Genomic DNA, 57671 nt, shown 5'->3' with positions numbered 1-57671 from the left:
GGCGACGTCGTCGAGCGTCGCGTAGGTCTTGAGCGTGGGAGGCGCGCGCAGGTCGTCGAGCCAGGCGGCGAGCCGGTGCGGCGCCTGCGCAGCCTTTGCGGGCGCCAGCCCGAACCCTTCGAGGTCGACGACTCGTCGCACGCGCTCGGGCCGCACGCCGGCGTACAGGCACACGACGTTTGCCCCCATGCTGTGTCCGACGAGATTGACTTGTCCGGTCGGCGCGTAATGGTCGAGCAAGGCTTCGAGGTCGGCCAGGTACTCGTGGAACCAATAATGGCCGCCGCCGCGCTCCGCCACGGGCCAATCCGACAGACCGAAACCGCGCGCGTCGGGCGCGATCACCTGCCAATCGCCGCCCAGCGCATCCACCACGAACTGGAACGACGCGGAAACGTCCATCCAGCCATGCAGCATGAAAAGCGTTGGAGCGCCGGGCGGGCCCCAACGGCGCACGTGCAGCCGCACACCGCGAACGGTCAGGAAGTCGGATTGCGAAGTAGTCATGAAGCGTCGCCGAAAAACGAATGGTCGTTCGATTATATCGGGAGAAACGCTTTGTCTGCGCGCCGCGGATTGGACGTAGCCGGGATCGATTCGAACGATCGCCTCGTCGGGCGCATCAGGCGTCGCTTGGCGCGCCCTCATCGCCGTTCAGCCGCGACAGTTCGAATTCATCGAATCCGGCTTGGCGGCGTGCCTCGAAGTTGAACGGCCCGCGCAAGCGCGGCGCGCGGTACTGCTCGGCCAGCCGGACGTACGTGGGATGCGGATCGAGCCCACGGGCGTCGCACAGGTAGCGAAACCAATGATTCCCGATGCGAACATGGCCAATTTCATCGCGCAAAATGACATCGAGAATGGCTGCCGAATCGAGATCGCCCGCCTGCACGAGCCGCGCGCGAATCGGCGGCGACGCATCGAGCCCGCGTGCCTCGAGCGTGCGCGGTACCAGCGCCATGCGCGCGAGTACGTCCGCCCGCGTGCGCTCGCACATGTCCCAGAGTCCGTTGTGCGCGGGGAACTCGCCATAGGCGTGCCCGAGTCGAGCGAGCCGCGCAGCGAGCAACGTGAAATGATGCGCCTCTTCGGCGGCGACTTGTAGCCAGTCGCCGTAAAACGCTTCGGGCATGGCTTCAAAACGCCAGACGGCATCGAGCGCGAGATTGATCGCGTTGAATTCGATATGGGCAAGCGCATGTAGGAGCACTGCGCGGCCCTCCGGCGAGCGCATGCCGCGATGCGCTAGCAGGCGCGGTTCGACGAGCAGTGGCGCGCGTGGCCTGCCCGGCAGGCCGGCGGGCTCGGCGATGCTCGCCTGAGCCCCACAGGGCAACCCGCGCGCCAGCCAGCGCCGATGCAGCGCCTGAGCATGAGCGGCCTTTGCCGACGGCTCGCATTCGAGCAGCACGCAAAGCGCGAGATGACGAACATCGTCTTCACGCCCGATTGCGTCGCTTTCGGAAGAATCTGTTGCAGACATGACTGAGTCGGGACCCATCGATAAAACGCAACCCGGCACGGCCGCTGCGGCGCGCCGGCAGCGAACGCCCGCGGTGACAGGCGGGACCGTTTACAATACGCGATTCGGCCTCGCGCGTGCCGTAGAGCGCATGACAAGGGCGGCCATTTTACTCGGTGCGCGGCCACCCTCCACGGCTGCGGCACGTGGCCTTGCACGGGAGACATTCACTGTGGCGATGTACAAACTGGGCGAGCATGGCCCGACCATTCACGAAAGCGTATTCGTCGCCGACACGGCCACCATCGTCGGCCGCGTGACGCTCGAAGAAAATGCCAGCGTCTGGTTCGGCGCGTCGCTACGGGGCGATAACGAGCCCATTCAAGTCGGCGCCGGCACCAACATTCAGGAAGGCGCCGTGCTTCACACCGATCCGGGCTACCCGCTCGTCATCGGCACGAATGCGACGGTCGGGCATCAGGCAATGCTGCACGGCTGCACAGTATGCGATGGCGCCCTCGTCGGCATTCAGGCCGTGGTGCTGAACGGTGCGGTGATCGGCCGCAATTGTCTGGTGGGTGCGGGCGCCGTCGTCACTGAAGGCAAGGTGTTTCCCGAACGCACGCTGATTCTCGGCGCGCCCGCCAAGGTGGTGCGGGAACTCACCGACGAGGAGGTGAGCCGCCTCGCGCAAAATGCCCAGGGCTATATCGAACGCAGGGCGCTCTACAAGGAACAGCTCGTGCGCATCGGTTGATGCAGCGCGAACCAGGCTCGGCCGATATCGACGATCGAAGGAACAGGCTGTGGAAGACCATTTGCAAAAATTCATGTTCAGCACCGCGCCGGTGCGCGGCGAGATCGTCTCGCTGCACAACACCTGGCAGGAAGTGCTGACGCGCCGGCAATACCCCGCTCCCGTGCGCGACATCCTCGGCGAGATGATGGCCGCGTGCGCGCTGCTGTCCGCGAATCTCAAATTCGACGGCACGCTGATCATGCAGATTTTCGGGGACGGCCCGGTGAAAATGCTCGTCGTCCAATGCAGTTCGTCGCTCGCCATGCGCGCCACCGCGAAATTCTCCGCGGAGCTCGAAGCCGAAGCCGCCAAGCGCACGCAGATACCGTTCGCGGATCTGCTCAACGCCAGCGGGCACGGACGGTGTGTCATCACGCTCGACCCGCAGGACCGCCGCCCGGGGCACGAGCCCTATCAGGGCATCGTCCCGTTGAATGGCGAGGCAGGCCCCCTCCAGTCGATGGCCGAAGTGCTCGAACACTATATGCGCCACTCCGAACAGCTCGAAACGCGCCTGTGGCTCGCCGCGAATACCGAGCGGGCGGTGGGGGTGCTGCTGCAGAAACTTCCCGGCGACGGCGGTATCGTGCCGCACGCGGGCGAGCATGACGCCGATACGTGGGAACGCGTGTGCGTGCTCGGCTCGACGCTCTCGCAAGAAGAGCTGTTGAAGGAAGAACCTCAGACGCTTTTCAAGCGCCTTTTCTGGCAGGAGAACGTCCAGCACTTCGCGCCGGCACAGGCACACTTCGCCTGCAGTTGCTCGCGCGAAAAGGTGGGATCGATGCTCAAAATGCTCGGGCGTGAGGAAGTCGACAGCGTCATCGACGAGCACGGTCACATCGAGATCCATTGCGAATACTGCAATCAGCGCTTCGAGTTCGACCCCGTCGATGTCGTGCAGCTCTTTTCGGCCAACGATGTCGCCGTCGGGGTGACGCCGGCCGCATCGCAGCGGCATTGACGGCGGGCCACGGGCCGCGGCACTTTCAGACGGCGCGCCCGGTCGAAGCTTCACTGGCAGCCGCAGAGGGGTTCATCCGATACCCGATACCCGATACACGGATTCACAAGAGGCGGCTTCGCGAGGCCATCATGAAAACGTACATTCAACGCCCATCGATGAAACGAGTCGAAAACGGCCGCACCGTACCGGTGAGACTCGCGCTCATGCTCGCCGCAGCCACGACGCTCGCCGCCTGCGTCGTCGAGCCGCCCCCCGGCCCCATCCTGAGCCGCCTGCCGCCGGACGCTCCAGGCGCGGCATCGCCGGCCCGTCCGCTCACCAGTGCGGAGAAGAAGCGTTACGACGAGATCGACAAACAGGTGTTGAAAGACCAGGACGCCGCGATCGCAGCCGATAACTGGGCTCGCTACTATGCGCCCTACTACGCGCCGTATTACTATCCGGCGCCTACGATCTACGGTGGCTACGTCGGCGGTGGGGGCTTCGGGTACTACAGCCCAGGCGTCTATCCCGGTTGGTGGTGGTAGCGCGCGAATGACGCTTTGCGAACGGCGGTAACGGGCGGCTGACGACGGCTACTGCCGGGTCTTTTCGGCGGCGCGCTTCTTGGCTGATTTTTCTTCTTTGCCGCGCAACTTCGCGCGCGAAACCGGATTGGGCACTACGCTGACGGGCGCGGCCGAGACTTCGCCGCGCGTCGAGGTATTGCTCGCCGCGGCGGGCGCCAGCGCACTTGCCGGCGTATTCGGCGAGACGAACTGCACGAATACTTCGCCGTCCTTGACCATGCCCATTTCATAACGGGCACGCTCCTCGACCGCGGCCGTGCCGCCTTGCAGGTCCTGCACTTCTCCCTCGATGCGCTGATTGCGCACCTTGGCATCGGCATTCTTATGCGCCTGCGCGTCGAGCGCCTCGCGCAGTTCGTGCACGCGCAACCAGCCGCCATGTCCCCACCAGAGCGGATACTGGATCAGCACGAGCAGGACGACGAGAACGACAGTGACGAGCCGCATGCGAGAAAGCGCCGTAAATTCAAAACCGCCCCGCGGCTAGGCACGAGGCGGCGAGCAAAACGATCGTTGACGAAAAACCCTGGATCAACGCAGATTGTAGAACGTCGACTTGCCGGGGTAGCTGGCGATATCGCCGAGATCCTCTTCGATACGCAGCAGTTGGTTGTACTTCGAGATGCGATCGCTGCGCGAGAGCGAACCGGTCTTGATCTGTCCGGCGTTGAGGCCCACTGCGATGTCGGCGATCGTCGAGTCTTCCGTTTCGCCCGAGCGATGAGAAATGACGGCCGTATAACCGGCGCGCTTGGCCATTTCGATGGCGGCGAACGTCTCGGTGAGCGTGCCGATCTGGTTGATCTTGATCAGGATCGAGTTCGCGATGCCCTTTTCGATGCCTTCCTTCAAGATGCGTGTGTTGGTCACGAACAGATCGTCGCCGACCAGCTGAATCTTTTTGCCGAGGCGGTCGGTCAACAGCTTCCAGCCCGCCCAATCGCCCTCGTGCATGCCGTCTTCGATCGACACGATCGGGAATTTGTCGGCGAGCGTGGCGAGATAGTCCGTGAACTCGGCCGACGACAGCTGCAAGCCCTCGCCCGCAAGCTGGTACTTGCCGTCGTGATAGAACTCGCTTGCCGCACAATCGAGCGCCAGCAGCACGTCTTCGCCCGCGCGGTAACCGGCCTTCTCGATGGCCTGAAGAATCGTCGAGAGGCACTCGTCGTTGCTGCCGAAATTCGGGGCGAAACCGCCTTCGTCGCCAACGGCTGTGCTCATGCCGCGATCGGCAAGAATTTTCTTGAGCGCGTGGAACACTTCCGCGCCGCAACGCAGTGCCTCGCGGAACGTCGGCTGGCTCACCGGCACGATCATGAATTCCTGGATATCGAGGCTATTGTTCGCATGCGCGCCGCCGTTGACGATGTTCATCATCGGCACCGGCAGTTGCATCGCGCCCGATCCGCCGAAATAACGGTAAAGCGGCAAGCCCGCTTCCTCGGCCGCAGCCTTGGCCACCGCCATCGAAACGGCCAGCATCGCATTCGCGCCCAAGCGCGACTTGTTATCGGTGCCGTCCAGCTCGAGCAGCGTCTTGTCCAGGAACGCCTGCTCGGACGCATCGAGACCCATGATCGCTTCGGAAATCTCGGTATTGATGTGCTCGACGGCCTTCAGCACGCCCTTGCCGCTATAGCGGCCGGTTTCGCCGTCACGCAGCTCGATGGCCTCGCGCGAACCCGTCGACGCGCCCGACGGCACGGCCGCACGGCCCATCGTGCCCGACTCGAGCAACACATCGCATTCGACGGTCGGGTTGCCTCGCGAATCCAGAATCTCGCGGCCGATGATATCTACGATTGCACTCATGATTTCCTCTAGAAATGAAGTTGAATTCCGCTTCTTCTATCTCGTTTTTGCTTGTTTTTCCCACTGCATCCCGGAGTCGCCGCGCTTGCGAGTCACTTTGCGTGCCGTCGCCGCGCCACGAATCATCCGCGAAGCGTGGGTGTGCGTCAGTTCGTCAGTCGAAGTGGCTCTCGAGCAGTGGCGCACGCTTGACGATGCGATCGAGCGCAACGAGCGTTTCCAGCAGCTCGGCCATCCGCTTGAGCGGCACGGCATTGGGGCCATCGGATAGCGCGCACGCCGGGTCGGGGTGAGTCTCCATGAAAAGCCCGGCCACGCCGACGGCCACCGCCGCGCGCGAGAGCACCGGGACGAATTCGCGCTGACCGCCCGAGCTCGTGCCCTGCCCGCCCGGCAGTTGCACCGAATGCGTCGCATCGAATACGACGGGCGCTCCCGTTTCGCGCATGATGGCGAGCGAGCGCATATCCGAAACGAGGTTGTTGTAGCCGAACGAAACGCCACGCTCGCAGGCCATGAAGCGATCTTCCGAAAGCCCGGCCTCGCGCGCCGCGTCACGGGCCTTCTCGATCACATTTTTCATGTCGTGCGGCGCGAGAAACTGCCCTTTCTTGATATTGACGGGCTTGCCCGAGCGCGCGCAGGCGTGAATGAAATCGGTCTGGCGGCACAGAAACGCCGGAGTTTGCAGCACGTCGACAACGGACGCGACCGACTCGATTTCCTCGATCGAATGCACGTCCGTCAACACGGGCACGTTCAGTTGCCGCTTTACTTCGCCGAGGATGCGCAGGCCTTCGTCCATTCCGAGCCCGCGAAACGATTTGCCCGAACTGCGGTTGGCCTTGTCATACGACGATTTGTAGATGAACGGTACGCCAAGTCCAGCGCAGATTTCCTTGAGCGCGCCTGCCGTATCGATCGTCATCTGCTCCGATTCGACGACGCAGGTTCCCGCAATCAGAAAAAACGGCTTGTCGAGGCCAATCTCGAAACCGGCGAGCTTCATACCTTCTCCCCGAGTCGCGCGAGATGGCACGCACGGGCCGCTTCGACGAACGCCTTGAACAGAGGATGTCCGTCACGCGGTGTCGACGTGAATTCGGGGTGGAACTGCACACCGACGAACCACGGGTGCATTTCGCGCGGCAGTTCCATCATCTCGGGCAGATCTTCGCTGGGCGTACGCGCGCTGATGACGAGCCCGCCCGCCTCGAGTTGAGGGACATAGCGGTTGTTGACTTCATAGCGATGGCGATGCCGTTCGTTGACATCCTTGCCGTAAATCGCTTCGGCCATCGTGCCGGGCTTGACGGGGCAACGCTGCGAGCCGAGGCGCATCGTACCGCCCAAGTCCGATCCCTCGTTACGCTTCTCGACGCGACCCTCGCGGTCATACCACTCGGTGATGAGCGCCACGACGCGATGCGGCGTGGCCGGATCGAACTCGGTACTGTTCGCATCCTTCATGCCGACGACATCGCGCGCGAATTCGATGACCGCGAGCTGCATGCCGAGGCAGATGCCCAGGTACGGCACCTTGGCCTCACGCGCGTGACGGATCGCCGCGATTTTGCCTTCGGTGCCGCGGCGACCAAAGCCGCCCGGAACGAGAATGGCATCGAGATGCGCGAGGCTCGCGACACCTTCTTGCTCGATCTGCTCCGAATCGATGTATTCGATGTTGACCTTCGTCGACGTATGGACCGATGCATGACGCAGCGCCTCGATCAGCGATTTGTACGATTCGGTCAGATCGACGTACTTGCCGACCATGCCGATCGTCACCTCGTGACGCGGGTGCTCGAGCTTCTCGACGATATCGGCCCACAGCGTGAGATCGGCGGGCTTGGGCGAGAGCTTGAGCTCGTCGCAAATGATCGTGTCGAGCCCCTGATCGTGCAGCATCTGCGGAATTTTGTAGATGCTGTCGACATCCCAGACCGAGATCACCGCGTCTTCGGGCACGTTCGAGAACAACGAAATCTTTTTCGATTCGTCATCGGGAATCTGGCGATCCGCACGGCACAGCAGCACGTGCGGCAAGATGCCGATTTCGCGCAGCTTTTGCACGCTGTGCTGCGTGGGCTTGGTCTTCAATTCGCCGGCTGTCGCGATGTAAGGCACGAGCGTCAGATGCACGAAGCAAGCACTGTTGCGTCCGAGACGCAGGCTCATCTGCCGCGCGGCTTCGAGAAACGGCAGCGATTCGATATCGCCGACCGTGCCGCCGATTTCGACGATGGCCACGTCGGGCTCGCCGCAGGTGGCCGACGCCGCGCCGCGCTCGATGAACGCCTGAATTTCATTCGTGATGTGCGGAATGACCTGTACGGTCTTGCCGAGATAATCGCCACGGCGTTCCTTGCGGATCACCGATTCGTAGATCTGGCCCGTCGTGAAGTTGTTCGCCCGGCGCATCTTCGTGCTGATGAAGCGCTCGTAGTGCCCGAGATCGAGATCGGTCTCGGCGCCATCCTCGGTCACGAACACCTCGCCGTGCTGAAACGGACTCATGGTGCCCGGGTCGACGTTGATGTAGGGATCGAGTTTGAGGAGGGTGACTTTGAGACCGCGCGACTCGAGGATCGCGGCGAGAGAGGCGGCGGCAATGCCCTTGCCAAGGGACGACACTACGCCGCCGGTGACGAAAACATATTTAGTCATCGCTGGATGCTCGCGGGAAAAACGGATTATACCGTAAAGGTTCGCGCGCTCAGCGTGCCGAGGAGCGCGCGGCGCTCCCCGCGTGCTTATCCAGCCTCACGCAGCGAGCGCAGCACCCGCTGCACCGCGCGCGCCGTCTCGATCGGCTTTTCCATGGGAAAAAGATGCGTGCCCTCGATCCATTCGAGACGCCCCCGCGTTGCGCGACGCGTCGCTTCGAGGCCGACTTGGCGCACCTCCTTCGAATGCGTGCCCGCAATGAAGCCGACGGGCACCGGCGAGCCGTGCGCGAGACGCGCACCGAGCGTGCGCGGCAGTGTCCTGTAGATCAGGTACTCGATCTGCCGATCGAACGCGAGCGCGCGCGTACCGTCCACGGCCGTCTGCGGAATGCCGAAGTCGACATAGTCGGACAAGACCCGCTCGTCCCAGCGTGCAAATGCAGGCTTCGCGTGGAAATGACGCCAGGCTTCCTCCCGGCTCGCCCAGTGGGTGCGGCGGTTGCGCGTGGCGGCCGCTGGCGAGAGCCGCTCGTCGAGGCCCGTCCATTGCGACACGCGCAGCACGCTCGCACGCCAGCCCGCGACGACGGGCGAATCGAGCATCAGTACACCGCGCACGCAATGCGGACGCTTGAGCGCCGCCATCAGCGATACATAGCCGCCCAGCGAATGGCCGACGAGCCATACCGGTGCCTCGTATCGCCGATCGATGTCGGCGAGCAGTTCGTCGACGAGATGCGGCCAGTCGCTCGTGACCGGAAAAAGCGGATCGTGCCCGATGCGCTCGACGTAGCGGATCTCGTAGTCGTCGGAGAGCTCGGCAAACATCGTCCGGTAGATCGGTGCCGGAAAACCGTTCGCGTGCGAAAAGTGAATGATGTCTTTCAAGCGCCGCTGCCTCCGTCGTTATCCGCCGCCGTTGCCTGCCACCGCCCGCTCGTGCCTGGTCATGCCGGCGCTACCCCGCCGCGCCGCGAGGCCCGCTGTCCATCCGATCCATCCAATATCGTCGATGCGTATCGCGATAGCGCTCGAGCGTCGGCACGCCGGCATCGAGCTCCACGCGCACCGCACCGTCGCGATCGGTTCTCGCGAGCTCGATGCCGCGCCCCGCAAAGCGCGCCCACACACTCGGATGCGGATGGCCGAAGCGGTTGCGATAGCCTACCTGAAATATCGCGATGCGCGGCCTTACCGAATCGAGGAAAGGTTCGGTCGACGACGTGCGGCTGCCGTGGTGGGCCACGAGCAATACATCGGCCCGCAGCGCTGGCTGGGCGCGCAGGCGCAAGGTCTTTTCGATGGACGCATCGATGTCGCCGGTCAACAGCGCCACGAAGCCCGGCGCCTCGATCCGCAATACACAGGAGTGCGCGTTCGATTTGCTCGGCAAGGGGCCTGCGTCGGGCCACAGGACTGAAAACTCGACGCCGTCCCATCGCCAGCGCTGCCCCGAAGCGCAGCGCCGGCCCTGCGCATCGGCCGCCTGCGCCAGCGCCCATAGGCGATTCGACGTCGGCAAGCCGCCGAGCAATTGGCGCACGGGCACCGCATCGAGTACTGCCGGCGCGCCCCCGGCGTGATCGGCGTCGCCGTGGCTCAGCACGAGCGCGTCGAGCGTGGGCACACCATTGGCGACGAGAGATGGCACGACGATGCGCTCGCCGGCACTCGTCGACTCGGGGCCCGGCCCGGCGTCGAAAAGCAGCGCGTGCCGTGCCGTTTCGACGAGGATCGCCGCACCTTGGCCGACATCGAGGGCCGTCAGCCTGAACGTGCCGGGCGCCGGCGCGGGCGGCGGCAGCGCCAGAGGCAGCCACGCCAAGGGAGCGGCAAACCGGATCGGCCAGCCCCGCGGCATCAAGCACCACAGAACGCCCACGGCGGCCGACGCCATTGCCCATGTCGAGGGCCGCGCGAGCCGCCACTCGGCCCATTCATACGCCGACAGCCTGGCCAGGAGCCGCATGAGCGGTGCGAGAAGCGTGTGGGCCAGCTCGAATGCGGCCGCGTCGAGCGGTGCGGGCAACACCACGGCGACGAGCACGACCGGCGTGACGACGAGGCTCACCCAAGGCACGGCGAACGCGTTGGCGAGCGGTCCCGCCAGCGAGATTTGCGAAAACCAGAACGCGGTCAACGGCGCGAGCCCGATCGTCACGGCGTATTGCGCGCGCGCCGCGCCAACCAGGCTTCCGCCCAGTCGTCGCGAAGCCATGCGCCATCGGTCGCGCCATGACGCGCGCCGCTCGCTGCCGGGCTGCAACGGATCGTCGATCTCGGGCGTGTCGAGCTCGCGATCGCCAGGGCGCCGCAAATGGAACTGCATCGCCAGCGCGATGACGGCGACCGCGCCAAACGAGAGCCAGAAGCCGGGTGCGATCACGGCCCAAGGATCGGCGGCGAGCACGAGCACCGCAGCCCACGCCAGCACGAGCGACGACGCGATATTGCGTCCGAGCGCCGCGGCGGCGCTGACGACGACGAGCATCCACAACGCCCGCTGCGCGGGCACGTTGAACCCTGCAAGCGCGGCATAGCCGGTTGCGCACAGCGTGCCGGTCAGCGCAGCCGCAACAGGCGCAGGCACGATGAGCGGCCATTCGCGCCGGCCGCGACGCGCGAGCCACACGCCGAAACCGCATGAGCGGCGCCAGAGCCATGCGGCCAATGCGGCACTCGCGCCGGCCACGAAGCCGATATGCAGCCCGGAGATCGCGACGAGGTGGCTCGTCCCGGTGCGGCGCAATATCGTGCGGTCCGCCGCGTCGATCGCCTCCTGCGCCCCGATCGCCAGCGCCTTGACGATGCCAAGGTGCGGCGCCCCGGCGAGGGCCGTATCGACGCGGGCGGCCAGCATGAAACGCCAACGGTCGACGCGTGCCGCGAGAGTGCCCGCACGGCCGGGCTCCAGGCGCGCGGTCGACGGCTCGACGACATAACCGGTTGCGCGCACCCCGCGTGCGAACAGTGCGGCCTCGCCATCGCGACCGTTGAAGTTCGCATTGCGATGCGGCCGCTTCAAGCGCACGGTCAAACGCCAACGCGCACCGGGGACGAGTTCGGGCACCTGGCCGCCGGCGCGTTCCGACCAACTGAGCTGAACGAGAGACGGAAAATCGTCGATGCCCAACCTGCTGCGGACATCGACGACGTCGACCGAAAACAAGAAGCGCACAAGGCCGGGTTCATGCGCCGGCAGCCCGCGGATGGCGCCGCTCAGCATCAGCTCGCGCCCCTCCCAATGCGGCGGCAAAGCCTCGCGCAAACGCCACTCGGCGCGCAACGCGGCGTAGCCATGGCCTATCAGCGCGGCCGCCAATGCGAGTGCGCCCCAGCGGCTCACTGGATGGCGCCGGCTCCATCGCACCGCGCGAGCGCACCATGTCGGTTCATCTTCGCCCGTGCCAGCCAGCCGAGGGATCGCCCCCAGGAGAAACCATCCGAGCGCGGCCAGGCCCACGAGTGCGCCGAGAGTCCATGCGAACCCGCCGGGCAGATCCGCGCGCTGCTGCAACGTAGCGATGCCGAGCACGAACCCGCAGAGCACCATCCGCATCCCGCCCCTCCTTTCGCAAGCGCCGAAAACGTGGCGCATTGGAACGAGCGATTATGGGTGGCGCGGTTGGAGTCGAGGCAATGCGGCGTAAGCGTTGGCCGTCGTGCCTAAGGCCAATCGGTCGATGTCGAGGCCGCGCAGCTCGGCGATGATCGCGCCGATGCGCGCGGTCTGATCCGGCGTATTGCGCCCTTTGTAGCGCCACGCGGGCGCGATATCGGGCGCGTCGGTTTCGACGACGATGGCTTCGAGCGGCAGCTCGGTGGCGAGCCGGCGAATCTGACGCGCCCGCTCGAAGGTGACGTTGCCGCCGAATCCGAGACGCATGCCTTGCTCGATGAAGGCGTGCGCCTGCTGAAAGCTGCCGTTGAAAGCATGCGCGATGCCGCATTTCACGCCGCTGCGGCGCAGCCCTTTCAGTACGAGGTCCTGCGATTTGCGCACGTGGCAAATGACGGGTAGATCGAACGCGCGAGCGAGCCGCAGTTGCGCTTCGTAGAAAAACCGCTGGCGCTCGTCGTCGAGCCCGGGCACGAAGTAATCGAGGCCGATTTCACCGATGCCGACGAAGCGTGGATCGGCGAGGCTCGTCTCGATCTCCCGCCGCAGAATGACGAGATCGTCCTCGCGCGCTTCTCGCGTGAACAGAGGATGAATGCCGAGCGCGTAGGCACCGCCCTCGATTTGCCGGGCCAGCCGCCGTACGGTTTCAAAATTGCCTGCGGCCACGGCCGGAATCACGATCCGCGAGACGCCCGCGTCGTGCGCCGCCCCCGCTACCGCCTCGCGGTCAGCGTCGAATTCGGCTGCATCGAGATGACAGTGCGTATCGATCCACATGACGGGCGGGCCGCGATATCGATGAGGCCCGGCTCAGACCGGCACCGTTGGATCTTCGTGCAGCACGCCGTCGCGCAGCCGCAGCGTGCGATCGCAGCGCGCCGCGAGATCGTGATCGTGCGTGACGATGACGAAGCTCGTTTGGAGCTTCTCCGAGAGCTCGAGCATCAGGTTGAAGACCGTATCGGCCGTGCCGCCGTCCAGGTTGCCGGTCGGCTCGTCCGCCAGGACGCAGGCCGGCTCGGTGACGAGCGCGCGCGCGATCGCCACGCGCTGGCGCTCGCCGCCCGACAGCTCGCCGGGCCGGTGTTGTGCCCGATGCGCGAGCCCGACGCGTTCCAGCATGCGCATCGCTTCGCGTCTCGCGTCGGCGCTCGTGAGCCGGCGAATGCGAAGCGGCATCGCGACGTTGTCGAGCGCGCTGAATTCGGGCAACAGATGATGGAACTGATAGACGAAGCCCAGGGCGCGATTGCGCAAGTCGTTGCGCTCGCGCTCCGCCAGTTGCGTGAAGGGCTTGCCGAGCAGCGACACGTGTCCGGCGCTCGGCTCGTCGAGCCCGCCCAGCACATGCAGCAGCGTGCTCTTGCCGGAGCCCGAGGCGCCGACGATTGCGAGCTTCTCTCCGCGCCGCACCGATAGGTTCGCGCCCGTGAGCACCGGGACATTCAAGCCGCCTTGCACGAACGTTTTCGAGATTCCGGTTGCCTCGAGCACGCTTTCCGCCACAACGGCCGGACCTGTCGCCGCGCCTCGACCGATCATGAGTTCACTCATAGCGCAGCGCCTCCGCGGGCCGGACCTTCGCGCCACGCCAGCTCGGATAGAGCGTAGCGAGCGATGACAGCACGAATGCAATCACGCCGATCCGGAAGACGTCTGCGGGTACGAGCTCGGACGGCAGCTCGCTGATGAAATAGACGGACGGAGGCAAAAACTGCACGCCGAGCAGATGCTCGATCATCGGCACGAGCCACGGGATGCTCCAGGCGATGAGCGTACCGAGCGCCACACCGGTTGCCGTACCCGCGAAGCCGATCGTCATGCCCTGCACGACGAAGATCTTCATGATCGAGCCCGGCTGCGCGCCGAGCGTGCGCAATATTGCGATATCGGCCTGCTTGTTCGTGACGGTCATGACGAGCGACGATACGAGATTGAACGCCGCGACCGCGATGATGAGCGTCAGGATGATGAACATCATGCGCTTCTCGATCTTGACCGCCGAGAACCAGGTCTTGTTCTGCTGCGTCCAATCGCGAATGTACAACTCGCCCGACAAGCTGCGCGCGAGCTCGTGCGCCACACGCGGTGCCTGCTGCATGTCCTTCAGGCGCAGCCTGACACCGGTGGGCGCCGTGAGCCGGAACAGCGCCTCGGCATCCCGGATGTTCACGAGGGCGAGCGTGCTGTCGTATTCGTAATGCCCGGACTGGAACACGCCCGCCACGGTGAACTGCTTGAGCCGCGGCAACATGCCGGCCGGCGTGATCGATCCTTCCGGCGCGACGAGCGTGATCTTGTCGCCGACCGTCACACCGAGCCCGTCGGCCAGATCGGCGCCGAGCACGATATTGAACTGGCCGGGGGCGAGATCCGTGAGGCGTCCCGCTTTCATTTCCTTGCCGATGTCCGATACCTGGGGCTCGAGCGAAGGCTCGACGCCGCGCAGGGCCACGCCGCTCACCGCGTCGCCGCGCGTGAGCAGCGCCTGCGCATCGACATAAGGCGCGGCGCCGATCACCTCCGGATTGCGGCGTGCTTCCTGGGCCGTCAACTGCCAGTCGGGCATCGCACCGTTCGGAGAAAAAATCTGCACGTGCGCGAGCACCGAGAGCATCCGGTCGCGCACTTCCTTCTGAAAGCCGTTCATGACGGAGAGCACGACGATCAGTGCGGCGACCCCGAGCGCGATGCCCGACATCGACACCAGCGCGATGAACGAGATAAAACCGTTGCCCGTCGTACGTTTGCCGGCGCGCGTGTAGCGCCAGCCGATTTGCCATTCGTAAGGGAGTTTCAAGCGAGTCCTTAAATCCGTTGCGCATCGGCATCGCATGCGACGCAATGGACGTGCCGCAGCGCGCGCACTGCCGATCAAGGGCGCAGTTTGCCATACAATGCCCCCCATCATGCACGCCAACCGTCTTCATCTGCTCTTGCCGTTCGCGTTGCCGACGGCCGCCGACGCGCCAAGCGAACTGCATTCGCTGCGCGCGCCAGCCCTCGACAAACTGCTCGCACGCGCCACGCTCGTCGAGCGCGTGGCGGGCGAAGACTTTCAGCGCACCCTGCCGCACGAGCGCTGGGTGGCGCGCCAGTTCGGCGTGCTCGCCGACGCTGCCGCATCGAGCGCCGCCGACGAGGCGCCGCTCGCGCCCTATATGATGCAGGCGGATGGTGCCGACCCGGGCGAAGCGGTCTGGGCCTGTGTCGAACCCGTCCATCTGCGCGTAGCGCACGACCATCTGGTATTGCTCGATCCGGCATCGCTTCAACTCCAGGACGAAGAGGCCTGCGCGCTTTTCGACATCGCGAGGCCGCTCGTCGAAGAGCTCGGAATGCGCATCGAGGCACCGCGCCCCGACCGCTGGTATCTGAGCGGGGAGGCGCTCGGCTCGCTGGCCGGCGCCTCGCCGCTGCGCGCGAGCGGGCGCAGCGTCGAAATCTGGCTGCCGCACGACGCCCGCACGGGGCAACGCTCGCGTGCCTGGATGAAGCTTCAAAACGAAGTCCAGATGGCGTGGTTTGAACATCCGATCAACGAAGCACGCGAGGCACGTGGCCTGCCCGCGATCAATTCGCTCTGGCTGCACGCGCAAGGTGCCCGCCAGAGCGTGCGCAGTCCGTTCGCACGAGTCTTCTCCAACGCCGCCGCCACGCGCGGGCTCGCGCTGGCCGCCGGCGTCGCGGCGAGCGCGCCGCCCTCCTCGTACGAACGGCTGCCGGCCGCCGCCAGTCCGGCGGCAGCCGGCCTGGCGGGCGGCGGCACGCTGGTCGAACTCGAAGCGTTCGCGACGCCCTTCATCGCCCAGGACTGGCCCGGCTGGAGTCATGCGCTCACCGAACTCGAGCAGGCGTGGTTCGCGCCCGCGCTCGCGGCGCTGGAAGGCGGAGACATCGGCTCACTGGTCTTGACGCTGTGCGGCGATACGGCATCGGTGACGCTTGCCGCCGGGCGCGGCGATTTGCGCCGGTTCTGGCGTCGACGCGTGCTCGCTTCGCTGTTCGAATGACGCGCCGCTCATATCAGGCATCGCGCGCACGGCGCACGGTCTGCGCGACAACATCACCGTTTCCGATCTTTTCCGACTTGCCATGACCCGAATCGTGACGCGCGCGCCCTCGCCCGCAGACGTTGCTGCGCTGATCAGCCGAGGCCTGCACCCTGTGTTGGCGCGTCTATACGCTTCCCGAGGCGTGTGCCTACCCGAAGAAATCGAAACGACCTTCACCCGGCTCGTCCCGCCGGTCGCCCTGAAGGGCGCCAGCGACGCGGCCGAGCTGCTCGCCGATGCGATTGCCGCCAAGCGGCGCCTGCTCGTCGTCGCCGACTACGACTGCGACGGCGCGACGGCATGCGCGGTGGCCGTGCGCGGTCTGCGCATGTTCGGCGCGACGATCGACTATCTCGTGCCCAATCGGTTCGAATACGGCTATGGGCTGACGCCCGAGATCGTCGAGCTGGCAGCCGCGCGCTCGCCCGACCTGCTGATCACCGTGGACAACGGCATCGCGAGCGTCGACGGCGTGGCCGCAGCCCGCGCCCGTGGCATCGAGGTGCTGATCACCGATCACCACCTGCCCGGCGACGTCTTGCCGGACGCGCGCGCCATCGTCAATCCGAATCAGCCGGGCTGCACGTTCCCGAGCAAGTGTATCGCCGGCGTCGGCGTCATGTTCTATGTGCTGCTCGCGCTGCGGGCCCTGTTGCGCGAACGCGGGGCGTTCGACGCGCCCGGCGTGACCGAGCCGCGGCTCGACGGGCTGCTCGATCTCGTTGCACTGGGCACGGTCGCCGATGTCGTCAAGCTCGACGGTAACAATCGCGTCCTCGTCGCGCAGGGTCTCGCGCGTATCCGGCGCGGCCGTATGCAGCCCGGCGTGGCGGCGCTTTTCCGAGCCGCCGGACGCGAAGCCCGCAATGCATCGGGCTTCGACCTCGGCTTTGCACTCGGGCCGCGCCTGAACGCAGCCGGGCGGCTCTCCGATATGTCGCTCGGCATCGAGTGCCTCATCACCGACGATGTCGGGCGCGCGTGGGAGCTTGCCCAGCAGCTCGACGCGATGAACCGCGAGCGCCGGGAGATCGAAGCCGGCATGCAGGAGCAGGCGCTGGCCGATCTCGCCGGGGTCGATCCATCGGGCACGACGACGATCACGCTCTTCAATCCGGCGTGGCACCAGGGTGTGATCGGCATCGTCGCGAGCCGGCTCAAGGAGAAGTTCCACCGGCCGGCGTTCACATTCGCGCCCGCCGACGAGCGTGGTCTCGTCGCCAAAGGTTCGGGCCGCTCGATCCAAGGCTTTCATCTGCGCGATGCGCTCGATTTGATGGCCAAACGCGAGCCGGGCCTGCTTGCGAAGTTCGGCGGACATGCGATGGCGGCCGGCGTCACGCTCGCCGCGGCCGATGTGCCGCGCTTTGCAGCAGCGTTCGAAAAAGTAGGACGCGAATGGCTCAGCGAGGATGTCCTGGCGCGCGTCGTTTTCACCGATGGCGATCTCGAAGACGCCTATTTCACGCCGCAGATCGTGGAAATGCTCGACGCGGCCGTCTGGGGTCAGGGTTTTCCGGCGCCGACGTTCTCGGGCGATTTCGATGTGGTGTCGCAGGCGCTCGTGAAGGACAAGCACCTGAAGCTGCAACTGATGCGCGGGCGTCAGCGATTCCAGGCGATCTGGTTCAATCACACGGAGCCGCTTCCGGCGCGCGCGCATATCGCATATCGGCTCGCCTGCGATAGTTGGAACGGTGTCGCGCGCGTGCAGCTTTTCGTCGAACATGCGGTCGGCCCGGACGAGGCCGGCTAGCGGCTCGACTGCTTGCGTCATTCGCATCGGGATGACCGATGCCCTCCTCCATCGAATTCGACTCCTCATCGGGAAGTCGCAACTTTTTTGCGCTGCAACGTCACCTACGTGCAAATGGGGCCATGCGCCTCGGATGTACGACTCGCGATGGCTATCGTCGTCACAGCCTGTCACGGCTGGCCGGTCGCGAAAAGGGAGATGACTGCAATGACGCTGTATTTTGTGCGCCACGGGGAATCGCTCGCCAACGAGCAGAACTACTTCGCAGGATCGAAGAATTCGCCATTGACTTCGCTCGGCCGCCGGCAAGCGCAGCAGGCCGCGCGCTACGTTCGCCGCCTCGGCCTGACGTTCGATGAAGTGCACATATCGACGCTCGAGCGTGCCCAGGCAACGGCCACCATTATTCTCGAAGGCGCTGGCGGCACACCGCGCATCGTGCACAGCGAGATGCTGGTCGAGCGCGACTTCGGAATCTTCGCCGGCAAGAACAAGACGCTGATCAAAAAATCGATCGGACACGGGCTCTACGATTTCTGTTTTCACCACCCGGATGGAGCGCCGCCGCAAGGCGAGCATTGGATGGATTTGTTCAGTCGTTGCAAGGCCTACTACGAGGACGTCCTTGCACCGCTCGATCGGCAAGGCAAGAACGTGCTCGTCGTCGCGCACAAGTATGTCGTGGAGATCTTCGCGCTGATCGCTTCGGGCTTGCCGACCGAAGACTACATCGACTTCCGGTTGCCGAATTCACGTCCGCTCTCGTGGAACGATCTGAAATCGATGACGGCGCGCAGTTCGTCGACACTCAACTATATTGGCGAACACGTCGAGATCTACCTGCTGCAATGGATGCTCGCTGCCGCGCTCGCCGGTTTCGTATTTTCGTTCTTCGGCATGGCCTTGCCGCACACGTGGAGCAGCGCCGCCATCGTGGCACTGCTCGCACTGAATGCATTTTTTCTCGCGCTGCGAATCGAGCCGCAATCGCTGCGCGCGAGCGGCGGTCCGGAGAACGTCGCGCTCGCGATCATGAGTTCCGCGCGTGTGGCCGGCGCGTGCATTTTGCTCACCTGCTTTCGCAGCGAATGGCTTCATCTGGTCGGGTTGTTGCTGATCGTGCCGCCCGCGCTTTCCGTGCCGACGTTCTCGCTGGCTCGCGGCGGCGACTATTTTTTCGCCGCGCGCTACACGCTCGCGCTCTCGATCGTGCTACCGGTCATCCTGCTCGCGCTCTTCGTGGGGCATCATCAAGTGGTCGGCGACGTGCGCGCGCTGCAGCGGTTCTTCGTGGTGCTGGTCATCGCGCTCGCGCTGCCCTCGCTTTTCGCGCAGAGCTGGCGGTACGCTCGCCCGATTGCCGCAGGCCGGCTGAATACGAACTGGGGTTGGACCGGTTCCCTCGCAATGGTCTTCCTCGCCTTTCTCGTAGCGCTTCGCTCGGGCGGGCCGCTCGTCGCCGCCGCGCTGCATTCCAGCAGCTGGCATCCGTGGGCGGCGTTGCTGCTGCCGTTCCTCCTCTTCGGAGCGAGCCGTATCGGCAGCGCGCTGTATATGCTCATCCAGGAGCGCCTGAGTGCGCGGACGATCGCGCCGGCCGTCGCACGCGACATTCATCTGTTGCAAACTTCGCCGAACATTTTTCTGTGGCTGAGCCTGCTCATGCCGGAGGCGTTTCGCCACGCGCCGACACTCGTCGCGGGCACGCTGCTCGGGTTCTTTGCGTTCGCGCTGATCGATGAAACGATCGTCGTGAGGCAGTTTCGGCTCGGCGTGACGCTGACGATGTTCGGTGCGCATCGCCGCGATCGTCGGTTCGCCGACGCGCCGCGTGGGGTTTCTGGTGAAACGCTGCAGCTCGTCCCGAGCAGCGAGCCGTAATTCTTTCGACGGCGAAATGCGCTCGAGACGGTGCGAAGCGGTGGACGCCGATCGGCTATAATTTCCCCTTTTGACGACGCAAAAGCAGATCGACATGGAAGCGGAACGCCTGAATGCCATCGAGAGCTCTCTCGCCGACCTGCGCCGCCGCGCAGGCGAGCTACGGGGGTATCTTTGACTACGACGCCAAGGCTGTACGGCTGATCGAAGTCAACAAGGAACTCGAAGACCCGAACGTCTGGAACGATTCGAAGCACGCCCAGGCCCTCGGCCGGGAAAAGAAGATGCTCGAAGGCGTCGTCGACGTACTGAGCACGCTCGACAACGACCTGCGCGACACGAAGGATCTCTTCGACATGGCGCGCGAAGAAGGCGATGAAGACACGCTCGTCGGCGTCGAAAGCGACGCTGCGAAAATCGAGCAACGCGTCGCCGACATGGAATTCCGCCGGATGTTCGCGAATCCGGCCGATCCGAACAACGCGTTCATCGACATTCAAGCGGGCGCGGGCGGCACCGAGGCGTGCGATTGGGCGTCGATGCTGCTGCGTCAATACTTGCGCTACTGCGAACGCAAGGGCTTCAAGGCCGAAGTGCTCGAAGAATCGGAAGGCGATGTCGCCGGCATCAAGAGCGCGACGATCAAGGTCGAAGGCGAATACGCGTACGGTTTCCTGCGCACCGAAACGGGCGTGCACCGCCTCGTGCGCAAGTCGCCGTTCGACTCGTCAGGCGGTCGTCATACGTCGTTCTCGTCGGTGTTCGTCTACCCCGAAATCGACGATTCGATCGAAGTCGACATCAATCCGGCCGATCTACGGATCGATACCTACCGCGCGTCGGGCGCGGGCGGTCAGCACATCAACAAGACCGATTCCGCCGTGCGTATCACGCACTTGCCATCGGGCATCGTCGTGCAGTGCCAGAACGACCGCTCGCAACACCGCAACCGCGCCGAAGCCATGGCGATGCTGAAATCGCGCCTGTACGAAGCGGAAATACGCAAGCGCCAGGCGGAGCAGGACAAGCTCGAATCGAGCAAGACGGACGTAGGCTGGGGTCACCAGATCCGTTCCTACGTGCTCGACAACAGCCGTATCAAAGATCTGCGCACCAATGTCGAAATCAGCAATACGAAAAGTGTGCTCGACGGCGATCTCGATGCGTTCATCAGCGCGAGCCTGAAACAAGGCGTGTAAGCGCCTCATCGTGTCGTGCCGGACGCGCGACAGCCGGCACCGGGCGGCCGCGCGACGTGCGCCGCCCTCCCCCACAGTAGAGAATCATGACCGAACCGACCCTTTCGAGCCAGGACGCCAGCGTCGACGAAAACAAGATCATCGCCGAGCGTCGCGAGAAACTGCATGCGCTGCGCGCGGCGGGCGTAGCCTATCCGAACGACTTCCGTCCGACGCACGAGGCGGGCAGTCTGCAGGCCGATTACGCCGATGCGGACAAGGACGCGCTCGAGGCCACGGCGCTGCAAGTGGCCGTCGCCGGCCGCATGATGCTCAAACGCGTCATGGGCAAGGCGAGCTTCGCCACGGTCCAGGACGGCTCGGGTCAGATTCAGTTCTTCGTGACACCCGCCGATGTCGGCGCCGACACCTACGATGCATTCAAGAAATGGGATCTCGGCGACATCGTCGCGGCGCGCGGTGTGCTCTTCCGGACGAACAAGGGCGAGCTGTCGGTCCGATGCACTGAATTGCGGCTGCTGTCGAAGGCGCTGCGGCCACTGCCCGACAAGTTCCACGGCCTCGCCGATCAGGAAACGCGCTATCGGCAGCGCTATGTCGATCTGATCGTGACACCCGAGGCACGCCAGACCTTCGTCGCGCGCACGAAGGCGATTTCCTCGATTCGCAAGTTCATGTCGGATGCGAATTTCATGGAAGTCGAAACGCCGATGCTGCACCCGATTCCGGGCGGCGCGGCGGCCAAGCCGTTCGTTACGCATCACAACGCGCTCGATATGCAGATGTTCATGCGCATCGCGCCGGAGCTCTATCTGAAGCGGCTCGTCGTTGGCGGGTTCGAGCGCGTGTTCGAGATCAACCGCAACTTCCGCAACGAAGGGGTCTCGCCGCGGCACAACCCCGAATTCACGATGATGGAGTTCTATGCGGCCTACACCGATTACGTGTGGCTCATGGACTTCACCGAGCGCCTGATCCGTCAGACGGCCGTCGACGCGCTCGGCACCGCGACGATCACTTACCAAGGTCGTGAGCTCGATCTGTCGAAGCCGTTCCATCGATTGACGATCACCCAGGCCATCCGCAAGTACGCGCCCGACTATACGGACACGCAACTGGGCGATGCGGCGTTCGTGCGCTCGGAGCTCAAGCGCCTTGGCGTCGACACGACGCAACCAATGTTCCTGAATGCAGGCCTCGGCGCCCTGCAGCTTGCGCTGTTCGAAGAGACGGCTGAAGCTCAGCTGTGGGAGCCGACGTTCATCATCGACTACCCGGTCGAAGTCTCGCCGCTTGCGCGCGCATCGGATTCGGTCGACGGCATCACGGAGCGTTTCGAGCTCTTCATTACCGGACGCGAGATCGCGAACGGTTTTTCCGAGCTCAACGATCCCGAGGACCAGGCTGCACGGTTTCGCAAGCAAGTCGAGCAAAAGGATGCGGGCGACGAAGAGGCGATGTACTACGACGCCGACTACATCCGCGCACTCGAATATGGCATGCCGCCCACAGGCGGATGCGGCATCGGCATCGACCGGCTCGTGATGCTGCTCACCGATAGCCCCAGCATTCGCGACGTCATTCTCTTCCCGCACCTGCGCCGCGAGGATTGAGCGCCGCTCCCGGCGGCGCGCGTCGTTCGACTTTGTAACCATCGGTAAAAGCTGCGGCGCGCAGCGTGTGGCGGGCGTGGCGTTGAAGGTGTCGCACCCTTTGCGCCCCGCAGAAGACGCTCCGCCGCAGCGGAGCAGCCCTATGCTCGCGAAAAAGGCGCCTCGTGCAAGCGGTTACAAATTGAAACGTCGGCCGTGGACCTTTCGCCGAAACTGTCTGTGTCTAAATCAGCGCGCACAGCAAGCACTACATCGTCTCGACGAGGTCCGCCATGAATCAACCCACCACGTCGCCACGCCGCCTTCATCCGCTGATCGCTACCGCGGCTGCGACGATCATCATTGCAAGTCTTGCCGCGACCGCCGCGATCACGGGCGTGTTCCCGAAAGCATCGGGCACCGGCGGCGAGACTGCTCAGACCCAATCGGCCCAGGTGGCCCAGGTGGCCAATCAGCCCGTCGTGGACACCGCCGCGCCCGCCGCCGTTGGCGGTAGCCAACAGCAGGCCGCCGCGCAGCCTCCGGGTGCCCAGGCCGGCGAAGCGACGAGCGGATACGCCGGCCAGCGGCAGCCGTCGCAACCGCTTCAGTCGTCGGTCAGCCCCAGCCCGTCTGCCGCCCAGCCGCCGGCTGAGAGCGCCTATGCGCAGCCACCGCAACCACAGCCACAGCCACAACCGCAGTACGCTCAACAGCCCTACGGACAGCCGCAACAGTACGCCCAGCAGCAAGGCAACCCGCAGCCTTCGTACGCGCCGCAGCAAACCCAGCAGCCCTACACGCCGCCGCAGCAACGCGCGGCTGCACCGTGCGCAAGCTGCGGAACGGTCGAATCGATTTCGGCCGTGCGCCATGAGGGCCGCGGCACGGGGCTCGGCGCGGTCGGCGGTGCCGTTGCCGGCGGCTTGATCGGCAACCAGTTCGGCGCTGGAACTGGCCGCTTGGGCATGACCGCGTTGGGGGCCGTGGGTGGCGGTTTTGCCGGCAACGCCGTCGAAAAACATCTGCGCAGCTCGACCGTGTACCAAGTCCGCGTGCGAATGCAGAACGGACGTACGCGCTATTTCACTTATCACCAGGCACCGCCGTTCCAACAGGGAGAACCCGTGCGGATCGAGCATGGCGCGCTCGTCGCACGTTAAGCGCAAAGGCAGCCCCGGGCTCGATCGAGCCCACAAACAAAAAGGCGATCCGCTCGGCGGATCGCCTTTTTATTCATGACCGGCGGGCCCCATCGCGCGGGCGCCGGTCACTCCTGAGCATCTTCGATCCAGGCCAGCTGAATCGCTTCGAGGATCTTTTCGTTCGAACGCTCGGGGTCGTCGTCGAAGCCCTCGAGCTCCGTGACCCAACGATGCAAGTCGGTGAACCGCACATATTGCGGATCAACATCGGCATGCTTGTCCGTGAGGGCCATTGCGATGTCCTGGGTGTCCGTCCACTTCATGGCTGCTCCCTCCTCCTCAGTGGTTTTCCTTCGCGTGGTTGATCGAATAACGTGGGATCTCGACCACGAGGTCCTCGCCGGGCGGCACGATCGCCTGGCATGAAAGTCGTGATGTCGGCTCCAGCCCCCACGCCTTGTCGAGCAGATCGTCCTCGTTCTCTTCCGAGGGTTCGAGCGCTCCGAAGCCTTCTCGAACGATCACATGACAAGTGGTACACGCGCAAGACATTTCGCAAGCGTGCTCGATCTCGATGCCGTTTTCGAGCAGCGTTGCGCAAATGCTCTTGCCCGGCTCGGCTTCTATGACAGCCCCTTCCGGGCACAGTTCGACATGAGGCAGCACCACGATTTGCGACATACGGATTCCGTTCGGTCAGTAAGATGTGCGGCGGCGGGCGCGCTGTCGAGCACGCTCCGCCTGCCAGTCAGATTTCGTCGAGCTTGCGCCCCTGCAAGGCAGCGCGGATGCTCTTGTTCATCCGCCGAGCGGCAAACTCATCGGTCTCGGCGGCAAGCGCTTTCGTTTGCGCCTCGATCGCATTCGCGTCGGCGCCGCTCGCGGCCGAGCGAAGACGGTCGAGCGCGCTGACGACGCGCGAACGCTCGTCGGCGTCCAACAGTTCGCCGTCCGCGGCCAGCGCGGCCTCGGTCGCTTCGCTGAGCCGCTGAGCTTCGACCTGCGCCTCGCGCAGCGCGCGTGCCCGCATGTCGACTTCGGCGGATTGGAAGCTGTCCTCCAGCATGCGCGCGATCTCGTCATCGGCCAAGCCGTACGACGGTTTGACGACGATGGATGCCTCCACGCCCGAGTGCTGCTCGCGCGCCACGACCGAAAGCAATCCGTCCGCATCGACCTGGAACGTCACGCGAATGCGCGCCGCACCGGCGGCCATCGGCGGGATGCCGCGCAACTCGAAACGGGCGAGCGAGCGCGAATCGGACACGAGCTCGCGCTCGCCTTGCACGACGTGGATGGCCATCGCAGTCTGGCCGTCCTTGAACGTCGTGAACTCCTGCGCACGCGCGACCGGGATCGTCGAATTGCGTGGAATGATTTTCTCGACGAGTCCCCCCATCGTCTCGATACCGAGCGACAGCGGAATGACGTCGAGCAGCAGCCAATCGTCGCCGCCGCGATTGCCCGCAAGCAGGTCGGCCTGAATCGCCGCACCGAGTGCGACGACCTGATCGGGATCGAGGTTCGTCAGCGGCGGTTTCCCGAAAAATGCTTCGACGGCACGCCGAATCACCGGCATGCGGGTTGCGCCTCCCACGAGCACCACGCCTTTGATCTCGGCCGGCGACACCTTGGCATCGCGCAACGCCTTTTTGGTCGGCGTCAGCGTGCGCTGCACGAGCGGCTGCACCAGCGCCGAAAACGCCGCTTCCGTCACGGGAATCGAGATCATCGTGCCATCGGAAAGCGTCGCTTCGAGCATGACCTCGGGGACAGTCGATACCGCCTCCTTGGCCGCGCGCACGCGATCGAGCAGCAGGCGGACATCCTCGGGCGGCAAATGCTGCTGGGCCAGCCCGGCCTCGCTCAAGACATGGCGATAGAGCAGATGATCGAAGTCGTCCCCGCCGAGCGCCGAATCGCCGCCCGCCGCGAGAACCTCGAAGACACCCTTGGTCAGCTTGAGGACCGAGAGATCGAACGTTCCGCCGCCCAGATCGTAGACGGCGTACAACCCTTCGGAACCATTATCGAGGCCGTAGGCAATCGCCGCCGCAGTCGGTTCATTGAGCAGCCGCAGCACATCTATCCCGGCGAGGCGTGCGGCGTCCTTCGTTGCCTGGCGCTGCGCCTCGTCGAAATAGGCGGGCACGGTGATGACCGCTCCGACGAGCTCGTCGCCCAGCGTATCCTCGGCGCGCTGACGCAGCGTCGCGAGAATCTCGGCCGACACCTCGACCGGACTCTTGATGCCCGCGACCGTGCGAATCTGGACCATGCCGGGCGCCTCGACGAAATCGTAAGGCGCGTTCTCGGCACCGTCGACTTCCGCCTTGCCGCGTCCCATGAAGCGCTTCACGGAAACGATGGTATTGCGCGGATCGAGGACGGCTTCTTCCTTCGCCCTCAGTCCGATGCGGCGCCCGCCTCGTTCGAGATAGCGAACGACGGACGGCAGCAATACGCGACCGTGCTCATCGGGCAGCGCGTCGGGCACGCCGTTGCGCACCGCGGCAACGAGGGAGTTCGTCGTACCGAGGTCGATACCCACGGCGAGCCGCCGCTGATGCGGCGCCGGTGCCATGCCGGGTTCGGAGATTTGCAGTAAAGCCATCTGTAGTTATCTTCGGGGAGACTGCGCTGCCGTTGTCGAATATGAGCCCTAGCCGTTCGCATAGGGGCTCGGCTCAGTCTCAATGTTCGAGCCGCTCGATCTCTTTGCCGAGCTCGGCAACGACGCGCTCGATGAACATCAACTGCCGCACCGCTTCCGCGGCCGGCTGATTGGCACCGCTGTCGAGCAACGCGGCGAGCTTGTCGAAGCGCACGCGTTCCTCCTCGCGCAGTTCTTCGAGCAAGTCGTCCAATGCCGGAACGCTGCGCGCGGACGCGGCGTCTTCCACGCGCTCGCGCCATTCCATCTGCTGCATCAGGAACATCGGCTCCATCGCCGTATTGTTCTCGGCATCGACATCCACGCCGCGCAGCGATAGAAGATAGCGCGCGCGCTTCAACGGATCGCGTAACGTGCCATAAGCCTCGTTTGCGAGCGCGGCCCACTGCATGGCCACCCGCTTTTGCGCGTCGCCCGCGGCGGCGAAGCGGTCCGGATGAACTTGCGTCTGGACCGTCCGGTAAGCGGCATCGAGCGCCTGGATGTCCAGCGCAAACTGCTCGGGCAGATGAAAGAGATCGAAGTGGCTTTGATGAATCGAGGCCATGAAAATCGGTTGTCGGTTAAAAGCACCCGGCATCGCAGCGATACCGCGCCCATGCGTGACGCCGAAGCGCGAACTCCGATCGACAAAAAGGCGGCCCGCGCCGCCCTTTGCCCGCCGATTGCAGCGTCAGACGCGGAACGATTCGCCGCAGCCGCACTCGTCCTTGACGTTCGGATTGTTGAACTTGAAGCCCTCGTTCAATCCCTCACGCGCAAAATCGAGCTGCGTGCCGTCGATATACGCGAGGCTCTTCGGATCGACGATGACCTTCACGCCGTTCGATTCGAACACTTGATCCTCGGGCTCGAGTTCATCGACGTACTCGAGCTTGTAGGCGAGACCCGAGCAGCCGGTCGTACGCACGCCCAGCCGCAATCCGATGCCCTTGCCGCGCCGTGTCAGGTACTTCTGCACCTGCTGCGCTGCCTTGTCCGTCAATGTAATTGCCATGGCACGTTAAGCAACTTGCTGTTTCACTTCCTGCGCGGCCTCGCCAGCAGCGCCGGTGTGGCGTTGCTTGTAGTCGGCGACCGCGGCCTTGATCGCGTCCTCCGCCAGAATCGAGCAGTGGATCTTGACCGGCGGCAGCGCGAGCTCCTCGGCGATCTGCGTATTCTTGATCGAGAGCGCCTCGTCGAGCGTCTTGCCTTTCACCCACTCGGTCACGAGCGAGCTCGACGCGATGGCGGAACCGCAACCGTAGGTCTTGAACTTGGCATCCTCGATCAGACCGTCGGCGCCGACGCGGATCTGCAGCTTCATGACGTCGCCGCAGGCCGGCGCGCCGACCATGCCGGTGCCCACTGCGTCGTCGTCCTTGGCGAACGAGCCGACGTTGCGGGGGTTCTCGTAGTGATCCAATACTTTGTTGCTGTAAGACATGGTCAAAACTCCTTGATTCGCCTGATTCGTTTAGTGCGCGGCCCACTTGATCGTGGAAAGATCGATGCCGTCCTGGTGCATTTCCCACAGCGGGGAAAGGTCGCGCAGCTTGGCGATCTTGCCCTTGAGCAAGTCGATGACGTAATCGACGTCCTGCTCGGTCGTGAACCGGCCGACCGTAAACCGGATAGAGCTGTGCGCGAGTTCGTCGTTACGACCCAGCGCGCGAAGCACGTAGGAAGGCTCCAGCGACGCCGACGTACAGGCCGAACCGGACGACACGGCCACATCCTTGATGGCCATGATCAACGATTCGCCCTCGACAAAGTTGAAGCTCAAATTCAGGTTGTGCGGAATCCGGCGCTCCATGTCGCCGTTGACGTAGACCTCTTCGATCTCCGACAACCCGCGCAGCAAGCGGTCGCGCAACATCCGCACGCGTTCGTTTTCCGTGGCCATTTCCTCGCGCGCGAGGCGAAAAGCCTCGCCCATGCCGACGATCTGATGCGTCGGCAGCGTACCCGAGCGCATACCGCGCTCGTGGCCGCCGCCATGCATTTGCGCTTCGATCCGCACGCGCGGCTTGCGGCGCACGTAGAGCGCACCGATACCCTTCGGGCCATAGGTCTTGTGAGCCGAGAACGACATCAGGTCGACCTTGAGCCGGCCCAAATCGATCTCCACCTTGCCCGTGGCCTGCGCGCCATCGACATGAAAAATGATGTTCTTTTCACGGCAGATTTCGCCGATCGCTTCGATGTCCTGAATAACACCGATCTCGTTGTTCACGTACATGACCGACACGACGATCGTGTCCGGCCGCAGCGCCGCCTTGAAAACGTCGAGATCGATGAGGCCGTCGCTCTTGACATCGAGATAGGTGACATCGAACCCTTCGCGCTCGAGCTCGCGGCAGGTATCGAGTACCGCCTTGTGCTCGGTCTTGACCGTCACGATGTGCTTGCCGCGACTCTTGTAGAAGTGCGCAGCGCCCTTGATGGCCAGGTTGTCCGATTCGGTCGCACCCGACGTCCAGATGATTTCGCGCGGATCCGCCTTCACGAGCGCCGCAACCTGCTCGCGCGCCTCTTCCACGGCACGCTCCGCTTCCCAGCCATAAGCATGGCTGCGCGAAGCCGGATTGCCGAATTGCTCCCGCAAATAGGGAATCATCTTGTCCACCACGCGCGGGTCGACGGGCGTCGTCGCGCTGTAGTCCATATAGATGGGCAGGTGGGGGCTCGGGTTACTCATCAATCGCTCCGGGGAAATCGTTGTTTTGGGTCAGGCGCCCGCTCGGCCATGGCATCCGCTTTCATATGCCGGCGCGCGCAGCATTCGTTCACGAACTCGCGATATTGAATACCGAGTTCGGTCCTTTGGGCGCCAGACGCGGTGCCTCGGGCGCCGCCGGCTCGCTGCGCCGATCGTGGAGCACCGTGGACGCGCCTTCGCGCGAGCGCTGCTGATCGACCAGGTCTTGCAGCGAGACCGAATCGAGATACTCCACCATCTTCTGGTTCAGCGTGGACCAGAGCTCATGCGTCATACAGTGGCCGTCGTTTTGCTTCGTCCCCTCGCACGAACCCTTGCCGCCGCATTGCGTGGCATCGAGCGGTTCGTCGACGGCAATGATGATGTCGGCGACAGTGACTTCCTGCGCGCGGCGCGCGAGGTTGTATCCACCGCCCGGCCCGCGCACCGACTCCACGATCTCGTGGCGGCGCAGCTTGCCGAACAGTTGTTCCAGATAGGACAGCGAAATGCGCTGGCGCTGGCTGATGCCGGCAAGCGTCACGGGACCTTGATCCTGGCGCAAGGCCAGGTCGATCATCGCCGTGACGGCGAAACGGCCTTTGGTGGTGAGTCTCATGATTGCGGGGGGACCGGATTCTCGACGATTTTGGTCAAGTATAAATACATGAGGATTTTAGTCAAGTATCCCTCCTTCCGGGGCGGTTATGGGTGCACGATCAAATCAAGCCGTCTCACCGGCCAGCCCGGGACGCAGGCGCGCGAGCAAGCCGCGGCAGGCATCCTCGCATTGATCGAGCACGAGTTCGAACCCCTCGCCCCCACCGAAGTACGGGTCCGCGACCTCGTTCACCGCCGGCTGGCTGCCGAACTCCATCAGAAGTCGGACGCGCGAGCGCAGCGCAGGCGGACACAACTGCCGCAAATGGGCGAGATTCGCGGCGTCCATCGCAAGCACCAGATCGAATCGCTCGAAATCGGGCGCGGCGATCTGCCGGGCTCGTAGTCCCGACAAGTCGAACCCGCGCCGGCTTGCGGCCGTCTGCGCCCGATGATCGGGCGCCTCGCCGACATGCCAGTCGCCCGTACCCGCCGAATCGACGGTGATCCATTCCGTGAGGCCCGCGGCTTCGACTTGCGCGCGCATGACGGCTTCAGCCGTCGGCGATCGACAGATGTTTCCCAGGCAAACGAAGCAAATGGCAACGGGTTTCATAAAGCACCCGGCGCGTCCGGGTTGGCACATGGATCCAGGTCGGCTGCCGGCCACCGCTGCCGACCCGGCATTATAGGACCGGGAGCGTTACAGCGCTTGCGACGGCTCGGTGTCCCTGGCCGCCGAAACGCTCGAGGACGCGCGCACCGGCTGCGTACCGACGAGCCCGTACGAGACCGCGCGCGCCAGCTCGGCGCTGAGTTGCGCCGCCGCCAGCGGCGCATGCGAACTGTGTTGCCGGCGCTCGCCATAACCCTGCATCGCTGCCATCGCGGCAAGCATCAGAACGACGGCCAGGGGCCAATAGACGGATATTTTCGTTTTCATAGTGCGCCTCGTTTCGCAACGGACATGCGCCCTCGCATGCCCGCATTCTGTGAGACGTATTTTATAGACGCCGCCTATCGAGACAAAGATGGGAATAGCGAATTCAGCGTTACGCCAGCGCAAACAATGCGCCGCATCGGCAGCATCGATATTCGCGTTGCTCTTCGCGCCGACTAGTCGCGATGACTGCGCTGCGCGGCATAGAGCTCGCGAAACGTGCGCCCGACCGGCGCCGGCATGTCGCGCGTGGCAGTCCATCCCTGGCCGAACGGCAGCCGGGTGATCGCGCGGCGCTCGCCGCCCATGCGCTCGAGCACGCGCACCATCAGTTTCGCGACGAGCGCATAAAGCGCCGGACGCGAGGCGACGAACCCCCAGACGGCCAGCGCCGCGCGCTCGGTCACCGGCCGGAGATGACGCTCGGTCTGCTTCTCGCGCAACTTGCGCAGCAGGTCCGAGATCGGAATCCCCACCGGACAGACACTGTTGCACTCCCCGCACAGCGTCGCCGCCTGCGGCAGATCGAGCGCCTTGTCGAGCCCGACGTAGCTCGGCGTGAGTACCGAGCCCATTGGTCCCGGGTAGACCCATCCATACGCATGGCCGCCGACTTTCTGATACACGGGGCAATGATTCATGCAGGCTCCGCAGCGGATGCAGCGCAGCATTTCCTGGAACGCTCCGCCGATGAGGCCCGTGCGTCCGCCATCGACGAGCACGACGTACATGTGCTCCGGCCCGTCGCCATCGCCCTCGCCGCGCGGCCCGGTCAGCAGCGAAAAATAGTTCGAGACCGTTTGCCCCGTCGCCGAGCGCGGCAAGAGGCGCATCGCAACAGCCAGATCCTCCAGCGTCGGCAACACTTTTTCGATGCCGGTCACCGCCACGTGCACGCGCGGCATGACGGTACACATCCCTTCATTGCCCTCGTTCGTCACGATCGCGACGGAGCCCGTCTCGGCAATCACGAAGTTGCCGCCCGTCACGCCCATGTCGGCGGAAAGAAACTGGGGACGCAGCACCTCGCGAGCTTCGCGCGTCATGGCGGGAATTTCGGTGAGACGCGCCCGACCGTGGGTCTTGGCGAACAGATCGGCGATTTCTTCTTTGTCCTTATGGACGACGGGCGCGATGATGTGGCTCGGCGGCTCGTTGTCGTTGATCTGCAGGATGTACTCGCCGAGATCGGTCTCCACGGACTGCACGCCCATCTCCGCCAGTACGGCATTCAGACGCATCTCCTCGGACACCATCGACTTCGTCTTGATGACCTTCTTGACGTCATGCTTGCGCGCGATCTCTCCGACAAGTTGCGCCGCATCGCGCGTCGTTTCGGCGAACAGCACGGTGACGCCGCGCCGGGTCGCTTCGCGCTCGAACGTTTCGAGCCAGACGTCGAGATTCTCCAGCGCACGATCGCGGCGTGCCTTCAGCGCCGCGCGCGTTGCCGGGAAGTCGATCGCCTGCATGGCCTGCGCACGCGCGCTCACGAACTTCGTCGAGAGCTTGGTCAGGTTGTGCTGCAATCGCGGATTTGCCAGATTTTCCTTGGCGCGCGCCTTGAAATGCATCGATTGGACTTGCATGGTCGGCCCGACGTAACGAAGAAAAAAGCCCTGTCAGAGATCCGCGGCGAGCACCTGGGCAATATGCAGCACGCGCGTCGTCGCATCGCCCGTGCGGCGAAGCCTGCCCTCGATGTTCAGCATGCAGCCGAGGTCCCCGAGTACGACGGTCGCGGCGCCGCTCGCGCGGATGTTCTCGCACTTCTCGTCGACGATCGCCGTCGAGATGTTGCCGTATTTGACCGCGAAAGTGCCGCCGAAACCGCAGCAGTGCTCGCACCCTGGCATTTCCGTCACCGCCACGCCCCGCATTGCGAGCAACGCGCGCGGCTGCTGCTTCACGCCAAGCTCGCGCAGCCCGGCACAGGAGTCGTGATAAGTGACCGGTCCGGCGGATTCGGCCCTCGGCAACTCGATCTTCGCCACATTCACGAGGAAATCGGTCAGCTCGAAAACCTTTGCCCGCATCCGCTCGTAGCGGCCCATGAGCTCCGGATCGTCGCGAAAGAGATCGGCGTAATGCACGCCGATCATGCCGCCGCACGAACCGGACGGAACGACGACGTAATCGAATTGCTCGAACTCGCGCAGCGCCTTTTCGGCGAGATCGCGCGCGATGCCCCGCTCGCCCGAGTTGTAGGCGGGTTGCCCGCAGCAAGTCTGCGCGGGCGGCACGACGACTTCGAACCCTGCACGCTCGATGAGCTTGATTGCGGCAAACCCGATCTCCGGGCGCATGAGGTCGACGAGACAGGTAACGAACAATCCGACTCGCATAGCGGCTCCGTTGGAAAAACGCCTGTCATTATGCGTCGTTTGCCGGCGTCGGCAACACGAATCGAGCCGGAACACAGAGTTCAAGCGATATTCAAACGCCGTTCGCTTTTTTCACAATACGAGATACAATGTTTTTTTGCTTTGCGTCAATCGATCCACGATGAGCGATACGAATCAGGACTCCAAGACATCGATCCAGGTGATCGAACGAATGATGCGGCTGCTCGACGCCCTGGCCGCGCATAGCGATCCGGTCAGCCTCAAGGAGCTGGCGATCCGGACGGAGCTCCACCCGTCCACGGCACACCGCATTCTCAACGATATGGTCACGTGCCGGCTCGTCGATCGCTCGGACCCGGGCACCTACCGGCTGGGCATGCGGCTGCTCGAACTCGGCAATCTGGTCAAGGCGAGGCTGTCCGTGCGCGATGCAGCGCTGATGCCGATGCGGGAATTGCACCGCCTCACGGGACAGACCGTCAATCTGTCCGTCCGGCAGGGAGACGAGATCGTCTATATCGAACGTGCGTATTCGGAGCGCTCGGGCATGCAAGTGGTCCGGGCGATCGGCGGGCGCGCTCCATTGCACCTGACTTCGGTCGGCAAGCTTTTTCTCGCCGTTGACGAGGCTGCGCGCGTGCGCGCCTATGCCACGCGCACCGGCCTGTCGGGCCATACCCAAAACAGCATCACCGATCTGGCCCGGCTCGAGCGCGAACTCATGCAGGTTCGCCAGCAAGCGTGCGCGCGCGACAACGAGGAGCTCGAACTCGGCGTACGCTGCATCGCCGCCGGGATCCATGACGATACGGGCAAGCTCGTCGCGGGCCTGTCGCTGTCGGCACCGGCAGACCGGCTCCAGGACGCCTGGCTCGTCCACCTGAGCCGCACGGCGCTCGTCATTTCCGAAGCCCTCGGTTATCGCCCGGAAGCAGCGACCGAAAACGCCAAGGCGAAAACAGCCTGAGGAAAGGGGGCGAACGCAGGAGCGAACGCGCAAGCCGCCAAAGCGCCACCCCGCCGCACCGCCTCAAACACAAAGCCCCGCGAATGCGGGGCTTTATGCTTTGTCTCTACAGGAGCAACCGGCGCTCAGGTGCCGTGTCCGCCCGTGTCGGCGCTCGTAATACGCTGCTCGCCGCCGCCGTTATCGAGCCACGTGCGCAGGCGCGCCGCATCGGCAAACCGCGAGTACTTGCCGGCCGAATCGAGCAACACCATGATGATGGGCCGGCCCTGGATCGTCGCCTGCATGACGAGGCATTCACCCGCCTCATTGATGAAGCCGGTTTTCTGCAGACCGATCTCCCAGTTCGACTTCGCGCTACGCACGAGCGCGTTCGTACTGTTATAAGCAATCTCGCGCCTGCCCGTATCGACGGTGTAGCTGCGGTCGGTCGAGAACTTCCGAATGAGCGGATACTGATACGCGGCATCGACCATCTTCACGAGATCGCGCGCCGTCGAGACATTGCGGCTCGTCAGACCCGTCGGATTCTCGAAGTGGGTATCGGCCATGCCGAGCGCCTTGGCCTTTGCATTCATCGCGGCGATAAACGCCGGACGTCCGCCCGGGAAATAGCGCGAGAGCGCCGCGGCTGCACGGTTTTCCGATGCCATCAGCGCAATGTGCAGCATATCTTCACGCGAAAGCACCGAGCCGACGGAAAGACGCGAGCCCGTGTGTTTTTCGAGATCGCGATCTTCGTCGGTCACTTCGAGCAGATCCGTCAGCGGCAGGTTGGCATCGAGCACCACCATGGCCGTCATCAGCTTCGTGATCGAGGCGATCGGTACGACGGAATGCGAATTCTTGTCGAAAAGCGCTTCTGACGTGTTTTGATCGATGACATAAGCGACATTCGAACGCAACGCGAGGCCCTCGGGGCCTTCCTGCAGCCCGAACGGCTGACCGGCCACGGGCGAGCGCGGCTCGAACGCAATCCTGTGCATTGCGCCATGACGGCCACGCGTGCGCAGCGTGTACGACACGCGCTTTTTACGCGAGCGCTCGTCGGGCGCTGCGGCCGCCTTCTCCGTTCGGACGGATTGCTTGACGGCTTTTTTCGATGAATGTGTTTTGGTGGCTGCGGGCTTGGACGAAGCCGCATCGGTCGAACCCGACGCTGCGAGCGCGTCGATAGGAGCCGCGAAAATGGCGGCGGCAAGGAGGGTTGCGGTGACCGAGACGACTCTCGTAAGCGCCACGCCGTGCCTCACTTTGAGCGACGAAAACAGTGCGGTTTTCATTGGTGTTCTTGATACGGAGGTGGCGAGAGACGAAGCGTTGACGGCAAGTGTAGTAAAGCTACTAAAAATTAGCAATCAGAAGCACTTATCGTCGGTCTTTGAAGCAATTTGTAGCTAGCTGCACGGCCAACGGCATCGATGCTTGTATATTGCGACAAGTCGGCGCCGACCAGTAGGGCCATACCCACATATCGGCGCGCCTCATGCAAACTTAAGCGAATGGTCGGGAAAACACCGGCATTCGAGCGACGAAACGTGTATGGGACCGAAGTGGCAGGCAAAAGGTTCGCACCCTTTCTCCGCACCGCTTCGCGCCGCACACACCCTGCTGACCGTCGAGAAGATCAGATAACGCGCGCGAGGAGCGCTGCGTTGACACCCTTTTTGTGAATTTTGCCATGCCGCCGTCATGGCAACGCGCCATGCGGGCGCGCCGCAGCAATCCCCGTACCCGGGCGCTGCACGTGGCCGACCCTCGCCCGCGCTAAGCCGTTGTTTCGGTGCGAAATCCTTTACATTGTGCATTGCACCAAATTGCACTTGACATTTGAGCGCGCAAGCCTAAAATAGGCTCTGATGTTGCGACGCACAATACGCGTTGAGCATACGACGCGACACATTCCGAAGCCGTGCCATTAACCTACGCGATCCGCGAGAGACGGGTCGTTTTTCAGGAGCATTAAACATGACTCTGTTGACCCCCGAGCAATTCGCCGCAGCACAGAAAGCCAATTTCGAAGCCCTTTTCGGCTTGACGAACAAGGCGTTCGAAGGTGTGGAGAAACTGGTCGAACTGAACCTGCAGGTCGTGAAGTCGACGCTCGCGGAAAGCCAGGAAAACGCGCAACGCGCGCTGTCGGTGAAGGACGCGCAAGAACTGCTCGCGCTGCAAGCCTCGCTGGCGCAGCCGGTGGCCGAGAAGGTGCTGTCGTATGGCCGCCACCTGTATGAAATCGCCTCGGCCACGCAAGCTGAGTTCGCCCGCGTGGCGGAAGCCCAGTACGAAGAGCAGAACCGCAAGGTGCAGGCGCTCGTCGACAACGTCGCCAAGAACGCGCCGGCTGGTTCCGAAACGGCTGTTGCGGTCATGAAGTCGGCCATCACGGCCGCCAACACGACCTACGAAACGGTCCACAAGGCAACGAAGCAAGCCGTCGAAATCGCCGAGAGCAACTTCAACGCCGCCGCCACGGCTGCGACGAAGGCCGCTCAGCAAGCCGCCTCGCAAGCTTCGCGTGCCGCCGCTACGAAGAAGACGGCTGCCTAAGCTTTCTCACCCGTAGCAGCAGTAACGAAACGGCGCGCTCCCGAAAGGAGCGCTCCGTTTTTGTTTTCAGCGCCCGGCTCACATGCCAGCGGACATCGAGCGTTCGGCCCCCTCGGGTGCCGAACGCTTTCGTCCATTACTTCTTCTTTTGCGGCGGCAAGTCGGTGCAGACACCCTCGTAGAGCTCGGCGGCCATCCCGATCGATTCGCCAAGCGTCGGGTGCGGATGAATCGTCCGCCCGATATCGGTCGCATCGGCGCCCATCTCGATCGCAAGGCAAACCTCACTGATGAGGTCGCCCGCGTTGAGGCCGACGATACCCCCGCCGATCACGCGATGCGTCGCCTCGTCGAAGATCAGCTTCGTGAAGCCCTCGTCGCGGCCGTTCGCAATGGCGCGCCCCGAAGCGGCCCAGGGGAACACGGCCTTGCCGTATTTGATGCCCTCGGCCTTGCACTGGTCTTCGGTCTTGCCCGCCCAAGCCACTTCCGGATCGGTATAAGCCACCGACGGAATCTGGATCGCGTCGAAGTATGCCTTCTCGCCGTGCGCGGCCTCGGCCGCAACGTGTCCCTCATGCACGGCCTTGTGCGCAAGCATGGGCTGCCCGACGATGTCGCCGATCGCAAAGATGTGCGGCACGTTCGTACGCATCTGCTTGTCGACGTCGATGAAGCCTCGGTCGGTGACGGCAATACCGGCTTTCTCGGCACCGATCTTCTTGCCGTTGGGACTGCGGCCGACCGCCACGAGCACGAGATCGTAACGCTGCGGTTCGGCCGGCGCCTTCTCCCCTTCGAACTTCACGTAGATGCCGTCGGGCTTGGCCTCGGCAGCCGTCGTCTTCGTCTTCAGCATCATGTTGGCGAAGTGCTTGCCGCTGTACTTCTCCCAGACTTTCACGAGATCGCGGTCGGCGCCCATCATGAGGCCATCGAGCATTTCGACGACATCGATCTTCGCGCCGAGCGTGGCATAGACCGTCGCCATTTCCAGACCGATGATGCCGCCACCGATGACAAGCATGCGCTGGGGAATCTGGCGCAGCTCGAGCGCGCCGGTCGAGTCCACGACACGCGGATCCTCGGGCATGAATGGCAGCATCACCGCCTGCGAGCCCGCCGCGATGATGGCCTGCTTGAACTTGACGACCTTCTTGCCGCCCTCGGTCTGCACTTCCATATGATGCGGATCGGCAAACGTGCCGACGCCGGTGACGACCTCGACCTTGCGCGCCTTCGCCATGCCGGCCAGGCCCGTGGTCAATTTCTTGACGACACCCGATTTGAATCCGCGCAGCTTGTCGAGGTCGATCTGCGGCGCACCGAACGTGATCCCGTGCGCCGCGAGCGCGGCCACCTCGTCGGTGATGAGCGCCGTATGCAGCAGCGCCTTCGACGGAATGCAACCGACGTTCAGGCAGACGCCGCCGAGCGTCGAATAGCGCTCGACGAGCACCGTCTTCATGCCGAGATCGGCGCTGCGGAACGCGGCGGAATAGCCGCCAGGGCCCGCGCCGAGCACGAGCATATCGCACTCGATGTCGGCACCGCCGCCATAGCTGGCGGCCTGCGGTTCAGCAGCGGAGGCCGCTTTCGCGGGTGCAGGTGCGGGTGCCGATGCAGCCGCCGGCGCACTGGCCGCCGCGGCCGGCTTCGCGGCCGCCCCCTCTTGCGCTTCGACGAGCGCGATGACCGTGCCTTGCGAAACCTTATCGCCCGCCTTGATCCGCACTTCCTTGACGGTGCCGGCCGTATCGCTCGGCACTTCCATCGACGCCTTGTCCGACTCCAGCGTCAATAGCGATTGCTCCTTTTCGATGACATCGCCCGGCTTGATGTTGACCTCGATGACATCGACGTCCTTGAAGTCGCCGATATCCGGCACTTTTACTTCGACGAGACTCATTCACGTCCCCTTCTTGTTAGCGTCGACAGTCACAGAATCACGCGCCGGAAATCGGCGAGCAGCGCGCAAAGATAGGCGTTGAAGCGCGCCGCTTCGGCGCCGTCGATGACGCGATGGTCATACGACAGCGAAACAGGCAGCGTCAGGCGCGGCACGAATTGCTTGCCGTCCCATACGGGCTTCATCGCACCGCGCGACAGGCCGAGAATGGCCACCTCGGGGGCGTTGATGATCGGCGTGAAGTGCGTGCCGCCGATGCCGCCCAGCGACGAGATCGAGAAGCACCCGCCTTGCATCTGATCCGGCTTGAGTTTGCCTTCACGCGCAAGCTTGGAAAGCTCCGCCATTTCCTTGGCGATCTCGATCAAGCCCTTCTTGTCGGCGTCGCGAATGACAGGAACGACGAGGCCGTTCGGCGTGTCCGCGGCAAAGCCGACGTGGTAGTACTGCTTGAAGACCAGGTTGTCGCCGTCGAGGCTCGCATTGAACGTCGGGAACTTCCTCAGCGCCGAAACGACGGCCTTGATGACGAACGCGAGCATCGTGATCTTGACGCCGGCCTTTTCGTTTTCCTTGTTCAGCGTGACGCGCAGCGCCTCGAGCTCGGTGATATCGGCTTCGTCGTTGTTCGTGACGTGCGGGATCATCACCCAGTTGCGATGCAGGTTCGCGCCCGAGATCTTCTTGATGCGCGAAAGCGGCTTCGCCTCGATCGGACCGAACTTCGTGAAGTCGATCTTCGGCCACGGCAACAAGCCGAGTTCGCCGCCGCCCGCGGCAGGCGCCGCAGCGCCCGCGGGGGCGCGCTGCCCCGTCATGACGCCCTTCACGAAAGCCGTGACGTCGTCCTGCGTAATGCGCCCTTTCGGTCCGCTGCCGCGCACCTGCGCCACATCCACGCCGAGTTCGCGCGCGAACTTGCGCACCGACGGGGATGCATGACTCGGCTGGCGCGAACCGCCCTCGCCGGCCGGGATCGACGGCGCCTGCGCGAGTGCCGACGGGTGCGCCGGCACGCTTTGCGGGCCCGCGGGACGCGGCGAATCGAGCGGCTCGACGTTCTTTGGCTCAGGCGCGGCCGGCTGCGCGGCCGGTGCCGCCGCAGCGGCGCCGCTCTCCGATTCGAGCATGAGGATCACAACGCCCTCGGATACCGTATCGCCGACTTTGACGTTGATCGCCTTCACTACGCCGGCGGCCGGGCTCGGCACATCCATCGTCGCCTTGTCCGACTCGAGCGTGATGAGAGACTGCTCCTTCTCGACGCGGTCCCCCACCTTGACGGCGATCTCGATGACCGGCACGTCTTTGTAATCGCCGATATCGGGAACCTTGACTTCCTGCTGGCCGCCTGCCGCCGCGGGCGCGGCAGCTCGAGCAGGCGCGGCCGGTGCCGCGGCAGGCGCCGCCGCACCGTTGCCCTGGGCAGGTTTGGCGGCGGCCGGAGCGCCCCCGCCTTCGAGCACGACGATCAACGTGCCTTCGGACACGGGATCGCCTTGTTTCACCTTGATCTCCTTCACCGTGCCCGCCGCGGGGCTCGGCACGTCCATCGTCGCCTTATCCGATTCGAGCGTGATGAGAGACTGCTCCTTCTCGACGGCATCGCCCGGCTTCACCAGGATATCGATGACGGGGATGTCCTTGAAATCGCCGATGTCCGGCACCTTGACTTCGATCGCTTCACTCATTTGTTGGTGTCTCCAGGGCTCGCGAGCCTGCCCGCCGCATTGGCGCGGCAGGCGGGCTTGGGGCGCTCGCGAAGGCAATGCCTTAAACGGTCATCGGGTTGGGTTTGTTCGGGTCGAGCTGGTACTTGGCAAGCGCGTCGGCTACGACCTTGCGCTCGATCGTACCTTCATCCGCAAGCGCGTTGAGCGCCGCGACGGTGACCCAGTAGCGATCGACTTCGAAGAAGTGACGGAGCTTTTCGCGCGTATCCGAGCGGCCGAAGCCGTCCGTGCCGAGCACGACATAGCGCTGCGGCACATAGGCGCGGATCTGTTCGGCCAGCGCCCGCACGTAATCGGTCGACGCGACGACGGGGCCCGGCGCGTCCTTGAGCAGCGTCTCGACGTGCGAAAGCTTGCGCGGCTCGTTCGGATGCAGCAGGTTCCAGCGCGACGCGGCCTGTCCCTCGCGGGCCAGCTCGGTGAAGCTCGGCGCACTCCAGAGATCGGCCGCGACGCCCCAGTCGTTCTTGAGCAGATCGGCAGCGGCGATGACTTCATTGAGGATCGTGCCCGCGCCCATCAGTTGCACGCGCGGTGCCTTGGCCGGCGCGTCGCTCTTTTTCAACGAGTACAGGCCCTTGATGATGTCTTCCGCTACGTGCTCGCCCTGCGGCAGGGCCGGGTGCTCGTAGTTCTCGTTCATCACCGTGATGTAGTAGAAGACGTCTTCCTGTTCCTGCATCATGCGGCGCAGACCGTCTTGCATGATCACGGCGAGTTCGTAACCGAACGTCGGATCGTAGGTCACGCAATTGGGCACCGACGATGCCCACAACAGCGAATGGCCGTCTTCGTGCTGGAGGCCTTCGCCGTTCAGCGTCGTGCGGCCGGCGGTGCCGCCGAGCAGGAAGCCGCGCGAGCGCATGTCGCCCGCGGCCCAGACGAGGTCGCCGATGCGCTGCAGGCCGAACATCGAATAGAAGATGTAGAACGGCACCATGATCTCGCCGTGCGTCGAGTACGACGTCGCGGCCGCGATCCAGTCGCACATCCCGCCGGCTTCGTTGATGCCTTCCTGCAGAATCTGGCCCGTCTCCGATTCCTTGTAGAACATGAGCTGGTCGGAGTCTTCGGGCACGTACTTCTGCCCGTCCTGATTCCAGATGCCGATCTGGCGGAACAGACCCTCCATGCCGAAGGTGCGCGACTCATCCGGCACGATCGGCACGATGCGCTTGCCGAGCGCCTTGTCCTTCAAGAGGATGTTGAGAATCCGCACGAACGCCATCGTCGTCGAAATCTCGCGCCCTTCACCCGTGCCCTTGAGCAGCGGCTCGAATACCGACAGCTCCGGCACCGGCAGCGGTTGCGCTTTCTCGCGGCGCGTCGGCAGATAACCGCCGAGCTCCTGCCGTCGCGCACGCATGTATTCGAGTTCCTTCGAGCCTTCCTCGAACGTGAGGTACGGGACATTGCCGATCTCTTCGTCCGAGATCGGCAGGCGGAACTGGTCGCGGAACCCCTTGAGCTGCTCCACCTGCATTTTCTTTTGCTGGTGGGTGATGTTCATGGCCTGGCCGGCTTCGCCCATGCCATAGCCCTTGATCGTCTTCGCGAGGATGACCGTCGGCTGGCCCTTCGTGTTCGAGGCCGCGTGGAACGCCGCGTAAATCTTGTGCGGGTCGTGTCCGCCGCGATTGAGGTTCCAGATGTCCTCGTCCGACCAATCCGCGACGAGCGCCTTCAACTCGGGCGTATTGAAGAAGTGCTCGCGCACGAACGCGCCCGATTCAGACTTGTACGTCTGATATTCGCCGTCGACGACTTCCATCATGCGGCGCATCAGCGCGCCCGTCCTGTCGCGTGCGAACAGCGCATCCCAGCGGCTGCCCCAGACGACCTTGATGACATTCCAGCCGGCGCCGCGGAACTCGGATTCGAGCTCTTGAATGATCTTGCCGTTGCCGCGTACCGGACCGTCGAGACGCTGCAGGTTGCAGTTGATGACGAAGACCAGATTCTCGAGCCGCTCCCGGCCGGCCATGCCGATGGCGCCCAGCGATTCCGGCTCGTCCGTCTCGCCGTCGCCCAGGAACGCCCAGACCTTGCGGCCATCCGTATTGGCAACGCCGCGCGCGTGCAGATACTTCATGAAGCGCGCCTGATAGATCGCCATGATCGGACCGAGGCCCATCGACACCGTCGGGAATTGCCAGAAGTCGGGCATCAGCCACGGGTGCGGATACGAGGAAATGCCCTCGCCGCCCACTTCCTGACGGAAGTTATCGAGCTGTTTCTCCGTGAGACGGCCGAGCAGGAATGCGCGCGAGTAGATACCGGGCGATGAGTGGCCCTGTACGAAGACGAGGTCGCCGCCGTGCTTGTCCGACGGTGCGTGCCAAAAATGATTGAAGCCCACATCGTAAAGCGTCGCGGCCGAGGCGAACGAGGCGATATGGCCCCCGACGTTCGTGTCCTTGCCGGCGCGCAGCACCATGGCAATGGCGTTCCAGCGCGTGTACGAGCGGATGCGATGTTCGATATCCTGGTCGCCCGGGATTTTCGCCTGGCTGGCAACGGGAATCGTGTTGATGTAGGGGGTGTTCGCCGAAAACGGCAGATGTTCGCCATGCACGCGCGCGAATTCGATCTGCTTTTCGATGAGGTAGTGCGCGCGGTCAGGGCCGACGGCGGAGATCACGCCCTCGAGCGCTTCGAGCCATTCGCCTGTTTCCTGGGGATCGTCGTCTTTATCGGCGGCGACATACTTCATGACTTCGTCGGGCACAGCGGACATTCTCGTCTCCTGGATAGGGAATGCTCTTTGGACATACGCAGGCCGGGTACGGCCGCGGCAATTGTCGGCGATTGTAAAGAGGCTGGCCCCTCATGCGCAATCAATTTTTCAAATTACGAGATCATTTCTCATAATGCGGAATATTGTTGCGACGCACCGGGAATCTGCCCAAGACGGGACCCAAAGCGGCCAATCGTCCGAATCGCCTCGGGTTTCTCCCTGTTTTACGCCAATTGGCGAGGCGGCGCTGCGCTACAATTCGAGCCATGTTGACCGATCGGCTTTTCGCACGCTCGGCGCGGCCGTCCGGTGCCCGGGCGGACTCGACGCCGTCCCGCTGGCACCACGGACCGTGGTGGTCGAATTCCTATTTGCTGACGCCGCTCCTGTCGATCCTGGTGTTCCTCGTCGTCATGAGCCTCATCCTGTGGAGTCTGAACCGCAGGGAACAGCAGCAGCAAGAAGATACGTTGTACCGCAATGTCGCCTGGGCGCAGCAGCAAATCCGGCTCTCGATGACCGGAGCCCAGGAACAGCTGCAGGCGCTCGCGCGCGATCTCGCGGCCGGACACGCGGACCAGCACTCGTTCCAGATGTCGATGACCGACATCGTGCAAGCGCATCCCGAAATTCTCTACGTCAACTGGTATACGAGCCAGAAGCAGCCCCGCTGGCCCGACACGCCGTTGCCGCTCGCCGGCCAGCGTTTCGCGCGGCTCACCGACGCGCAGATGGATGTCGCCGTCACGGCCGGATTCGGAGAAGCGCGCGCCACGCGGCGCCAGATCTACTCGCCGCTCATCTACGATGACCTCGGCAACGGCTACCTGACGCTGCAAACGCCGATCTACCGCGACCGTGAATTCCTGGGCGCCATTGCCGCCGTCTTTTCGATCGAAGGCGTGCTCAAGCACGATATCCCGCCCGAGCTCTCGGCGAAGTACAAGATCTCGCTGCTCGATGCGAACAACCGCGAGCTCGCGACCACGTCGACGCGTCCGCGCCTGCCGCGCGATCTGTTCTACGACCTGCCGCTCGATCCGCCGGGCCAGGGGCTGACGGTCCGGGTCTACGCGTTCCCGCAGCTGACGAACTTCACCAACAACACGCTCGTATGGCTCGTGGCCGGCTTGTCGTGCTTCGTGCTCTGGAGTTTGTGGAGTCTTTGGAAGCATACGCGCCAGCGTTTCGAGGCGCAGCAGGCACTGTATGCCGAGGCGTTCTTTCGCCGGGCGATGGAAAACTCCGTGTTGATCGGCATGCGCGTGCTCGACATGCACGGACGCATTACTCACGTGAACCCGGCGTTTTGCCGGATGACGGGCTGGGACGAAAGCGACCTCGTCGGCAAAACGGCGCCCTTCCCCTATTGGCCGCGCGACGCCTACCCTGAAATGCAGCGCCAGCTCGACATGACGCTGCGCGGCAAGGCGCCGTCCTCGGGTTTCGAATTGCGGGTGCGCCGCAAGGACGGCTCGATCTTTCACGCACGCCTTTATGTCTCGCCGCTCATCGACAGTTCCGGCCGGCAAACGGGCTGGATGTCTTCGATGACCGACATCACGGAGCCCAAGCGCGCAAGAGAGGAACTCGCCGCAGCGCACGAGCGGTTCACCACGGTACTCGAGAGCCTCGACGCGGCCGTCTCGGTGCTCGCGGCCGACGAAGCCGAGCTGCTTTTCGCGAACCGCTATTACCGGCACCTGTTCGGCATCCGGCCCGACGGCCATCTCGAGCTCGCGGGCGGCGGCTTCGACAGCACCCAAGCGTCTTCCGATTCGATCGACATGATCGATACCTATGCGGGATTGCCGGCCGCCGCGCTCACCGAGAGCACGGCCGACGCGCAGGAAGTCTACGTGCAGAGCATTCAGAAGTGGTTCGAGGTCCGGCGCCAGTACATTCAGTGGGTCGACGGCCATCTCGCGCAGATGCAAATCGCGACCGACATCACGACGCGCAAGCAGGCGCAGGAACTCGCGCGCCAGCAGGAAGAAAAGCTTCACTTCACGAGCCGGCTCATGACGATGGGCGAAATGGCCTCGTCGCTCGCGCACGAGCTCAACCAGCCGCTCGCGGCGATCAACAACTACTGCTCGGGCACGGTCGCGCTCGTCAAAGCGGGCCGTACGCAGTCCGATACGCTGTTGCCCGTGCTCGAAAAAACGGCTCAGCAAGCGGTGCGCGCAGGCATGATCATCAAGCGTATTCGCGAGTTCGTGAAACGCAGCGAGCCCAAGCGGCAGGCGGCGCGCGTGTCGGATATCGTCGCCGATGCGGTCGGCCTGGCCGAGATCGAAGCGCGCAAGCGCCGCATCCGGATCCTGACCGAGATTCGCTCGCGTCTACCTGTCATCTATGTCGACCCGGTGCTCATCGAGCAAGTGCTCGTCAACCTGCTCAAGAACGCCGCGGAGGCCATGTACGAGGCCCATCCGAACGCCACCGACGCCGTGATCCGCGTCATCGTCAAGCTCGATGCCGGTTTCGCCTGCATCAGCGTCGTCGATCAGGGACCGGGTGTGGACGAAGCCGCCATCGAACGGCTGTTCGAACCGTTTTACAGCACCAAATCGGATGGCATGGGCATGGGGCTCAATATATGCCGTTCGATTATCGAATCGCATCGCGGCCGCCTGTGGGTTGTGAACAACGTCGACACCAACGGAAAGATCACAGGCGCGACGTTTCACTGTAGTCTGCCGATCGGCGAACCTGCCGATCCGAACCAAGGCGGGTCCGAGGCACCTCGACCACAAACCGTTACGGGAGAGCTATGAGTAGCCCAGTCACCAGTCAGGAAACCGTCTTTGTCGTCGACGACGACGAGGCCGTGCGCGATTCGTTGCGTTGGCTGCTCGAGGCGAACGGCTATCGGGTGCAGTGCTTCTCGAGCGCTGAACAATTCCTCGAGGCTTATCAGCCCGCACATCAGGCCGGCCAGATCGCCTGCCTGATCCTCGATGTGCGCATGTCGGGCATGAGCGGCCTCGAGTTGCAAGAGCGGCTTATCGCCGAAAACGCCTCGCTGCCGATCATTTTCGTGACAGGTCACGGCGACGTGCCGATGGCCGTCTCGACGATGAAAAAAGGCGCGATGGATTTCATCGAAAAGCCGTTCGACGAGGCGGAACTGCGAAAGCTCGTCGAGCGCATGCTCGACAAGGCCCGCAGCGAGAGCACCAGCGTGCAGCAACAGCGTGCGGCTGCCGAGCGGCTCTCGAAGCTGACGGCCCGCGAACATCAGGTGCTCGAGCGCATCATCGCCGGGCGTCTGAACAAGCAGATCGCCGACGATCTGGGCATCAGCATCAAGACCGTCGAGGCGCATCGCGCCAACATCATGGAAAAGCTCAGCGTCAATACGGTCGCCGATCTGCTGCGGCTCGCATTGTCGAACAAGCCGCAGCAATAACCACTTCCCGGCGGCGGCGCCACCGGGGCGCCCAGCCGGACGGATCAGTCAGTCTTGTGACGGCAGCACCTCGCAGCGGTGCGTTCTCTCGAGCGCACCGCGCATCGATGTCGCTATTGATCTAGTACGCGTCGCTTTTCGGCCCGGCGGTATAATCCCCATTTTGCGCGCCGTTGCATAAGCGCCGCCCCAGCGCGACAAACGCGGCCCTACGGCGCCGCCTCTTCCCTTCGCTTCGAAGTCCGCGCCGCGGCCGCCGTCTCGCGTATCGCATCGTCATTTTTTCAATCTCGACCGACCACCATGACAGCCACACTGATCGACGGCATCGCCCTTTCGAAGACCCTGCGCAGCGACGTCGCCGCACGCGCCGCCGCGTTGACGGCACAAGGTTGCCAGCCGGGTCTTGCGGTCGTGCTCGTCGGCGACAATCCGGCGAGCGAGGTCTACGTCCGCAACAAAGTGAAGGCATGCCGGGACAACGGCATCCACTCCTCGTACGACCGCTATCCGGCCACGCTGAGCGAAGCGGCGCTGCTCGAACGCATCGACGCGCTCAACCGCGATCCGTCGATTCACGGCATCCTGGTTCAACTGCCGCTGCCGCCGCACATCGACAGCCACAAAGTCATCGAAGCGATCGCGCCGGAGAAAGACGTCGACGGTTTTCACATCGCCAATGCCGGTGCGCTGATGACCGGCAAGCCGCTTTTCCGTCCTTGCACGCCCTACGGCATCATGAAGATGTTCGAGGCCTCGGGCATCGATCTGCGTGGCGCGAACGCCGTCGTCATCGGCCGCTCGAACATCGTCGGCAAACCCATGGCGTTGCTCCTGCTTGAAGCCGGTGCAACGGTCACCATATGCCATAGCAAGACCCGCGATCTGGCGGCGCATACGCGCGGTGCGGACGTGATCGTCGCCGCGACGGGGCGGCGCAACCTCGTCACGGCCGATATGGTCAAGCCCGGCGCCGCTGTCATCGATGTCGGCATGAACCGCGACGATGCCGGCAAGCTCTGCGGCGACGTCGACTTCGCCGGGGTCAGCGCGGTGGCCGGGTTCATTACACCGGTGCCCGGCGGCGTCGGGCCGATGACGATCACGATGCTGCTCGTGAATACGATCGAAGCGGCCGAACGCTGCGCCTCGCATCGCGAGCAGTCCCGTTAGGACACGAGTTCTCCAATACGGTTATCCGGTCCGCAGGACAATGTCCGGATTCGATCAACGACAGACAGGAAGCGCCATGGCCAACAACACGCACGATACGTCCGCCTCCTCCGGCACGCGCTCGCGTGAGGACAATCCGCTGCTCGATTTCTCCGGTTTGCCGCGTTTCGGCGAAATCCGTCCGGAACACGTCACGCCAGCGCTCGATGTGCTGCTTGCCGATGCGCAGGCGGCGATCGACCACGCGCTCGATCCGCATACGCCGGCCACGTGGGCCGATGTGGTGGAGGCCACCGAGCAGGCGACCGAGCCGCTTTCGCGCGCCTGGGGCATCGTCGGTCACTTGAACGCCGTGGCCGATACGCCGGAGCTGCGCGCAGCCTACGGCGAGAACCTGCCGCGCGTGACCGAGTTCTGGTCGAGCGTCGGCCAGAATCTCGAGCTTTTCGAAAAATACAAAGCCATCGCCGCAAGCCAGGGTTTTACGGCACTCAGCCGCGAGCGCAAGAAGATCCTCGAGAATGCGCTGCGCGATTTCCGTTTGTCGGGCGCCGAACTGCCGGAAGATCAAAAGCCGCGCTTCATGGAACTGCAGGAGCGTCAGGCCGCGCTCGCCAAGGCGTTTTCCGATCACGTGCTCGATGCCACGAATGCGTACGCGTATATCGCGAAGACCGACGCCGAGCTCGCCGGGTTGCCCGACGACGTCGTCCAGGCGGCGCGCCAGGCGGCCGAGAGCGCGGGTGTCGAGGGCTGGAAGTTTACGCTGCACTTTCCTTCGTATTTTCCGGTCATGCAGTACGCCACACATCGCCCGATGCGCGAAGCGATGTATCGCGCCTACGTGACGCGCGCCTCGGAGCTCGGCGGTACTTACGGGGCAGGCAAAGCCGAGTGGGACAACACGGCGATCGTCGCCGAACTCTTGAAGCTGCGGCGCGAGGAAGCGCGCATGCTCGGCTACCGCAACTTCGCCGAAGTCTCGCTCGTACCCAAGATGGCCGATTCGCCGGAACAGGTGGTGGCGTTCCTCGACGATCTCGCCAACCGCGCGCGGCCCTACGCTGAAAAGGATTGGCAGGAACTGCGCGAGTTCGCCGCCGCTGAGCTGGGCTTGACGCAGCTCGAGCCGTGGGACATCGCTTTCGCCGGTGAACGGCTGCGTGAGAAGCGCTATGCGTTCTCCGAGAACGAAGTCAAGCAGTACTTCCCGGAGCCGGCCGTGCTGGGCGGGCTGTTCAAGGTCGCCGAGGCGCTCTTTGGCGTACGGATTCGCGCCGATGAAGCGGCGCGCTGGCATCCGGACGTACGCTTTTTCCGCGTGGAGAACAGCGACGGTTCGCTCGTCGCTCAGTTCTACCTCGATCTGTACGCGCGCGAAGGCAAGCGCGGCGGCGCGTGGATGGACGATGCGCGCTCGCGCCATCGCAAGAGCGAGGCCGAGGGCGGCCTGCAAACGCCCGTCGCCTATCTGACCTGCAACTTCTCGGCACCGGTCGGCGGCAAGCCGGCCTGCTTTACGCACGACGAGGTGATTACGCTATTTCATGAGTTCGGGCACGGTCTGCACCACATGCTGACGCGCGTGGACGAGCTCGCGGTGTCGGGTATCAACGGCGTCGAATGGGATGCGGTCGAGCTGCCATCGCAGTTCATGGAGAACTTCTGCTGGGAATGGGACGTCCTGGCCGATATGTCTTCCCATGTGGATACGGGCGCGAAGCTGCCGCGCGCGCTCTTCGACAAGATGTTCGCCGCCAAGAACTTCCAGAGCGGGCTCGCGACGATGCGGCAGATCGTCTTCTCGATGTTCGATATGCGTCTGCATATCGACTTCGATGCTGAAGGCGCCGGAAGCGCCAACGAGCTCGCGCGCGAGATCAACGAGCGTTACCACGTGATCCCGCAGGCGTCTTTCTCGCGTTGGCCGAATACGTTCAGTCACGTCTTCGCCGGCGGCTATGCTGCCGGGTATTACAGCTACAAGTGGGCGGAAGTGCTGTCGGCCGACGCGTACGCGGCATTCGAGGACGCAGCGAAGCTGGCGGATGGCAGCGTGCTCGATGCACGCACGGGCGAGCGGTATCGCCAGGAGATCCTCGAGGTCGGTGGCAGCCGGCCCGCGATGGAATCGTTCAAGGCATTTCGCGGGCGCGCACCGACGATCGACGCACTGTTGCGCCACAACGGCATGGCCGGGGCACCCGCGCAGTAGGCGCGGGGAGCACTCACGGAGCACTCCGGGAGCGGCACGGCCGGCACGCCGCGCCTGTGCCGCTCACGGTGCGCACCCGGTTTGTTTAGCGATAGAGCCTGAAATCGACTTCGCGCGGACGGCCGTCGATCGCGAGCGATGCCCGCGCCGCGGGAGAACGTGCGATCACTTTTCCCCGCCTGATGACGGCGAGCCGCGCGGCACGCAGACGAATCGCTTCTACGGAATCGCGCGCGTCGAGCACGACGCAATCGGCACGACAGCCCGGCGCGATACCGTAACCATCGAGCCCGATGATACGAGCTGCATTGACCGTGACCGCATCGAACGCGGCTCGCATCGCGGCTTGGCCTGTCATCTGGGCCACATGCAGCCCCATATGCGCGACTTCGAGCATATCGCCCGAGCCCAGGCTGTACCACGGGTCCATCACGCAATCGTGGCCCAACGCCACCGGAATGCCGGCCGCCAGCATCTCCGGTACGCGCGTCATGCCGCGCCGCTTCGGATAGGTATCCGAGCGCCCTTGCAACGTAATGTTGATGAGTGGATTGGCAATCGCCGCCACACCGGATTCGCGCATCAGCGGCAGCAGCTTGCTGACATAGTAGTTGTCCATCGAATGCATCGAAGTCAGATGCGAGCCGGTCACACGTCCGCCGAGCCCGAGCCGATGCGCTTGCGCGCAGAGCGTTTCGATATGGCGCGACAGCGGATCGTCCGATTCGTCGCAATGCATATCGACGGGCAGGCCCTTGTCCGCCGCGAATTCGCACAGCATGCGAATCGACTCCGCGCCGTCCGCCATCGTCCGCTCGAAATGCGGGATGCCGCCCACCACGTCGACGCCCATCGCAATCGCGCGCTGCAGGTTGTCGAAGGCGCCCGGACTGCGCAGCAGGCCATCCTGCGGGAAAGCGACGAGCTGGAGATCCAGATACGGCGCGACGCGGCGCTTCACTTCGAGCAGCGCCTCAACCGCGAGCAGCCGCGGATCGCAAACATCCACGTGAGAGCGAATCGCCAGCAAGCCGCGTGCAACAGCCCAATCGCAATACTGCAGCGCACGCTCGATGATCGCCTCGTGCGTGAGCTCGGGCTTGAGCTCGCCCCATAGCGCGATGCCTTCGAGCAAGGTCCCCGATTCGTTCACGCGGGGCAGCCCATATGAGAGCGCGGCATCGAGGTGAAAATGCGCATCGACGAACGGCGGGCTCACGAGCGCACCGGCTGCATCGATCTCCTCCTGGGCCGATGCGCCGAGATCCGGTTCGACCGCCTGGATGCGTTCGCCGACGATGCCGATGTCGACGGGCCGATCACGCCCCGCGACATGCGAGGGCAAGGTAGCGCGGCGAATGATGAGGTCCATCGGCGAGTCCTCGGGTAATGAGTGAATGAGGTAGAAGCAGGCACTGCGCACCGCGCGCTGCGGCACGCCGACGAACGGCGTGCCATCGATTCTAACCCTCGCCCGCGGGCTCGCCTTCTTGCGTCGCCCCATCCTCGAAAAGCGGAAACTGGCCGTTCATGCGGCTTTCGTCTTCCTCCAGACGCACACCCACGCCGAGCAGCCGCACCGGGCGGTCTCGTCGCGCCAAGCCTTTTTCGAGCAGCACGAGCAGCGTGGGCAGGTGCGTCGCATCGGCGACGCACTCGACAGTCGTCCGTTGAAAGTCCGCGAACCGGATCTTGACGAACATCTTGCGAATCGCGGCCGCGGCACCCACGCGTTCGATGCGCACGTCGAGTTGTTCCGCCAGACGACGCAGTTCCCGCGCACATTCGTCGAGCGTGCGCAGATCGGTTACGTACGTCGTCTCGACGCTGACCGATTTCCTTTCCTGATCCGCCTGCACGGTCCGATGATCGATGCCGCGCGAGAGTTCGTAAAGGCGTTTGCCGAAGACGCCGAACCGGCGGTGAAGGTCGACCAGCGGCCATGCTCGCAAATCGTTGCAAGTCACGATGCCCAGCTTTTCGAGCTTGGCGGCGGTCACCTTCCCCACCCCGAAAATCTTGCGCACGGGCAACGCGGCGACGAAGGCGTCGACTTCATGCGGACGCACGACGAACAAGCCGTCGGGCTTGTTCCAATCCGATGCGATCTTGGCGACGAACTTGTTCGGTGCCACACCGGCCGAAACGGTCACGCCCACGGTCGCTCGCACGCGCTCGCGGATCTGCTCGGCCATCAACGTGGCGCTTCCCTTGCAATAGGGGGAATGGGTGACATCGAGGTAGGCTTCGTCGAGCGAGAGCGGCTCGACATCGGCCGTGTATTCACGGTAGATCGCCATGATCTGGCGCGAGGCGATGCGGTATTTTTCCATCGCGGGCGGCAGGATCAGCAAGTCGGGGCACTTGCGCACGGCGAGCGCGGACGACATCGCCGAATGGATGCCGAACCGCCGCGCTTCGTAGTTGCAGGTGGCAACGACGCCTCGGTGCTCGGGCCGGCCGCCCACTGCGAGCGGGCGCCCACGCAAGGTGGGATCGTCGCGCATTTCGACCGACGCGTAGAAACAGTCGCAATCGCAATGGATGATTTTGCGGGCGAACGGAGCCGGCACACCGGACGGTGCGCTCGGCGCATCGGAAAAGGAAGGATCGCGCGGGCTCAAAGTGGCACTACTGTACAAAACCACAGTAGGCAATTCAAGCACCGCGCACGCCGGTGATGCGGCGCTACGTCACCGCGGCGAGGAATGCGGCTTTCGGGAGGCGTTCAAGCGGGCTCGCGAGCCACCCTACCCGCCACCTGAAAGAACGCTACTGCCTGGCTCAGCTGCCCCCCCTGCTCGTCGAGCGATTGCGAGGCGGCGGCGGCCTCTTCGACGAGTGCCGCGTTTTGCTGCGTCACCTCGTCCATCTGCGTGATCGCCACGCCGATTTGCTCGATGCCGCGGCTTTGTTCGTTCGAGGCGGCAGCGATCTCACCCATGATGTCGGTGACACGTGCGATCGCCTGCGTGACGTCGGCCATCGTTCGACCCGCGTCGCCGGCAAGCGCCGAGCCGTCCTGGATCGTTTGTACCGAAGCCGTAATCAGGTCCTTGATTTCCTTGGCCGCGCTCGACGAGCGTTGCGCGAGCGAACGCACCTCGCTTGCGACGACGGCGAACCCGCGCCCCTGCTCGCCGGCCCGCGCTGCTTCGACCGCCGCATTCAGCGCGAGGATGTTGGTCTGGAACGCAATGCCTTCGATGATCCCGGTGATGTCGGCGATTTTCGTCGAACGTTCGCTGATCTGCGACATTGTCTCCACCACGCGGCCCACGACGTCGCTTCCCTTATGCGCCACCTCGGATGCATTGGTGGCAAGCGAGCTGGCCTGCTGCGCGTTTTGCGCATTCAGTTGCACCGTCGAGGTCAGTTCTTCCATGCTCGATGCCGTCTGCTGCAACGATGACGCTTGCTGCTCCGTGCGCGAAGAGAGGTCGAGGTTGCCCGCGGCGATCTGCGAAGTGGCGGTGGCGATCGTCTCGCTGCCCGCGCGGACTTTGCCCACCACCTCTTTGAGGCTTTCGCACATTTGCGAGAGTGCCGCAAGCAGTTGCCGGTTTCATCCGAGCTCACCGCGTTCACGCGTCTCGTCAAATCTCCGCTCGCCACGTTGTGTGCGAATGCGACCGCCTCGCCCAGTGGCCTTGTGATCGAACGGGCCACCACGGAGGCCAGTGCGAGCACGCCCATCAGCACGAGACCTGCGCTAACGCCTTCGGACCATTCGGCGTTGCTCATGATGCGGGTAGCTTCGTCGGCACCCTGCCTGCCCAGTTGCGCGTTATACGCGCGATGCGCGGTCAGCGCAGCACTGCGCAGTTGCGCGGCATCGGCGACCTGGGTTGTGAACAAGGTAAAGGCTTCTTCCTTCTTGCCATCACGAGCAAGTGCGATCGCCTGCTCGCGCACTTGCTCGGTTTTGGCTACCGCCTAGCGGTCCGCCGCCAGCAGGGCGCGGTCCTTGTCGTCGGACGTGACCGACTCGTACACTTTAAACGCGGAACGCGCTTGCTCGGACTTTTGTGCGATCGCCTCTTCGATGCTTTTGGCCGCCTGAGGGTCGCTCACCGAAATGTACTTTCCGGTGAGCACTGCAGCGACCGAGGCGAACAAAGGTAGGTAAATAGCGACGCCTACCGGCGATCTCGAGGACCTACATTGAGACCAAAAAGTTAGGCGTCAGGAACATCTAATCGCCTTATTTCAACAGGGCCGGCTTCGAACGAAGCCCGCAGACGTAGATCTGAGGAAACCCGGCCCAACGTCGGTCTCTTTTGTCGCGGGCATTTTCGGGCCTGCGTGCATCACGACATGCAGCACAGCCCCAATCGGCATAGGGGATAGCCTTCGGGCTACGCCCTGCCACGCGACCCGGCATGCGGGTCCGCACCGGGCGGTTCAAGAAGTTGAGGTTAGCAGAGACGGGGTACTCCGAGGCGGTCGAAGTAAGCGATGGTCAAGACGCGTTTGAGTGCGCCGTCGCTATTGCGCCACCAGCGACGGCTGTTGGTTGGTTCGGCGCACGCTTTCGTTGACATGGCTTAGATCGATTTCGCAATTCGACCGTCAACCACCGTGCGAGCTACGCCGCGCGCAAAAGCTCGAGGCGGTCGGGTGTGTTCGACGAGCACTCAACAATGCGACGCTTTGAAACCCGGAAGGCCATTGATGTGCCGTTCGCAGTCAGGCAGTCGAGCATCCAGCGTCCGAGCCTGCCCTGACGTGATTTTTACCGCATGTACACCGGACGGGGTCGTTATCCAGCACACTGGCTCGCCCGTCTTCGTCCATATCCGTGCCGGTCCCCTGGATCGGGTGCTCCCCCGGACAATTGCCACAAGTGGCCATCTCCCCATCGAGTGCGATACGCCGATCACCATCGAACATGGTCGACGCAGTTGCGATGACCTTGCCACCCGTGGTGGTGGGATCACCGTGGCAGACAGAAGCTTTACTCATTTAAGAAAAATCTAAGTTAACAAAAGACTCAATTGTCTGGTTTTGAATTACTAAAAACAGCCTCATCTATCCGCTTTTTCGAGCAGACCGGTCACCGATCGCCCCCGCGATCATCGATAAAGGCTACACTACGAAGGATACGCAAAATTCCTGGCAATAATTCCTCTTCGGCCCCTCAAGCTTCATCGATTGACCAGCCCCGCACGCAGCGGCTTTATCGTGAACAGACAAAATTAATAAAAGCGGACACATTGATCCTCCTCACCATTAATCCGGTCCGTCGCCATCACAAAACCAGCGGCATTGCGCGATTTTAGCTGATAGATACGAGAGACAGACGGTCAATCGCACACCCAGGGGGCTCCATGACTACCGATAAAATCTGATGTTCCATCCAATACCAGGTAGACTAAATGCGACGCACTCACGCAACAACACTGCAGGATGACTAGCAGCATTGCCGCCTTTCTGCGGCAATGCGAACGTGTGTTGGTCAATAAACGGCGCCCAAGCATGGCCCACCCCGAAGACTTCGAATGCTACCTGTTGGCTATCTGTTGTCATCTATTGCTATCATCCTTCGGGGTGTCGATAAAGCTTACACCCCGAAGAATACGCAAAATATAAGGCAGGTAATCACTCTTCGGATCTTCAAGCTTCATTGATTGCCCATCACCACAGACCGCAGCTTTATTGTGAAACAAGCAAAACGAATAAAACCGAACACGCTGACCCTCTTCACCGTTAATTTGATCCGTCGTCGTCAAAAACCCAACTGCGTTCTTTGATTTTAACTGATAAATCCTCGAAACATGGGATAAGATTTTTTCATCATCCCCCTTGTAATATAATTTCCAGATATTTTTATTAGTATCCCAAGATGCCCCGAATGCCTGCGCTGCGTTATCGAAATCCGTTCCAACTTGGCACTCGAAATTAACTCCAAGCTTCCCAAGTGTGCTGTGCACGGGGGGCGCATCGACCCAATACCCGGCTGTTTTTTGCATCCGGCTGTCCAGATGCCCTCCGTAGTAATCAACCACGCTGATTGCACAACCTGGCTGCCCCATGTCGACCGACAAAACTTTGGTTTTCACCTCGGCCGTCGATTGTGCGAAGGCAACGCTCGTCGGACACAGCATCGCGAATAATAATGCAAGAGCACTTAGCTTTTCTTTCATTCTTCAATCCCTTCTGGGTTGACGACCTTCTGGAAATGGAAGCAGCGTTCCGGTTCCATCCGGAAACCACGGCTCACCTACTACCGCCAGTGTTTGAGCGAATCCGATGCAACGGGCCACGTATCCGTTGAAGGTAGAATTCGGATTACCAACGCCGGCCGGGTAATTAACCGCCGCGGAAGCGTCATGAAAGTTATCGCTGTGATAATAAATCTTTTGAACTGCGGGACTAGTATCTGGATGATGACGTTGCGGCGGTCTTGTGGCTGACACTTCTCGACGTTGTAGAACGATGTCCCTGTCCGCATATTGCGCCATCTCCATTTTCGACCAGTAAAATCCAGCACTATCCGCCGGAAAAAGCCGACTGTCGGGCGTCGGCGAGTTATCCTCACCCCCGCCCACGCTAGCACGCCATCCGATCATAACCTGCGTGACGCCACTGATGTCATCCCCGATGTGGGCCTGTGCATGGGCACGATCTGCGCTCGCTGCCTTATACGCATTATGCAATTGAGTACGCGTTTGTTGAGAAATTTGGGAGCCGCGACCAATAAAATCCCAATAACAAACATAATTGTCGGGGCCCGTCAACTGGAGAAATCCGCGCCCATCCCACGGGTAATACCACATCGTTGAATTGTTTTCGTGGAGCTTGGTAAGCCATTGTGTCTCTTGCAATGCATTCCCGAAGAATGCAGACATCCGCTTTGGCGTATTGATGAGATATTTCCGCAATACTCGATTAAGCGGCAAAACGTTATGTCGCAAGAAATTATCGGTTGCCTCGCGAACGGCTTCGTAGTACATAGCCTGGTGTGGCCCCTCACGCAAGACTTCTTTGGGCAAAATCTGTTCGAACTCGGTTTCACTGAACCATCCACATGTTCTCAACTGTGCCACGAACGCCGTCGCAGGAAAATGCCAGCACTCATTCGCTGCCGGCAGGTCAGGGTCGATGGTGTCCTCCCAGAAGCCCAGAACGCGCGCATGCTCCATCAACGTCGCGAAATCCTCATCGGAGAGCGGATTGCTCAACGCCTCGTGTGGGCTCTTCAACCACAAGTAGCGATCCGATAGTCCATCCCGACTCCATTCCGTGGGGAACTTGCATACGGCGTGAGACAGACGCTGTTTTACCGCATCAGTGCGCAATACCCCCATCGCGTCGGCGTGAGTGAGATGTCCAGAATTATTGACATCCAGCCACCGCTTTACGGTCGGCGAGTCACACAGACTGTCGGGCGTCGGGTCATCATTGATAAAACTCCATCCTGCCCATTCCGGAAAATCTGCATCGCTATAGACTCGCACGCTGGCCACCGACAGATTGATCCACCCGTCACCGTCCGGCGTCTTTACCTTCCTCCAATGGTTGAACCGCGCACCGGCAGCAAGTTGGTCGTTGATGCAGCGACCGAAGCGAATCGTCTCGAAGACTGCGCTGGGTGATGGCGCTGTCACGCCGCTGCCGACGCCCGCAAGGCTACCGTCGCCATAGCGGGCAGATAGCGCCAAAGCGCGTTTATACAGGCCGTATTCCGCCTCGCTCTCAGCGGGCATTGCGCCTAGAGCAGACCAGTTCCCATCAGTAGCTTGAACATAAGTGGTCAGCGTGCAGTCTTTTTCGTAATGCATACGGATTACAAGGTCGCAGCTAGTTCCCGTCTCGCTAAGGGCCGCCTGAGAGTGGAGTCCCCCAACAGCCGCAGCACTGTCATCGTCACGGTAAGGGTGGGGCTCCTTGGCAAAAAGCTTGGCGCCTTGCGGCACAAAGAACCAGATGTCCCCATAGACCGCATCGGTCCGCCCTGTTTGCCCAGCCGGACCGGGCTCTCGTCCGATGATCTTCTTAAGATTCGCCTCGTCGCACACGATCTCGAAGTGAATCTGCGGAAACTGTCCGTAGATTTGGCCGGGAGTGCCCAAGATGTCCTTCCGATAGATCTTCTTGCCCACCGCCAGCGTTGGCATGACGTTTTGCAGATGCATGTACACCGAAAAGAAGGTGATCTTCGCGTTGTCACCCTCGCCAATCTCGGTGTCGTGCCGG

General features: G+C 63.3%; 47 protein-coding genes and 2 pseudogenes (1 of these 49 running past the window's edge). 15 read left to right on the top strand and 34 right to left on the bottom strand.

Going from position 1 to position 57671, the window contains the following annotated elements; all coding sequences use genetic code 11:
• Positions 1-507, bottom strand: the 5' portion of a protein-coding gene (locus ACO1XS_RS18540; protein WP_331570809.1) for an alpha/beta fold hydrolase. It extends 378 nt beyond the left edge of the window; 507 of the gene's 885 nt are visible here — the first part of the coding sequence; it begins with the start codon at positions 505-507; the stop codon falls past the left edge of the window.
• Positions 508-622: 115 nt separating this feature from the next.
• Positions 623-1483 (bottom strand): ferritin-like domain-containing protein, encoded by an 861-nt coding sequence (locus ACO1XS_RS18535; protein WP_486391362.1) that lies wholly within the window; start codon positions 1481-1483, stop codon positions 623-625.
• Positions 1484-1694: 211 nt separating this feature from the next.
• Between ACO1XS_RS18535 and ACO1XS_RS18530 the strand changes: the two genes are divergently transcribed.
• The 3 genes from ACO1XS_RS18530 to ACO1XS_RS18520 all read left to right on the top strand — a co-directional run bounded on the left by ACO1XS_RS18530 (position 1695) and on the right by ACO1XS_RS18520 (position 3755).
• The gene (locus tag ACO1XS_RS18530) at positions 1695-2219 is read left to right on the top strand and encodes a gamma carbonic anhydrase family protein (protein WP_331570805.1); all 525 of its coding nucleotides are present in this window, start codon (positions 1695-1697) and stop codon (positions 2217-2219) included.
• Between the two features lie 49 nt (positions 2220-2268).
• Positions 2269-3225 carry an Hsp33 family molecular chaperone HslO gene (gene hslO, locus ACO1XS_RS18525; protein WP_486391361.1) on the top strand — a complete coding sequence of 319 codons (957 nt, stop codon included), beginning with the start codon at positions 2269-2271 and terminating at the stop codon, positions 3223-3225.
• Positions 3226-3431: 206 nt separating this feature from the next.
• Positions 3432-3755: a hypothetical protein gene (locus ACO1XS_RS18520; protein ID WP_486391409.1), complete on the top strand. Its 324-nt coding sequence runs from the start codon at positions 3432-3434 to the stop codon at positions 3753-3755.
• Positions 3756-3803: 48 nt separating this feature from the next.
• Here ACO1XS_RS18520 and ftsB read toward each other — a convergent pair whose 3' ends face one another.
• The 9 genes from ftsB to ACO1XS_RS18475 all read right to left on the bottom strand — a co-directional run bounded on the left by ftsB (position 3804) and on the right by ACO1XS_RS18475 (position 14703).
• Positions 3804-4244 (bottom strand): cell division protein FtsB, encoded by a 441-nt coding sequence (gene ftsB / locus ACO1XS_RS18515; protein ID WP_331570801.1) that lies wholly within the window; start codon positions 4242-4244, stop codon positions 3804-3806.
• Positions 4245-4328: 84 nt separating this feature from the next.
• Positions 4329-5612, bottom strand: coding sequence for a phosphopyruvate hydratase (gene eno, locus ACO1XS_RS18510; protein WP_173255444.1), 1284 nt, complete (start codon positions 5610-5612; stop codon positions 4329-4331).
• Between the two features lie 154 nt (positions 5613-5766).
• Positions 5767-6621: a 3-deoxy-8-phosphooctulonate synthase gene (kdsA, locus tag ACO1XS_RS18505; RefSeq protein WP_331570799.1), complete on the bottom strand. Its 855-nt coding sequence runs from the start codon at positions 6619-6621 to the stop codon at positions 5767-5769.
• Positions 6618-8279, bottom strand: a complete 1662-nt coding sequence (pyrG, locus tag ACO1XS_RS18500; RefSeq protein ID WP_331570797.1) for a CTP synthase — start codon at positions 8277-8279, stop codon at positions 6618-6620. Before pyrG ends, kdsA begins: the two co-directional genes overlap by 4 nt.
• A gap of 86 nt (positions 8280-8365) precedes the next feature.
• Entirely contained in the window at positions 8366-9169 is an 804-nt protein-coding gene (locus ACO1XS_RS18495; RefSeq protein WP_331570795.1) for an alpha/beta fold hydrolase, read from the bottom strand.
• Between the two features lie 70 nt (positions 9170-9239).
• A complete protein-coding gene (locus ACO1XS_RS18490) occupies positions 9240-11840 on the bottom strand; it encodes a DNA internalization-related competence protein ComEC/Rec2 (RefSeq protein ID WP_486391360.1) in 2601 nt (866 codons plus the stop codon).
• 51 nt (positions 11841-11891) lie between these two features.
• Positions 11892-12680: a TatD family hydrolase gene (locus tag ACO1XS_RS18485; RefSeq protein ID WP_486391359.1), complete on the bottom strand. Its 789-nt coding sequence runs from the start codon at positions 12678-12680 to the stop codon at positions 11892-11894.
• Positions 12681-12713: 33 nt separating this feature from the next.
• Positions 12714-13457 (bottom strand): lipoprotein-releasing ABC transporter ATP-binding protein LolD, encoded by a 744-nt coding sequence (lolD, locus tag ACO1XS_RS18480; protein WP_331570789.1) that lies wholly within the window; start codon positions 13455-13457, stop codon positions 12714-12716.
• A complete protein-coding gene (locus tag ACO1XS_RS18475) occupies positions 13450-14703 on the bottom strand; it encodes a lipoprotein-releasing ABC transporter permease subunit (protein ID WP_486391358.1) in 1254 nt (417 codons plus the stop codon). The genes lolD and ACO1XS_RS18475 overlap by 8 nt, the downstream gene beginning before the upstream one ends.
• A 97-nt stretch (positions 14704-14800) precedes the next feature.
• Between ACO1XS_RS18475 and ACO1XS_RS18470 the strand changes: the two genes are divergently transcribed.
• The 6 genes from ACO1XS_RS18470 to ACO1XS_RS18445 all read left to right on the top strand — a co-directional run bounded on the left by ACO1XS_RS18470 (position 14801) and on the right by ACO1XS_RS18445 (position 23549).
• Positions 14801-15916, top strand: coding sequence for a regulator (locus ACO1XS_RS18470; protein WP_331570786.1), 1116 nt, complete (start codon positions 14801-14803; stop codon positions 15914-15916).
• A gap of 82 nt (positions 15917-15998) precedes the next feature.
• Positions 15999-17714 carry a single-stranded-DNA-specific exonuclease RecJ gene (gene recJ / locus ACO1XS_RS18465; RefSeq protein WP_486391357.1) on the top strand — a complete coding sequence of 572 codons (1716 nt, stop codon included), beginning with the start codon at positions 15999-16001 and terminating at the stop codon, positions 17712-17714.
• 207 nt (positions 17715-17921) lie between these two features.
• On the top strand, positions 17922-19595 hold the full coding sequence (locus ACO1XS_RS18460) for a histidine phosphatase family protein (RefSeq protein WP_331570782.1): 1674 nt from the start codon (positions 17922-17924) through the stop codon (positions 19593-19595).
• Positions 19596-19689: 94 nt separating this feature from the next.
• Positions 19690-20794 (top strand): peptide chain release factor 2 gene (prfB, locus tag ACO1XS_RS18455; RefSeq protein WP_331570780.1). Its coding sequence is split into 2 segments (ribosomal slippage): positions 19690-19770 and positions 19772-20794, totalling 1104 coding nucleotides; the frame shifts between segments, so codons are not numbered across the junction.
• A gap of 86 nt (positions 20795-20880) precedes the next feature.
• Positions 20881-22407 (top strand): lysine--tRNA ligase, encoded by a 1527-nt coding sequence (gene lysS, locus ACO1XS_RS18450; protein ID WP_331570778.1) that lies wholly within the window; start codon positions 20881-20883, stop codon positions 22405-22407.
• Positions 22408-22679: 272 nt separating this feature from the next.
• The gene (locus tag ACO1XS_RS18445) at positions 22680-23549 is read left to right on the top strand and encodes an outer membrane lipoprotein (RefSeq protein WP_486391356.1); all 870 of its coding nucleotides are present in this window, start codon (positions 22680-22682) and stop codon (positions 23547-23549) included.
• A gap of 107 nt (positions 23550-23656) precedes the next feature.
• Here the strand turns inward: ACO1XS_RS18445 and iscX are convergent, their stop codons facing one another.
• From iscX to ACO1XS_RS18385, 12 genes are all read right to left on the bottom strand, one after another.
• Positions 23657-23854 carry a Fe-S cluster assembly protein IscX gene (gene iscX / locus ACO1XS_RS18440; protein ID WP_173255431.1) on the bottom strand — a complete coding sequence of 66 codons (198 nt, stop codon included), beginning with the start codon at positions 23852-23854 and terminating at the stop codon, positions 23657-23659.
• A gap of 16 nt (positions 23855-23870) precedes the next feature.
• Positions 23871-24212, bottom strand: a complete 342-nt coding sequence (gene fdx / locus ACO1XS_RS18435; protein ID WP_331570774.1) for an ISC system 2Fe-2S type ferredoxin — start codon at positions 24210-24212, stop codon at positions 23871-23873.
• A gap of 67 nt (positions 24213-24279) precedes the next feature.
• Complete coding sequence (hscA, locus tag ACO1XS_RS18430) at positions 24280-26145, bottom strand: Fe-S protein assembly chaperone HscA (RefSeq protein WP_331570772.1); 1866 nt, start codon at positions 26143-26145, stop codon at positions 24280-24282.
• A gap of 79 nt (positions 26146-26224) precedes the next feature.
• Positions 26225-26752, bottom strand: coding sequence for a Fe-S protein assembly co-chaperone HscB (gene hscB, locus ACO1XS_RS18425; RefSeq protein ID WP_331570770.1), 528 nt, complete (start codon positions 26750-26752; stop codon positions 26225-26227).
• Between the two features lie 126 nt (positions 26753-26878).
• Complete coding sequence (gene iscA, locus ACO1XS_RS18420) at positions 26879-27202, bottom strand: iron-sulfur cluster assembly protein IscA (protein WP_173255427.1); 324 nt, start codon at positions 27200-27202, stop codon at positions 26879-26881.
• A gap of 6 nt (positions 27203-27208) precedes the next feature.
• Positions 27209-27634 (bottom strand): Fe-S cluster assembly scaffold IscU, encoded by a 426-nt coding sequence (iscU, locus tag ACO1XS_RS18415; RefSeq protein WP_331570768.1) that lies wholly within the window; start codon positions 27632-27634, stop codon positions 27209-27211.
• A gap of 30 nt (positions 27635-27664) precedes the next feature.
• Positions 27665-28888: an IscS subfamily cysteine desulfurase gene (locus tag ACO1XS_RS18410; protein WP_486391355.1), complete on the bottom strand. Its 1224-nt coding sequence runs from the start codon at positions 28886-28888 to the stop codon at positions 27665-27667.
• A gap of 88 nt (positions 28889-28976) precedes the next feature.
• Positions 28977-29507 (bottom strand): Fe-S cluster assembly transcriptional regulator IscR, encoded by a 531-nt coding sequence (gene iscR, locus ACO1XS_RS18405; RefSeq protein ID WP_173255424.1) that lies wholly within the window; start codon positions 29505-29507, stop codon positions 28977-28979.
• 105 nt (positions 29508-29612) lie between these two features.
• Positions 29613-30104, bottom strand: coding sequence for a low molecular weight protein-tyrosine-phosphatase (locus ACO1XS_RS18400; RefSeq protein WP_331570764.1), 492 nt, complete (start codon positions 30102-30104; stop codon positions 29613-29615).
• Between the two features lie 87 nt (positions 30105-30191).
• Positions 30192-30431, bottom strand: coding sequence for a hypothetical protein (locus tag ACO1XS_RS18395; protein ID WP_331570762.1), 240 nt, complete (start codon positions 30429-30431; stop codon positions 30192-30194).
• A gap of 173 nt (positions 30432-30604) precedes the next feature.
• A complete protein-coding gene (locus ACO1XS_RS18390; RefSeq protein WP_331570761.1) occupies positions 30605-32017 on the bottom strand; it encodes a lactate utilization protein B in 1413 nt (470 codons plus the stop codon).
• 33 nt (positions 32018-32050) lie between these two features.
• Positions 32051-32773, bottom strand: coding sequence for a (Fe-S)-binding protein (locus ACO1XS_RS18385; protein ID WP_331570759.1), 723 nt, complete (start codon positions 32771-32773; stop codon positions 32051-32053).
• A gap of 160 nt (positions 32774-32933) precedes the next feature.
• On the opposite strand from ACO1XS_RS18385, the gene ACO1XS_RS18380 reads away from it, so the two are divergent.
• Complete coding sequence (locus ACO1XS_RS18380; protein WP_331570757.1) at positions 32934-33740, top strand: IclR family transcriptional regulator; 807 nt, start codon at positions 32934-32936, stop codon at positions 33738-33740.
• Between the two features lie 125 nt (positions 33741-33865).
• On the opposite strand, the gene pbpG is transcribed toward ACO1XS_RS18380, so the two are convergent.
• Entirely contained in the window at positions 33866-35023 is a 1158-nt protein-coding gene (gene pbpG / locus ACO1XS_RS18375; RefSeq protein ID WP_331570755.1) for a D-alanyl-D-alanine endopeptidase, read from the bottom strand.
• Positions 35024-35708: 685 nt separating this feature from the next.
• Between pbpG and ACO1XS_RS18370 the strand changes: the two genes are divergently transcribed.
• A complete protein-coding gene (locus ACO1XS_RS18370) occupies positions 35709-36290 on the top strand; it encodes a phasin family protein (RefSeq protein ID WP_173255417.1) in 582 nt (193 codons plus the stop codon).
• Between the two features lie 136 nt (positions 36291-36426).
• Here ACO1XS_RS18370 and lpdA read toward each other — a convergent pair whose 3' ends face one another.
• The 3 genes from lpdA to aceE all read right to left on the bottom strand — a co-directional run bounded on the left by lpdA (position 36427) and on the right by aceE (position 42669).
• Positions 36427-38199, bottom strand: coding sequence for a dihydrolipoyl dehydrogenase (gene lpdA / locus ACO1XS_RS18365; RefSeq protein ID WP_486391354.1), 1773 nt, complete (start codon positions 38197-38199; stop codon positions 36427-36429).
• Positions 38200-38228: 29 nt separating this feature from the next.
• Positions 38229-39890 carry a dihydrolipoyllysine-residue acetyltransferase gene (aceF, locus tag ACO1XS_RS18360; protein WP_331570751.1) on the bottom strand — a complete coding sequence of 554 codons (1662 nt, stop codon included), beginning with the start codon at positions 39888-39890 and terminating at the stop codon, positions 38229-38231.
• An 82-nt stretch (positions 39891-39972) separates the two neighbouring features.
• On the bottom strand, positions 39973-42669 hold the full coding sequence (gene aceE / locus ACO1XS_RS18355) for a pyruvate dehydrogenase (acetyl-transferring), homodimeric type (protein WP_331570749.1): 2697 nt from the start codon (positions 42667-42669) through the stop codon (positions 39973-39975).
• A 266-nt stretch (positions 42670-42935) separates the two neighbouring features.
• Here aceE and fixL point away from each other — a divergent pair, with 266 nt between their 5' ends.
• The 4 genes from fixL (at position 42936) to ACO1XS_RS18335 (ending at position 49472) form a co-directional block, all read left to right on the top strand.
• The gene (gene fixL / locus ACO1XS_RS18350; RefSeq protein WP_331570747.1) at positions 42936-45449 is read left to right on the top strand and encodes an oxygen sensor histidine kinase FixL; all 2514 of its coding nucleotides are present in this window, start codon (positions 42936-42938) and stop codon (positions 45447-45449) included.
• On the top strand, positions 45446-46084 hold the full coding sequence (fixJ, locus tag ACO1XS_RS18345; protein ID WP_331570745.1) for an oxygen response regulator transcription factor FixJ: 639 nt from the start codon (positions 45446-45448) through the stop codon (positions 46082-46084). Before fixL ends, fixJ begins: the two co-directional genes overlap by 4 nt.
• Positions 46085-46387: 303 nt before the next feature.
• Positions 46388-47257 (top strand): bifunctional methylenetetrahydrofolate dehydrogenase/methenyltetrahydrofolate cyclohydrolase FolD, encoded by an 870-nt coding sequence (gene folD, locus ACO1XS_RS18340; RefSeq protein WP_486391353.1) that lies wholly within the window; start codon positions 46388-46390, stop codon positions 47255-47257.
• Positions 47258-47333: 76 nt separating this feature from the next.
• Positions 47334-49472: a M3 family metallopeptidase gene (locus ACO1XS_RS18335; RefSeq protein WP_486391352.1), complete on the top strand. Its 2139-nt coding sequence runs from the start codon at positions 47334-47336 to the stop codon at positions 49470-49472.
• 85 nt (positions 49473-49557) lie between these two features.
• Here ACO1XS_RS18335 and ACO1XS_RS18330 read toward each other — a convergent pair whose 3' ends face one another.
• The 7 genes and pseudogenes from ACO1XS_RS18330 to ACO1XS_RS18300 all read right to left on the bottom strand — a co-directional run.
• On the bottom strand, positions 49558-50844 hold the full coding sequence (locus ACO1XS_RS18330) for an amidohydrolase family protein (protein ID WP_486391351.1): 1287 nt from the start codon (positions 50842-50844) through the stop codon (positions 49558-49560).
• 91 nt (positions 50845-50935) lie between these two features.
• The gene (dinB, locus tag ACO1XS_RS18325; protein ID WP_486391350.1) at positions 50936-52120 is read right to left on the bottom strand and encodes a DNA polymerase IV; all 1185 of its coding nucleotides are present in this window, start codon (positions 52118-52120) and stop codon (positions 50936-50938) included.
• Positions 52121-52200: 80 nt separating this feature from the next.
• Positions 52201-53570, bottom strand: a pseudogene (locus ACO1XS_RS18320) (methyl-accepting chemotaxis protein); the annotation flags it as partial.
• 320 nt (positions 53571-53890) lie between these two features.
• Positions 53891-53989: pseudogene (locus ACO1XS_RS18315) on the bottom strand (reverse transcriptase domain-containing protein); the annotation flags it as partial.
• A 172-nt stretch (positions 53990-54161) separates the two neighbouring features.
• Positions 54162-54437 (bottom strand): PAAR domain-containing protein, encoded by a 276-nt coding sequence (locus ACO1XS_RS18310; RefSeq protein WP_486391349.1) that lies wholly within the window; start codon positions 54435-54437, stop codon positions 54162-54164.
• Between the two features lie 560 nt (positions 54438-54997).
• Positions 54998-55618, bottom strand: coding sequence for a hypothetical protein (locus ACO1XS_RS18305; protein WP_486391348.1), 621 nt, complete (start codon positions 55616-55618; stop codon positions 54998-55000).
• Positions 55619-55621: 3 nt separating this feature from the next.
• Positions 55622-57671 (bottom strand): hypothetical protein (locus ACO1XS_RS18300; protein WP_486391347.1); only part of this gene is annotated, 2050 nt, incomplete at its 5' end.

This window comes from Trinickia sp., assembly GCF_057351765.1.
The sequence above is the reverse complement of the archived record's forward strand: the minus strand, read 5'-3'. Positions and strand labels throughout refer to the sequence as shown.

Bases quoted from the DNA above. Each gene is read 5' to 3' on its own strand.
- ftsB (WP_331570801.1), bottom strand. From the start codon at position 4,244: ATGCGGCTCGTCACTGTCGTTCTCGTCGTCCTGCTCGTGCTGATCCAG.
- pyrG (WP_331570797.1), bottom strand. From the start codon at position 8,279: ATGACTAAATATGTTTTCGTCACCGGCGGCGTAGTGTCGTCCCTTGGC.
- ACO1XS_RS18380 (WP_331570757.1), top strand. From the start codon at position 32,934: ATGAGCGATACGAATCAGGACTCCAAGACATCGATCCAGGTGATCGAA.
- recJ (WP_486391357.1), top strand. From the start codon at position 15,999: ATGACCCGAATCGTGACGCGCGCGCCCTCGCCCGCAGACGTTGCTGCG.
- folD (WP_486391353.1), top strand. From the start codon at position 46,388: ATGACAGCCACACTGATCGACGGCATCGCCCTTTCGAAGACCCTGCGC.
- aceF (WP_331570751.1), bottom strand. From the start codon at position 39,890: ATGAGTGAAGCGATCGAAGTCAAGGTGCCGGACATCGGCGATTTCAAG.
- ACO1XS_RS18400 (WP_331570764.1), bottom strand. From the start codon at position 30,104: ATGAAACCCGTTGCCATTTGCTTCGTTTGCCTGGGAAACATCTGTCGA.
- fixL (WP_331570747.1), top strand. From the start codon at position 42,936: ATGTTGACCGATCGGCTTTTCGCACGCTCGGCGCGGCCGTCCGGTGCC.
- hscA (WP_331570772.1), bottom strand. From the start codon at position 26,145: ATGGCTTTACTGCAAATCTCCGAACCCGGCATGGCACCGGCGCCGCAT.
- ACO1XS_RS18445 (WP_486391356.1), top strand. From the start codon at position 22,680: ATGAATCAACCCACCACGTCGCCACGCCGCCTTCATCCGCTGATCGCT.
- hscB (WP_331570770.1), bottom strand. From the start codon at position 26,752: ATGGCCTCGATTCATCAAAGCCACTTCGATCTCTTTCATCTGCCCGAG.
- ACO1XS_RS18385 (WP_331570759.1), bottom strand. From the start codon at position 32,773: ATGCGAGTCGGATTGTTCGTTACCTGTCTCGTCGACCTCATGCGCCCG.
- iscU (WP_331570768.1), bottom strand. From the start codon at position 27,634: ATGTCTTACAGCAACAAAGTATTGGATCACTACGAGAACCCCCGCAAC.
- ACO1XS_RS18490 (WP_486391360.1), bottom strand. From the start codon at position 11,840: ATGCGGATGGTGCTCTGCGGGTTCGTGCTCGGCATCGCTACGTTGCAG.
- kdsA (WP_331570799.1), bottom strand. From the start codon at position 6,621: ATGAAGCTCGCCGGTTTCGAGATTGGCCTCGACAAGCCGTTTTTTCTG.
- lolD (WP_331570789.1), bottom strand. From the start codon at position 13,457: ATGAGTGAACTCATGATCGGTCGAGGCGCGGCGACAGGTCCGGCCGTT.
- ACO1XS_RS18370 (WP_173255417.1), top strand. From the start codon at position 35,709: ATGACTCTGTTGACCCCCGAGCAATTCGCCGCAGCACAGAAAGCCAAT.
- ACO1XS_RS18410 (WP_486391355.1), bottom strand. From the start codon at position 28,888: ATGAGTAACCCGAGCCCCCACCTGCCCATCTATATGGACTACAGCGCG.
- eno (WP_173255444.1), bottom strand. From the start codon at position 5,612: ATGAGTGCAATCGTAGATATCATCGGCCGCGAGATTCTGGATTCGCGA.
- iscA (WP_173255427.1), bottom strand. From the start codon at position 27,202: ATGGCAATTACATTGACGGACAAGGCAGCGCAGCAGGTGCAGAAGTAC.
- ACO1XS_RS18310 (WP_486391349.1), bottom strand. From the start codon at position 54,437: ATGAGTAAAGCTTCTGTCTGCCACGGTGATCCCACCACCACGGGTGGC.
- ACO1XS_RS18520 (WP_486391409.1), top strand. From the start codon at position 3,432: ATGCTCGCCGCAGCCACGACGCTCGCCGCCTGCGTCGTCGAGCCGCCC.
- ACO1XS_RS18330 (WP_486391351.1), bottom strand. From the start codon at position 50,844: ATGGACCTCATCATTCGCCGCGCTACCTTGCCCTCGCATGTCGCGGGG.
- fixJ (WP_331570745.1), top strand. From the start codon at position 45,446: ATGAGTAGCCCAGTCACCAGTCAGGAAACCGTCTTTGTCGTCGACGAC.
- ACO1XS_RS18335 (WP_486391352.1), top strand. From the start codon at position 47,334: ATGGCCAACAACACGCACGATACGTCCGCCTCCTCCGGCACGCGCTCG.
- ACO1XS_RS18395 (WP_331570762.1), bottom strand. From the start codon at position 30,431: ATGAAAACGAAAATATCCGTCTATTGGCCCCTGGCCGTCGTTCTGATG.
- ACO1XS_RS18485 (WP_486391359.1), bottom strand. From the start codon at position 12,680: ATGTGGATCGATACGCACTGTCATCTCGATGCAGCCGAATTCGACGCT.
- pbpG (WP_331570755.1), bottom strand. From the start codon at position 35,023: ATGAAAACCGCACTGTTTTCGTCGCTCAAAGTGAGGCACGGCGTGGCG.
- ACO1XS_RS18305 (WP_486391348.1), bottom strand. From the start codon at position 55,618: ATGAAAGAAAAGCTAAGTGCTCTTGCATTATTATTCGCGATGCTGTGT.
- fdx (WP_331570774.1), bottom strand. From the start codon at position 24,212: ATGTCGCAAATCGTGGTGCTGCCTCATGTCGAACTGTGCCCGGAAGGG.
- lysS (WP_331570778.1), top strand. From the start codon at position 20,881: ATGACCGAACCGACCCTTTCGAGCCAGGACGCCAGCGTCGACGAAAAC.
- ACO1XS_RS18535 (WP_486391362.1), bottom strand. From the start codon at position 1,483: ATGTCTGCAACAGATTCTTCCGAAAGCGACGCAATCGGGCGTGAAGAC.
- iscR (WP_173255424.1), bottom strand. From the start codon at position 29,507: ATGAGACTCACCACCAAAGGCCGTTTCGCCGTCACGGCGATGATCGAC.
- iscX (WP_173255431.1), bottom strand. From the start codon at position 23,854: ATGAAGTGGACGGACACCCAGGACATCGCAATGGCCCTCACGGACAAG.
- lpdA (WP_486391354.1), bottom strand. From the start codon at position 38,199: ATGAGTCTCGTCGAAGTAAAAGTGCCGGATATCGGCGACTTCAAGGAC.
- ACO1XS_RS18390 (WP_331570761.1), bottom strand. From the start codon at position 32,017: ATGCAAGTCCAATCGATGCATTTCAAGGCGCGCGCCAAGGAAAATCTG.
- aceE (WP_331570749.1), bottom strand. From the start codon at position 42,669: ATGTCCGCTGTGCCCGACGAAGTCATGAAGTATGTCGCCGCCGATAAA.
- ACO1XS_RS18470 (WP_331570786.1), top strand. From the start codon at position 14,801: ATGCCCCCCATCATGCACGCCAACCGTCTTCATCTGCTCTTGCCGTTC.
- ACO1XS_RS18460 (WP_331570782.1), top strand. From the start codon at position 17,922: ATGACGCTGTATTTTGTGCGCCACGGGGAATCGCTCGCCAACGAGCAG.